The 55,097-nt window shown below is 74.1% G+C and carries 52 protein-coding genes (1 of these 52 running past the window's edge); 23 read left to right on the top strand and 29 right to left on the bottom strand.

What is annotated here, in order from left to right; translation table 11 throughout:
- Together EAH89_RS26050 and EAH89_RS26045 are read right to left on the bottom strand one after the other, a co-directional pair.
- Positions 1–475 carry the 5' portion of a 2-keto-4-pentenoate hydratase gene (locus EAH89_RS26050; RefSeq protein ID WP_140886620.1) on the bottom strand. Its footprint begins 398 nt before the window's first position, so the window shows 475 of its 873 coding nt (coding positions 1–475); the start codon lies at positions 473–475; the stop codon falls past the left edge of the window.
- A 61-nt stretch (positions 476–536) separates the two neighbouring features.
- Complete coding sequence (locus EAH89_RS26045) at positions 537–1,823, bottom strand: glutamate-5-semialdehyde dehydrogenase (protein WP_140886619.1); 1,287 nt, start codon at positions 1,821–1,823, stop codon at positions 537–539.
- Positions 1,824–1,955: 132 nt separating this feature from the next.
- On the opposite strand from EAH89_RS26045, the gene EAH89_RS26040 reads away from it, so the two are divergent.
- The 3 genes from EAH89_RS26040 to EAH89_RS26030 are packed head-to-tail and all read left to right on the top strand — an operon-like array spanning position 1,956 to position 6,108.
- Positions 1,956–3,296: an ABC transporter substrate-binding protein gene (locus EAH89_RS26040; RefSeq protein ID WP_140886618.1), complete on the top strand. Its 1,341-nt coding sequence runs from the start codon at positions 1,956–1,958 to the stop codon at positions 3,294–3,296.
- On the top strand, positions 3,293–5,020 hold the full coding sequence (locus EAH89_RS26035; RefSeq protein ID WP_140886617.1) for an ABC transporter permease: 1,728 nt from the start codon (positions 3,293–3,295) through the stop codon (positions 5,018–5,020). Before EAH89_RS26040 ends, EAH89_RS26035 begins: the two co-directional genes overlap by 4 nt.
- On the top strand, positions 5,017–6,108 hold the full coding sequence (locus EAH89_RS26030; protein ID WP_140886616.1) for an ABC transporter ATP-binding protein: 1,092 nt from the start codon (positions 5,017–5,019) through the stop codon (positions 6,106–6,108). The genes EAH89_RS26035 and EAH89_RS26030 overlap by 4 nt, the downstream gene beginning before the upstream one ends.
- A gap of 7 nt (positions 6,109–6,115) precedes the next feature.
- Here EAH89_RS26030 and EAH89_RS26025 read toward each other — a convergent pair whose 3' ends face one another.
- On the bottom strand, positions 6,116–6,445 hold the full coding sequence (locus tag EAH89_RS26025; RefSeq protein WP_140886615.1) for a hypothetical protein: 330 nt from the start codon (positions 6,443–6,445) through the stop codon (positions 6,116–6,118).
- Between the two features lie 119 nt (positions 6,446–6,564).
- On the opposite strand from EAH89_RS26025, the gene EAH89_RS26020 reads away from it, so the two are divergent.
- Positions 6,565–6,933: a VOC family protein gene (locus EAH89_RS26020; protein WP_140886614.1), complete on the top strand. Its 369-nt coding sequence runs from the start codon at positions 6,565–6,567 to the stop codon at positions 6,931–6,933.
- A gap of 24 nt (positions 6,934–6,957) precedes the next feature.
- On the opposite strand, the gene proB is transcribed toward EAH89_RS26020, so the two are convergent.
- The 3 genes from proB to EAH89_RS26005 form a co-directional block, all read right to left on the bottom strand.
- Entirely contained in the window at positions 6,958–8,076 is a 1,119-nt protein-coding gene (gene proB, locus EAH89_RS26015) for a glutamate 5-kinase (RefSeq protein WP_140886613.1), read from the bottom strand.
- A gap of 51 nt (positions 8,077–8,127) precedes the next feature.
- On the bottom strand, positions 8,128–8,286 hold the full coding sequence (locus tag EAH89_RS32025; RefSeq protein WP_161993765.1) for a hypothetical protein: 159 nt from the start codon (positions 8,284–8,286) through the stop codon (positions 8,128–8,130).
- 79 nt (positions 8,287–8,365) lie between these two features.
- Positions 8,366–9,904, bottom strand: coding sequence for an MDR family MFS transporter (locus EAH89_RS26005; protein WP_140886612.1), 1,539 nt, complete (start codon positions 9,902–9,904; stop codon positions 8,366–8,368).
- A 205-nt stretch (positions 9,905–10,109) separates the two neighbouring features.
- Here EAH89_RS26005 and EAH89_RS26000 point away from each other — a divergent pair, with 205 nt between their 5' ends.
- From EAH89_RS26000 to EAH89_RS25970, 6 genes are all read left to right on the top strand, one after another.
- Entirely contained in the window at positions 10,110–12,146 is a 2,037-nt protein-coding gene (locus tag EAH89_RS26000; RefSeq protein WP_140886611.1) for an NAD(+) synthase, read from the top strand.
- Positions 12,147–12,273: 127 nt separating this feature from the next.
- Positions 12,274–12,645: an HU family DNA-binding protein gene (locus EAH89_RS25995; RefSeq protein WP_140886610.1), complete on the top strand. Its 372-nt coding sequence runs from the start codon at positions 12,274–12,276 to the stop codon at positions 12,643–12,645.
- Between the two features lie 319 nt (positions 12,646–12,964).
- Entirely contained in the window at positions 12,965–14,443 is a 1,479-nt protein-coding gene (locus EAH89_RS33210; protein ID WP_194152368.1) for a replication initiation protein, read from the top strand.
- 97 nt (positions 14,444–14,540) lie between these two features.
- Positions 14,541–15,593 (top strand): type III polyketide synthase, encoded by a 1,053-nt coding sequence (locus EAH89_RS25980; protein WP_140886609.1) that lies wholly within the window; start codon positions 14,541–14,543, stop codon positions 15,591–15,593.
- A gap of 2 nt (positions 15,594–15,595) precedes the next feature.
- Positions 15,596–16,291: a methyltransferase domain-containing protein gene (locus EAH89_RS25975; protein WP_140886608.1), complete on the top strand. Its 696-nt coding sequence runs from the start codon at positions 15,596–15,598 to the stop codon at positions 16,289–16,291.
- Entirely contained in the window at positions 16,288–17,439 is a 1,152-nt protein-coding gene (locus EAH89_RS25970) for an FAD-dependent monooxygenase (RefSeq protein WP_161993764.1), read from the top strand. The genes EAH89_RS25975 and EAH89_RS25970 overlap by 4 nt, the downstream gene beginning before the upstream one ends.
- On the opposite strand, the gene EAH89_RS25965 is transcribed toward EAH89_RS25970, so the two are convergent.
- The 12 genes from EAH89_RS25965 to EAH89_RS25915 all read right to left on the bottom strand — a co-directional run bounded on the left by EAH89_RS25965 (position 17,417) and on the right by EAH89_RS25915 (position 29,122).
- On the bottom strand, positions 17,417–18,574 hold the full coding sequence (locus tag EAH89_RS25965) for an HWE histidine kinase domain-containing protein (protein ID WP_161993763.1): 1,158 nt from the start codon (positions 18,572–18,574) through the stop codon (positions 17,417–17,419). The two genes, EAH89_RS25970 and EAH89_RS25965, sit on opposite strands and share 23 nt — an antisense overlap.
- A gap of 5 nt (positions 18,575–18,579) precedes the next feature.
- Entirely contained in the window at positions 18,580–18,996 is a 417-nt protein-coding gene (locus EAH89_RS31550; RefSeq protein ID WP_161993762.1) for a hypothetical protein, read from the bottom strand.
- Positions 18,997–19,170: 174 nt separating this feature from the next.
- Complete coding sequence (locus tag EAH89_RS25960; RefSeq protein ID WP_140886605.1) at positions 19,171–20,238, bottom strand: ABC transporter ATP-binding protein; 1,068 nt, start codon at positions 20,236–20,238, stop codon at positions 19,171–19,173.
- Positions 20,235–22,427 carry an ABC transporter permease gene (locus tag EAH89_RS25955; RefSeq protein ID WP_140886604.1) on the bottom strand — a complete coding sequence of 731 codons (2,193 nt, stop codon included), beginning with the start codon at positions 22,425–22,427 and terminating at the stop codon, positions 20,235–20,237. The genes EAH89_RS25960 and EAH89_RS25955 overlap by 4 nt, the downstream gene beginning before the upstream one ends.
- A gap of 7 nt (positions 22,428–22,434) precedes the next feature.
- Positions 22,435–23,475, bottom strand: coding sequence for an ABC transporter substrate-binding protein (locus tag EAH89_RS25950; protein WP_140886603.1), 1,041 nt, complete (start codon positions 23,473–23,475; stop codon positions 22,435–22,437).
- 100 nt (positions 23,476–23,575) lie between these two features.
- Positions 23,576–24,331 (bottom strand): GntR family transcriptional regulator, encoded by a 756-nt coding sequence (locus EAH89_RS25945; RefSeq protein WP_140886602.1) that lies wholly within the window; start codon positions 24,329–24,331, stop codon positions 23,576–23,578.
- Positions 24,318–25,232 carry an NAD(P)-dependent oxidoreductase gene (locus EAH89_RS32255; protein WP_140886601.1) on the bottom strand — a complete coding sequence of 305 codons (915 nt, stop codon included), beginning with the start codon at positions 25,230–25,232 and terminating at the stop codon, positions 24,318–24,320. The genes EAH89_RS25945 and EAH89_RS32255 overlap by 14 nt, the downstream gene beginning before the upstream one ends.
- Positions 25,229–25,882: a fumarate hydratase C-terminal domain-containing protein gene (locus tag EAH89_RS32250; RefSeq protein WP_140886600.1), complete on the bottom strand. Its 654-nt coding sequence runs from the start codon at positions 25,880–25,882 to the stop codon at positions 25,229–25,231. The genes EAH89_RS32255 and EAH89_RS32250 overlap by 4 nt, the downstream gene beginning before the upstream one ends.
- Positions 25,879–26,748 (bottom strand): fumarate hydratase, encoded by an 870-nt coding sequence (locus EAH89_RS25930; protein ID WP_140886599.1) that lies wholly within the window; start codon positions 26,746–26,748, stop codon positions 25,879–25,881. The genes EAH89_RS32250 and EAH89_RS25930 overlap by 4 nt, the downstream gene beginning before the upstream one ends.
- 30 nt (positions 26,749–26,778) lie before the next feature.
- Entirely contained in the window at positions 26,779–27,402 is a 624-nt protein-coding gene (gene pcaG, locus EAH89_RS25925) for a protocatechuate 3,4-dioxygenase subunit alpha (RefSeq protein WP_140886598.1), read from the bottom strand.
- A complete protein-coding gene (locus tag EAH89_RS25920) occupies positions 27,402–28,127 on the bottom strand; it encodes a dioxygenase family protein (protein ID WP_140886597.1) in 726 nt (241 codons plus the stop codon). The genes pcaG and EAH89_RS25920 overlap by 1 nt, the downstream gene beginning before the upstream one ends.
- Before the next feature lie 8 nt (positions 28,128–28,135).
- Positions 28,136–29,122, bottom strand: coding sequence for a tripartite tricarboxylate transporter substrate-binding protein (locus tag EAH89_RS25915; protein WP_140886596.1), 987 nt, complete (start codon positions 29,120–29,122; stop codon positions 28,136–28,138).
- A gap of 149 nt (positions 29,123–29,271) precedes the next feature.
- Here EAH89_RS25915 and EAH89_RS25910 point away from each other — a divergent pair, with 149 nt between their 5' ends.
- The 4 genes from EAH89_RS25910 (at position 29,272) to EAH89_RS25895 (ending at position 33,703) form a co-directional block, all read left to right on the top strand.
- Positions 29,272–30,123, top strand: a complete 852-nt coding sequence (locus EAH89_RS25910) for an alpha/beta fold hydrolase (RefSeq protein WP_206667684.1) — start codon at positions 29,272–29,274, stop codon at positions 30,121–30,123.
- Complete coding sequence (locus EAH89_RS25905) at positions 30,120–31,094, top strand: tripartite tricarboxylate transporter substrate binding protein (protein WP_140886595.1); 975 nt, start codon at positions 30,120–30,122, stop codon at positions 31,092–31,094. The genes EAH89_RS25910 and EAH89_RS25905 overlap by 4 nt, the downstream gene beginning before the upstream one ends.
- Before the next feature lie 11 nt (positions 31,095–31,105).
- The gene (locus EAH89_RS25900) at positions 31,106–31,909 is read left to right on the top strand and encodes an alpha/beta fold hydrolase (RefSeq protein ID WP_140886594.1); all 804 of its coding nucleotides are present in this window, start codon (positions 31,106–31,108) and stop codon (positions 31,907–31,909) included.
- Between the two features lie 105 nt (positions 31,910–32,014).
- Positions 32,015–33,703, top strand: a complete 1,689-nt coding sequence (locus tag EAH89_RS25895) for a methyl-accepting chemotaxis protein (protein WP_140886593.1) — start codon at positions 32,015–32,017, stop codon at positions 33,701–33,703.
- A 47-nt stretch (positions 33,704–33,750) separates the two neighbouring features.
- Here the strand turns inward: EAH89_RS25895 and EAH89_RS25890 are convergent, their stop codons facing one another.
- The 4 genes from EAH89_RS25890 to EAH89_RS25875 all read right to left on the bottom strand — a co-directional run bounded on the left by EAH89_RS25890 (position 33,751) and on the right by EAH89_RS25875 (position 36,938).
- Positions 33,751–34,743 carry a tripartite tricarboxylate transporter substrate binding protein gene (locus tag EAH89_RS25890; RefSeq protein WP_140886592.1) on the bottom strand — a complete coding sequence of 331 codons (993 nt, stop codon included), beginning with the start codon at positions 34,741–34,743 and terminating at the stop codon, positions 33,751–33,753.
- Between the two features lie 29 nt (positions 34,744–34,772).
- The gene (locus EAH89_RS25885; RefSeq protein WP_140886591.1) at positions 34,773–34,964 is read right to left on the bottom strand and encodes a hypothetical protein; all 192 of its coding nucleotides are present in this window, start codon (positions 34,962–34,964) and stop codon (positions 34,773–34,775) included.
- Between the two features lie 202 nt (positions 34,965–35,166).
- The gene (locus tag EAH89_RS25880) at positions 35,167–36,183 is read right to left on the bottom strand and encodes a hydroxyacid dehydrogenase (RefSeq protein ID WP_140886590.1); all 1,017 of its coding nucleotides are present in this window, start codon (positions 36,181–36,183) and stop codon (positions 35,167–35,169) included.
- Between the two features lie 74 nt (positions 36,184–36,257).
- A complete protein-coding gene (locus EAH89_RS25875; RefSeq protein WP_140886624.1) occupies positions 36,258–36,938 on the bottom strand; it encodes an RraA family protein in 681 nt (226 codons plus the stop codon).
- A gap of 287 nt (positions 36,939–37,225) precedes the next feature.
- Between EAH89_RS25875 and EAH89_RS25870 the strand changes: the two genes are divergently transcribed.
- The 5 genes from EAH89_RS25870 (at position 37,226) to EAH89_RS25850 (ending at position 42,838) form a co-directional block, all read left to right on the top strand.
- Positions 37,226–38,218: a Bug family tripartite tricarboxylate transporter substrate binding protein gene (locus EAH89_RS25870; protein ID WP_206667683.1), complete on the top strand. Its 993-nt coding sequence runs from the start codon at positions 37,226–37,228 to the stop codon at positions 38,216–38,218.
- A gap of 10 nt (positions 38,219–38,228) precedes the next feature.
- Entirely contained in the window at positions 38,229–39,152 is a 924-nt protein-coding gene (locus tag EAH89_RS25865; RefSeq protein WP_140886589.1) for an SMP-30/gluconolactonase/LRE family protein, read from the top strand.
- 52 nt (positions 39,153–39,204) lie between these two features.
- Entirely contained in the window at positions 39,205–39,930 is a 726-nt protein-coding gene (locus EAH89_RS25860; protein ID WP_140886588.1) for an IclR family transcriptional regulator, read from the top strand.
- Positions 39,931–40,159: 229 nt separating this feature from the next.
- Entirely contained in the window at positions 40,160–40,354 is a 195-nt protein-coding gene (locus EAH89_RS25855) for a type II toxin-antitoxin system ParD family antitoxin (protein WP_140886587.1), read from the top strand.
- A 6-nt stretch (positions 40,355–40,360) separates the two neighbouring features.
- Positions 40,361–42,838: a PAS domain-containing protein gene (locus EAH89_RS25850; RefSeq protein WP_140886586.1), complete on the top strand. Its 2,478-nt coding sequence runs from the start codon at positions 40,361–40,363 to the stop codon at positions 42,836–42,838.
- A 96-nt stretch (positions 42,839–42,934) separates the two neighbouring features.
- Here EAH89_RS25850 and EAH89_RS25845 read toward each other — a convergent pair whose 3' ends face one another.
- The 3 genes from EAH89_RS25845 to EAH89_RS25835 all read right to left on the bottom strand — a co-directional run bounded on the left by EAH89_RS25845 (position 42,935) and on the right by EAH89_RS25835 (position 46,648).
- On the bottom strand, positions 42,935–43,930 hold the full coding sequence (locus EAH89_RS25845; protein ID WP_140886585.1) for a hypothetical protein: 996 nt from the start codon (positions 43,928–43,930) through the stop codon (positions 42,935–42,937).
- Positions 43,931–44,312: 382 nt separating this feature from the next.
- Positions 44,313–45,428 (bottom strand): FAD binding domain-containing protein, encoded by a 1,116-nt coding sequence (locus EAH89_RS25840; RefSeq protein ID WP_140886584.1) that lies wholly within the window; start codon positions 45,426–45,428, stop codon positions 44,313–44,315.
- Positions 45,425–46,648 carry an MFS transporter gene (locus tag EAH89_RS25835; protein ID WP_241667214.1) on the bottom strand — a complete coding sequence of 408 codons (1,224 nt, stop codon included), beginning with the start codon at positions 46,646–46,648 and terminating at the stop codon, positions 45,425–45,427. The genes EAH89_RS25840 and EAH89_RS25835 overlap by 4 nt, the downstream gene beginning before the upstream one ends.
- Before the next feature lie 95 nt (positions 46,649–46,743).
- On the opposite strand from EAH89_RS25835, the gene EAH89_RS25830 reads away from it, so the two are divergent.
- On the top strand, positions 46,744–47,625 hold the full coding sequence (locus tag EAH89_RS25830; protein ID WP_140886583.1) for a LysR family transcriptional regulator: 882 nt from the start codon (positions 46,744–46,746) through the stop codon (positions 47,623–47,625).
- 63 nt (positions 47,626–47,688) lie between these two features.
- Here EAH89_RS25830 and EAH89_RS25825 read toward each other — a convergent pair whose 3' ends face one another.
- The 3 genes from EAH89_RS25825 to mhpA all read right to left on the bottom strand — a co-directional run bounded on the left by EAH89_RS25825 (position 47,689) and on the right by mhpA (position 51,340).
- Positions 47,689–48,693 (bottom strand): Bug family tripartite tricarboxylate transporter substrate binding protein, encoded by a 1,005-nt coding sequence (locus EAH89_RS25825; protein WP_140886582.1) that lies wholly within the window; start codon positions 48,691–48,693, stop codon positions 47,689–47,691.
- 35 nt (positions 48,694–48,728) lie between these two features.
- Positions 48,729–49,727: an amidohydrolase family protein gene (locus tag EAH89_RS25820; protein ID WP_140886581.1), complete on the bottom strand. Its 999-nt coding sequence runs from the start codon at positions 49,725–49,727 to the stop codon at positions 48,729–48,731.
- Positions 49,728–49,804: 77 nt separating this feature from the next.
- On the bottom strand, positions 49,805–51,340 hold the full coding sequence (mhpA, locus tag EAH89_RS25815) for a bifunctional 3-(3-hydroxy-phenyl)propionate/3-hydroxycinnamic acid hydroxylase MhpA (protein ID WP_140886580.1): 1,536 nt from the start codon (positions 51,338–51,340) through the stop codon (positions 49,805–49,807).
- A 190-nt stretch (positions 51,341–51,530) separates the two neighbouring features.
- Between mhpA and EAH89_RS25810 the strand changes: the two genes are divergently transcribed.
- The gene (locus EAH89_RS25810) at positions 51,531–52,016 is read left to right on the top strand and encodes a MarR family winged helix-turn-helix transcriptional regulator (protein WP_140886579.1); all 486 of its coding nucleotides are present in this window, start codon (positions 51,531–51,533) and stop codon (positions 52,014–52,016) included.
- Entirely contained in the window at positions 52,013–52,936 is a 924-nt protein-coding gene (locus EAH89_RS25805) for a LysR family transcriptional regulator (RefSeq protein ID WP_140886578.1), read from the top strand. Before EAH89_RS25810 ends, EAH89_RS25805 begins: the two co-directional genes overlap by 4 nt.
- A gap of 460 nt (positions 52,937–53,396) precedes the next feature.
- Here the strand turns inward: EAH89_RS25805 and EAH89_RS25800 are convergent, their stop codons facing one another.
- Positions 53,397–54,233, bottom strand: a complete 837-nt coding sequence (locus EAH89_RS25800) for a glycosyltransferase family 32 protein (protein WP_206667682.1) — start codon at positions 54,231–54,233, stop codon at positions 53,397–53,399.
- A 545-nt stretch (positions 54,234–54,778) separates the two neighbouring features.
- Between EAH89_RS25800 and EAH89_RS25795 the strand changes: the two genes are divergently transcribed.
- Positions 54,779–55,069, top strand: a complete 291-nt coding sequence (locus tag EAH89_RS25795) for an STAS domain-containing protein (RefSeq protein WP_140886577.1) — start codon at positions 54,779–54,781, stop codon at positions 55,067–55,069.
- Positions 55,070–55,097: the final 28 nt, after the last annotated feature.

Raw genomic sequence — 55,097 nt, 5'->3', positions numbered from 1 at the left:
TGAAGGGGATCACTTGGTCGAGGTGGCGCAGGATCGCGACGTGGTCGGCGCCGGCGTCGTTGATGCCCTCGTCCCGCACGCGAACAAGGAGGTCGCTCTCCACGTTGGGCAGGGCGCCGAAGGCGGCGGGGACCTCCGCGGGGCGGCCGGCCGTGCCCTGGGCGCGGACCGTCGCCTGGAAGATGGTGCCGCGGATGGGGTGCGGCACGCCGAAGCGCGTCTGCGCCGCCGCGTTGGTCAGCCCGACCTTGTAGCCCACCGGCGCGCCGTGGCGCTCCGCGAGGAGGGGGACGAGCTTCTCCCGCGCGCAGAGGGCGTCCTCCATCGTCAGCGACGGCCCGTAGCCCTGGGAGGGGCGGCTGGCGAGGATGTCGGCGGCCACGCGCGCGACCTCGGCGCCCTCCGGGCAGGCGGCGCGGGCGGCGAGCGGCGCCCCGAGGAGGCCGGTGGCGGCAAGGAGGAAGAGGCGGCGCATGGTCTTGTTTCTTCCCTCTGTCCGGGCCGTGGCGGTCCCGGTTCTGTCCCGTGCGGGGCGGTCAGGGGCGAAGCTGGCCGGTCCCGATCACATGGTAGCGCCAGGTGCAGAGCTGCTCCAACCCGACGGGGCCGCGGGCGTGCAGGCGGCCCGTCGCGATGCCGATCTCCGCGCCGAAGCCGAACTCGCCCCCGTCGCAGAACTGGGTGGAGGCGTTCCAGAGGCCGACCGCCGAGCCGAGGCCGTCGAGGAAGGCCCCCGCCGCCGCGGCGTCCTCGGTGACGATCGCCTCCGTGTGCTCGCTGCCGTGGCGGCGGATGTGGTCGAGCGCCGATTCGACTCCGTCCACCACCGCGACGTTGAGGATGGCGGCGAGCCATTCGGTGGAGAAGTCGCCCTCCGAGGCCGCGGGCAGCCCGGGCAGGATGGCGCGCGCGGCCTCGTCCGCGCGGAAGTCGCAGCCGAGCGCGCGGAGGTCCTCCACCAGCAGCGGCAGGAGGGAGGGGGCGACGGCGCGGTCGATCAGCAGCGTCTCGGTCGAGCCGCAGACGCCGGTGCGGCGCATCTTGGCGTTGGCGAGGATGCGGCGGGCCATCATGGGGTCCGCGGCCGCGTGGACGTAGGTGTGGCAGAGGCCCTCGGCATGGGCGAGGACGGGCACGCGGGCCTCCTCCAGCACGCGCGTGACGAGGCCCTTGCCGCCGCGGGGGATGATGAGGTCGATCAGCCCCGACGCCCGCAGCATGGCGGCGACGAAGGCGCGGTCGGTGTTCGGGGCAGTGGCGACGCAGGCCTCGGGAAGCCCCGCCGCGCGCAGGCCGTCGAGGACGCAGGCGTGGATGGCGGCGGCGCTGTTCAGGCTCTCCCGCCCGCCGCGCAGGATGACGGGGCTGCCGGCCTTGAGGCAGAGGGCGGCGGCGTCCGCGCCCACGTTCGGGCGGCTCTCGTAGATCATGCCGATCACGCCGATGGGCTGGGCCACGCGGCGGAACAGGAGGCCGTTGGGGCGCGTCCACTCGGCCAGCACGCGGCCCACGGGGTCGGGCAGGGCGGCGAGTTCCTCCAGCCCCACGGCCATCGCCTCGATCCGGGCGGGGGTGAGGGTCAGGCGGTCGCGGAAGGCCTCGCTGAGATCGGGCGCGGCGGCGAGGTCGGCGGCGTTGGCGGCGAGGATTTCCGCGGCCCGCGCGCGGAGGCTGGCGGCGGCGGTGGTGAGCGCGAGGTCCTTCACCGGCCGCGGCGCGCGCGCGAGGGTGGTTGCGGCGGCGCGGGCGGCCCGGGCGGCCCCCTCCAGCGCGGCGCGGGCGATGGCGGCGGTGTCCGCCGCGGGATCGGTGATCGCGTTCATGGCCGTATCGGTAGCGCCGCGCGCCGGCCGGGGGAAGCGCGGCGCGGCAGGGCAGCCCCGTTCCCGAGGCTTGCCAGCGCGGCGGGCCTGACCCAGAACCGGGATGCATCAGAGAATGCAACGGAGGAGACCATGCGCTTGACCCAACCGGTGCTGGGCCGCCGCGCCCTCGCTGCCGCGGCCGCCGCGTCCCTCGCCGGCGCCGCGCGCGCGCAGGGCGTCTCGGGCAAGGTGACGGTGGTCACCTCCTTCTCGAACGACGTCACGGCCCCCTTCAAGCGCGCCTTCGAGGCCGCCCATCCCGGCACCACGCTGGAGGTGCAGAGCCGCAACACCACCGCCGGCGTGCGCTTCGTGCAGGAGACCCGCAGCAACAACGCGGTGGACCTCTTCTGGGCCTCGGCGCCCGACGCCTTCGAGGTGCTGAAGAAGGCCGGGCTGCTGGAGGCCTACCGCCCGCGGGCGCAGGGCATCCCCGACACCATCGGCCCCTACGCGATCAACGACCCCGAGGGATTCGTGACGGGCTTCGCGGCGTCGGGCTACGGGATCATGTGGAACGAGCGCTACGCGCGCGCGAACCGCCTGCCCGAGCCGAAGGAGTGGGCGGACCTGGCGAAGCCCGCCTATCACGATCACATCATCATCACCGCGCCGTCGCGCTCCGGCACGACGCACCTCACGGTCGAGACGATCCTGCAGGGCGAGGGGTGGGAGAAGGGCTGGACGACGATCAAGGGCTTCTCCGGCAACCTCCGCCAGATCACCGAGCGCTCCTTCGGGGTGCCGGACGCGGTGAATTCGGGGCAGGTCGGGGTCGGCGTCGTGATCGACTTCTTCGCCTTCTCGGCCCAGGGCGCGGGCTTCCCGGTGAAGTTCGTCTATCCCTCGGTCACCACGGTGGTGCCGGCGAACATCGCGGTGGTGAAGAATGCGCCGAACACGGCAGGCGCGCGGGCCTTCATCGACTTCCTGCTCTCGGTCCCGGGGCAGGAGATCCTGCTGGAGCCGACGATCCGGCGGCTTCCGGTGAACCCGGCCGTCTACGCCAAGGCGCCGCCCGGCTACCCCAACCCGTTCAACGGCACCATCGGCCTGCCGAACTTCCGCTTCGACCTCGGCGTGTCGGAGCGGCGCTACGCCGTTGTCGATGCGCTCTACGACCAGCTCGTCGGCACCAACCTCGAGGGGCTGAAGCGCGCCACCAAGGCGATCGGCGACGTCGAGACGCGGCTGGCGCGGCGGGACAACGCCCAGGCCCGCGCCCTGCTCGAGGAGGCGCGGGCGCTGATCGCCGCCATGCCCGTGACGGCGGAGGAGGCGGCGTCGGACGCGGTGGCCGGCTCCTTTTCCGGCCGCGGCGGGCCCGGGCCGCGCCAGGCGGAGCTGGAGCAGCGCTGGGCCGGCTTCGCGCGGGACAAGTACACGGCCGCCGCCGCCAAGGCCGCGGACGCCGCGAAGGCCGCCGGGTGAGCCTCGCCACCACCGAGGCGACCGCCGCCGCCCCGCCCGCGTCGCGCCCGCGGCGCTGGGCGGCGCGGCCGGGCGAGGCGGTGGCCTTCGCGCTCGTCGCGGTCTTCCTCCTCGCCTTCCTGGTGGTGCCGGTGCTGACGGTGATCACCGTCGCCTTCCAGGACCGGGCGACCGGCGGCTTCACCCTCGCGCATGTCGGGGACTTCCTGTCCAACGACCTCTTCATGCGGAGCTTCTGGAACTCCCTCTACGTCTCCTTGATGTCGGTGGTGGTGGCGAGCCTGATCGCGCTGCCGCTCGCCTACTTCACCACGCGCTTCGAGTTCCGCGGCGCCGTGCTCGTGCAGACGCTCGGCGTGCTGCCGCTGATCATGCCGCCCTTCGCGGGGGCGGTGGCGATGGGGCTGCTGTTCGGGCGCAGCGGCAGCGTGAACCTGATCCTGGGCGATTACCTGGACATCAACATCCCCTTCATGGAGGGGCTGAACGGGGTGATCTTCGTCCAGTCCATCCACTACTTCCCCTTCATCCTGCTCAACCTCTCCGCCAGCCTGCGCAACATCGACCGGTCGATGGAGGAGGCGGCGCAGAACCTCGGCAGCCACGGGTTCCGGCTGTTCCGGCGGATCGTGCTGCCGCTGGCCATGCCGGGCTACGTCGCCGGCGCGAGCCTCGTCTTCATCAAGGTCTTCGACGACCTGGCGACGCCCCTGCTGCTCAACGTGCGGGAGATGCTGGCGCCCCAGGCCTATCTGCGGATCACCTCCGTGGGGCTGGAGGACCCGATCGGCTACGTCATCGCCGTCGTGCTGATCCTCTTCTCCGTGCTGTCGCTCTGGGTGTCGTCGCTGGCCCTGCGCGGGCGGGACTACGCGACGGTGCAGCGGGGCGGGGGAGGGCTGGCGCGGCGGCGCCTGCCGCGCGGGCAGGCGGTGGCCGCCTACGCGCTGATCCTCCTCATCCTCGCGCTGGTGCTGGCGCCGCATCTCGGGCTGTTCCTGCTCTCCGTCGCCACCATCTGGTCCTTCGCGCCGCTGCCGGACGGCTACACGCTGGCGCATTACGCGCGCGTCTTCGCGGAAAGCTCGCAGTACATCACGAATACGCTGATCTACGCCGGGCTGGCCGGGCTGATCGACGTGGTGATCGGCACGGCCATCGCCTACCTCGTGCTGCGGACGCGCCTGACGGGCGCGCGCTGGCTGGACTACCTCGCCATGTCGGCGCTGGCGGTGCCGGGGCTGGTGCTGGGGATCGGGTATCTCCGCACCTATTTCGGCGTGACGCTTCCCGACGGCACCTCGGTCACGGCCTTCTGGGGGATCATCGTGCTGGCGCTCGCGGTGCGGCGGCTGCCCTACGCGCTGCGGGCCTGCACGGCGGCGCTCCAGGGGATCTCCTCGAGCCTGGAGGAGGCGGCGGAGAACCTCGGCGCGCGGCGGTCGCGCGTGATCCGGCGGATCGTGCTGCCGCTGATGGCAGGCGGGCTGGCGGCCGGCTTCGTCACCTCCTTCGCGACGGCGGCGGTGGAGCTCTCGGCCACGCTGATGCTCGTGCAGTCCAACGCCGACGCGCCGCTGGCCTACGGGCTCTACGTCTTCATGCAGTCGCCGGCCGGGCGCGGGGCGGGCGCGGCGCTGGGGATCATCGCGGTGGTCATCGTCGGCCTGTCCACCTTCGTCTCGCACCTGGTGACCGCCCGCGGCGGGAAGGAGAGCGCATGAGCGCGATGCTGGCGCGCGAGCCTGCGGGGATCCGGGTGGAGGGGGTGGACCTCTCCTACGGCGCCACCCGCGTGCTGCGGGACGTGAACCTGGAGATCCGGCCAGGCGAGTTCTTCGCCTTCCTCGGCCCGTCGGGCTGCGGCAAGACGACGCTGCTGCGGCTGATCGCGGGCTTCAACCAGGCGCAGCGCGGGCGCGTGCTGGTGGGCGGCGCCGACATCACGCCCCTGCCGCCCTGGAAGCGCGACGTGGGCATGGTGTTCCAGTCCTACGCCCTCTGGCCGCACATGACCGTGCGCCGCAACGTCGCCTTCGGGCTGGAGGAGCGGCGCGTGGCGCGGGCGGAGATCGCGGGGCGCGTGGAGGCGGCGCTCGCGCTGGTCGGGCTGGAGGGGATGGGGGACCGCCGTCCCTCGCAGCTCTCGGGCGGGCAGCAGCAGCGCGTGGCGCTCGCGCGCACGGTCGCGGTGCGGCCGAAGGTGCTGCTGCTGGACGAGCCCCTGTCGAACCTCGACGCGCGGCTTCGCGTGCAGGTCCGGCGGGAGCTGCGCGAGATGCAGCAGCGGCTGCGCCTGACCACCATCTTCGTCACCCACGACCAGGAGGAGGCGAACACCGTCTGCGACCGGATCGCGGTCATGAACGAGGGCGTGGTGCAGCAGGTCGGAACCCCGATGGAGCTGTACGACCATCCCGCCAACCTCTTCGTCGCGGGCTTCCTCGGCACGGCCAACATCATGCCGGGAAGGGTGCTGCACGAAGGCGCGGCGAGCGCCTTCGAGATCGACGGCGGCACGCGCATCCCGCTGCCGCCCGGCCTGGACGTGCCGCCCGGCGCCCGGCTGATGTTCCGCCCGCAGGACGTGGCGCTGCTGCCCCTGGGGGCCGAAGCCCCCGGCCGTCGGCTGTTGGAGGGGGAGGTAACGCACCGGGAGTTCCTCGGCGCCTCCATCCGCTACGGGGTGCGGGTGGCGGGGGCGGAGGTGCTGGTGGACGCGCCGCACACGGGGGGCGAGGGGCACCTCGCCGTTGGCGGCCGTGCGGCGCTGGCGCTGGACGCCGCGCGGGTGAAGCTGCTCGCGGGCTGAGCGCGCCTCAGCGGCGCTTGCCCATGCCGCCCATGTTGGCGAAGACGCGCGCGTCCCGGTTCTCCTGCATCAGCATGGAGAAGCTCGGGATCTTCTCGAAGCCGAGGCCCTGCGGCACGCCCGTCTCGGGATCGGGCTGGATCTTGCCGTAGGCCTCGCCCGAGACCTTCTCCCACTTCCCGGCGGGCTTCTTCACCTCCAGGTTCACCACCGTCGCCTTGAAGGCCATGCGCACGATGGCCTCCTTGGGGTTGGAGGGCTTGGTAAGGCTGGGCGCGCCGGCCATGACCTGCCAGCCGTTCTTCAGCGCCCAGGCGGTCAGCTCGTCCTTGTCCATCGTGTCGGGTCCTTCCGGCGTGATCGGGGTCACGGGTAGCACGGCGCGCCCGCCGGCGATGGCCCCTTCTTGCGCCGCCCGTCCTGTGGAAGTCTGCGACGCGGACAAGGGAGGCCACGATGCTCGGCTATGTCACGCTCGGCACCAACGACCGCGACAGGGGTGCACCCTTCTACGACGCCATCGCCGCGGAGCTCGGTGCCTCCCGGATGATGGAGAACGAGCAGTTCATCGCCTGGGGCGTGCCCGGCGGCGGCGCGGGCATCGGCCTCACCCGCCCCTTCGACGGCAAGCCGGCGACGGTCGGGAACGGGGTGATGGTGGCGCTGGCGGCGAAGGACCGGGCGCAGGTGGACCGGCTGCACGCCGTCGCGCTCGCGAGCGGCGGCACGGACGAGGGGGCGCCCGGCGAGCGCTGGCCGGGCTTCTACGCCGCCTACTTCCGGGACCCCGACGGCAACAAGCTGAACGCCTTCTTCATGGGCTGAGCCGGGATGAGCTGAGGCGGGCCGCTAGACCAGCACCATGTCGTCGCGGTGCACGATCACGTCGCGCCCGCGCCAGCCGAGGATCGCCTCGATCTCGGCGCTGCGGCGGCCGGCGATGCGGCGGGCGCTGTCGGAATCATAGGCCGAGAGGCCGCGGGCGAGCTCCCGCCCCTCGGCGTCCCGCACGGAGACGGGGTCGCCCCGGTCGAAGCGGCCCTCCACCTCGCGCACGCCGGCCGGGAGGAGGGAGCGGCCGTCGGCGAGCGCCCGCGCCGCGCCGTCGTCCACCACCAGCCGGCCGAGCGGGGCGAGCGAGCCCGCGATCCAGCTCTTGCGCGCCGAGCGCCCCTCGGGCGCCGGCAGGAACCAGGTGGCCCGCGCCCCCGCCAGCATGGCGGAGAGAGGATTGGCGGCGGAGCCCAGCGCGATGGCCATGGCGCAGCCCGCGCCGGTCGCGATCCGCGCCGCGATCAGCTTCGTGCGCATGCCACCCGAGGAGTAGCCGGGCGGCGGCTCGCCCCCCATCGCCATGATCTCGTCGGTGATGCGCTCCACCACCGGCAGATGCTGCGCCGAGGGGTCGCGGCGGGGGTCGGCGGTGTAGAGGCCGTCGATGTCGGACAGCAGCACGAGGGCGTCGGCCTCGATCATCTCGGCCACGCGGGCGGCCAAGCGGTCGTTGTCGCCGAAGCGGATCTCGGCGGTGGCGACGGTGTCGTTCTCGTTGATCACGGGCACGCAGCCGAGGCCGAGCAGGGTGCGCAGCGTCTCGCGCGCGTTGAGGTAGCGGCGGCGGTGCTCGCTGTCTTCCAGCGTCAGCAGCACCTGGGCCGCGGTCATGCCGTGGGCGGCGAGCGCCCCCTCCCAGGCGCCGGCGAGGCGGATCTGCCCCACGGCCGCGGCCGCCTGCTTCTCCTCCAGCCGGAGGGCGCGGCGCGTGAGGCCGAGCGCGTGCCGGGCCAGCGCCACGGCGCCGGAGGAGACCAGCACCACCTCCGCCCCCCCGGCCCGCAACCGGGCCGCGTCCTCGGCCACGGAGGCGAGCCAGGCCGCGCGCGGGGCCGCCGTCTCGAGGTCCACCACGAGGGCGGAGCCGATCTTCACGACGATGCGGCGGGCGGTGGCGAGGTCGGGCGGAAGCATGGCCGCGCCCTACCACGCGCCGCGCGGGGGGGCGAGGACGACCCGCGCGGGTCAGCCCCGGCCGGGCGGGGCCGGGGCGGGCGGGTCCTCGGCCGTCTCCAGGCGCTCCTCCGCCTCCTCCGGCGACTTGCGGCGCTCCTCCTCCGGGCGGACCTTCTGGCCCTCCAGGCGGCGGACGCGCTCCTCCAGGGTCTCGTCTCTCTCGCTCATGGTCGCTCTCCTGCGCATGCTCGGGGAACGCGGCGCGCCCGCCCGCGTATCAGAGGTCGCCGCGCATCGAGCCCGTGTATCAGCCCGGCGGCTGCTCCACCGTGCCGCGCAGCTTCTGCTCGGGCAGGCCGATCACCAGCAGGAAGGCGGCGGTCATCACCACGCCGCTGAGGGCGAAGCAGCCGGTCAGCGCCGTGCGGTAGGCCTCGCCCAGGGCGGCGTGCTGGGCGGGGGAGAGGGCTGCCAGGGCCTCGGCGCCGCCCCGGGTCAGCCCCTCCACGTCCACCGGCCCGGCCAGGCGGGCGGAGAGGATGGCGCCCGAGCAGGCCACCCCCACCGCGCCGCCGAGGGAGCGCAGGAAGGTCATCGCCCCCGTCGCCGCGCCGAGTTCCTTGTAGTCCACCGCGTTCTGGATAGCGGTGGTGAGGTTCGGCATGCCCATCCCCATGCCGAGGCCGAGCGCGGCCATGGCGATCAGGAAGGTCCAGGCCGGGGACGCGAACCAGGCGAGGGCGGCCAGCCCCACCAGCGCCACCGCCTCCAGCAGGAGGCCGGCCATGAGGAACCCCTTGTTCCGGCCAAGCTTCGCCGCCGCGCGCCCGCCGAGGACGGAGGTCAGCACCATGCCGATCACCTGCGGCAGCATCATCGCCCCCGCCCGCGCCGGGCTCATGCCGAGCACGAGCTGGAAGTAGAGCGGCAGGAAGACGGTGGAGCCCATCATGGCGAAGACCATCATCCCCCCGACCGACACCCCCCGCGCGAAGACCGGGTTGCGGAAGAGGCCCAGCCGGATGACCGGGTCCTCCGCCCGCCTCTCCCGCCAGAGGAAGGCCGCGAAGAGGGCGAGCACGAGGGCCGCGCCCGCGGCGGAGGCGGCGGAGACCCAGGGGAACTCCACCCCGCCCCAGGCGAGGAAGAGGAGCAGCGCCGCCGTGCCCGCCGCCATCAGCGCGCTGCCGGCAATGTCGAGCGGGCGCTTGCGCTTGGCCGCGGGGGTGCGGAGGCCGAAGCCGATCATCAGCAGGGCGAGGGCGCCCAGCGGCAGGTTCACGTAGAAGACCCAGCGCCAGGAGAGCGCCGAGGTGATGACCCCGCCCAGCAGCGGCCCCGCGACGCTGGCCAGCGCGAAGGTGCCGGTGAAGAGCCCCTGGTAGCGCGGCCTCTCGCGCGGGGAGACGACGTCGCCCACCGAGGCCTGGGCCAGCACCATCAGCCCGCCCGCGCCCAGCCCCTGCAGCGCCCGGAAGAGGATGAGCTGCCCCATCGACCCCGCCGTGCCGCAGAGGAGCGACCCCGCCAGGAACAGCACGATGGCGACGAGGAACATCCGCCGCCGCCCGTAGGTGTCGGAGAGCTTGCCGTAGAGCGGCGTGGTGACCGTGGAGGACAGCATGAAGGCCGTCACCACCCAGGAGAGATGCGCCATGCCGCCCAGGTCCGACACGATGCGGGGGAGGGCGGTGTTCACGATGTTCTGGTCGAGCGAGGCGAGCAGGATGCAGAGCAGCGCCCCCGTCATCACCACCCGCCGCGAGGCCGGGCGCTGCGGCGGCGGGGACGCGGGCGGCGCTTCCGCCTCGGGCAGCGGTCGGCTCAGGGCAAGGGAATCGGGCATGGGGCGGTGTTCCGGGCAGGGCGCGGCCCCTCGTCAGCGCGGCGAGGACGAAGGCGGCGAGGGGGTGAACGCGCGGGACGGCCCTCCGTCCCCACCGGCCGACGAGCCTGGGGCGGCTTGCGCCCGGGTCCGGCCGGCGGCGATGCTCCGGCCCCGGCAACGCGCCGCCCCCAACGCCTGGCCCCCTGGATCGTTCAACACCCCGATGAGCTTCCATTCCCTCTACCGGCACGGCTTTGCGCGGCTGGCAGCCTGCACCCCCCGCGTCGCCCTGGCCGACCCGGCGGCCAACGCGGAGGCGATCCTCGCCGCGGCGCGCGACTGCGACGCGCGCGGCGCGGCGGTCGCGGTCTTCCCCGAGCTCTGCCTCTCCGGCTACTCGATCGACGACCTCCTGCTGCAGGACGTGCTGCTCGACGCCGTGGAGGCGGCGGTGGCCCGGCTGGTCGCGGAATCGGCGGGGCTGCTGCCCGTGCTGCTCGTCGGCGCGCCGCTGCGCCACGGCCCGCGCCTCTACAACTGCGCGCTGGCCATCCACCGCGGGCGCCTGCTGGGCGTCGTGCCCAAGATCCACCTGCCGAACTACCGCGAGTTCTACGAGCACCGCCACTTCGCCTCCGGCGTCGGGACCGAGGGCGGCACGATCCGCGTCGGCGCGCTCCAGGCCCCCTTCGGCCCGGACCTGCTCTTCGAGGCCGAGGACCTGCGCGGCCTGACGATCCACGCCGAGGTCTGCGAGGACCTCTGGGTGCCGATCCCGCCGAGCAGCGACGGGGCGCTGGCGGGGGCGACGGTGCTGGCCAACCTCTCGGCCAGCAACATCACCATCGGCAAGGCGGACACGCGGCGCCTCCTCTGCGCCTCGCAGTCCGCGCGCTGCCTGGCGGCCTATGTCTACGCGGCGGCGGGGGCGGGCGAATCGACCACCGACCTCGCCTGGGACGGGCAGGTCTCGATCTACGAGAACGGCGCGACGCTGGTGGAGAGCGAGCGCTTCCCGGCGGGCCAGCAGATCGCGATGGCCGATGCCGACCTCGACCTCCTGCGGCAGGAGCGCGCGCGCCAGGGCACCTTCGACGACAACCGCCGCCTGCAGGGCCGCCCCTTCCGCCGCGTGGCCTTCCGCCTGGACCCGCCGATGGCGGACCTCGGCCTCGAGCGGCGGGTGGAGCGCTTCCCCTTCGTGCCGGCCGACCCCGCGCGCCTCTCCCAGGACTGCTACGAGGCCTACGCTATCCAGGTCTCGGGGCTGATGCAGCGGCTGGGGGCCATCGGGAACCCGAAGATCGTCATCGGCGTCTCGGGCGGCCTCGACTCGACCCAGGCGCTGATCGTGGCGGCGCGGGCGATGGACCGCATGGGGCGGCCGCGCACGGACATCATCGGCTACACCATGCCCGGCTTCGGCACGAGCGAGGGCACCAAGGGCAGCGCGCACCGGCTGATGGCGGCGCTGGGAATCACCGCGCGGGAACTGGATATCCGCCCCGCCGCGCGGCAGATGCTGGCCGACCTCGGCCACCGCTTCGCCGGCGGCGAGCCCGTCTACGACATCACCTTCGAGAACGTGCAGGCGGGGCTGCGCACCGACTATCTCTTCCGCGCCGCCAACAACGAGGGCGGCATCGTCCTCGGCACGGGCGACCTGTCGGAGCTGGCGCTGGGCTGGTGCACCTACGGCGTGGGCGACCAGATGTCGCACTACAACGTCAACGGTGGCGTGCCGAAGACCCTCATCCAGCACCTCATCCGCTGGGTGGCCGAGGAGGGTCTCTTCGACGCCGAGGCCTCCGCGGTGCTGGTGGACGTCCTCTCCACCGAGATCTCGCCCGAGCTCGTGCCGCCGGACGCCGATGGCGCCATGCAGAGCACCGAATCGAAGATCGGTCCCTACGCGCTGCAGGACTTCACCCTCTTCTACGTGCTGCGCCACGGCTTCCTGCCGTCGAGGATCGCCTTCCTCGCGCACCACGCCTGGTCCGACGCGGCCCGCGGCTCCTGGCCGCCGCACTTCCCGGAGGACCGCCGCCGCGCCTTCGATCTCGGCGAGATCCGGCACTGGATGGAGGTCTTCCTCGGCCGCTTCTTCGGCTTCAGCCAGTTCAAGCGCTCGGCCATGCCGAACGGGCCCAAGGTGGCGGCCGGGGGCTCGCTCTCGCCGCGCGGGGACTGGCGGGCGCCGTCCGACGGCAGCGCGGCGGCCTGGCTGGAGGAGCTCCGGCGCGTCGTCCCGACTTCGTGACGACCCACACTGTTGCAGGGATGCCGATTTCCGGCTGACGCTGACAGGAAAAGCCGCCTTGGCCCTTGTTGGGCTGCGGACTTCGTGGTGACTTCGCCAACCAAGCGCAACAGACAGGCGGTTTCACATGGCGAAGGCAGCTGCACCCAAGAAGCCCGCGGCGGCGAAGGCTCCGGCAGCACCCGCTTCGGCGGCGAAGTCCTCCGCGGCGAAGCCCGCGGCGGCGGTGGTCAGCCTGAAGCAGCTCGCGGCCGGCCTGGCCGAGACGCACGAGATGCCGAAGAAGCAGGCCGAGACCCTGGTGAACGACTTCGTGCAGTCGCTCGCCGATCACCTGAAGGCCGGCGACAAGATCCGCATCAACGGCCTCGGCATCCTCGAGGTGAAGTCCCGCCCGGCCCGCATGGGCCGCAACCCGGCGACCGGCCAGCAGATCGAGATCGCGGCCAGCAAGAAGATCGCCTTCCGCCCGGCGAAGGAGCTGAAGGAGGCCGTCTGACGGCCCCTTCGGGTCGCCGGTCCCGGCGACCCCGACGGCGGGTCCCCTTTCGCGGGGGCTCGCCCTTCTGCCCCGATCCCTTCCGCCGGCCGCCGCATCGCGCCGGCGCTCTCCGATTTGGGCGCACCGACCGGCCGCCCGCGCCCCACCCCTCTTTTCGCCCCGATCCACCCGGTGAGCCCCCGCTCTCCGGCGATTTGCCGTTGCCGGGCTTGCCCCCATGGCGCGCGCCAATTATCTGGCGCGTACCGGGCCGCGTGACTCAGCCCTTGGCCACGCGGCCCTCCTTCTCCCTTTTGAGTTTGAATCCCGCCCGCCCATGACGACACGTACCGATCCAGCCGTCGCGGCGGAAACCGATCGCGCGTCCGCGCCCGACTCCGTCCTCTGGCAGCACGCTGCCTTCTGCCGCCTCGGCCTGCCCGTCTCGCCGGGCACCGAGCCCTGGCGGCGCGAGGGCGGCGACGCCGCGCTGCGCCTTTCCCCGGCGACGGCGGGCGACACGCTGCCCGACGGACCGGGGCTGCGGCTGCTGCTCGCCTTCCTCTGCGACACGGCGCTGCGCGCCGGCAGCCCGACCGTCGCGCTCGGCGCCGACGCCGCGGCGCTGACGGCGAAGCTGGGCCTTGGCGAGGGCGCGGTCGCGCCGCTCGCCGAGCAGGTGGAGCGGATGCTGACCGCGCGGATCGTGGCGAGCGTGGACGACGGGCCGGAGCTCTCCGTGCTCGACGCCCGCTCGCGCCCCCGCGGCGGCGCCTGGCCGGCCTCGGTGAAGCTGAACGCCCGCTTCCTCGCGAGCCTGGCGGAGAACGCGGTGGCGCTGGACCGCGGCATCCTGCGCGCCCTCTCGGCCTCGGCCGAGGCGATGGACGCCCATGCCTGGACGCGCGAGGTGCTGCTGCGCGCCGGCACCGACGGCACCGTCACCGCCCCCTGGCCGGAGCTGATGGCGCGATTCGGCGCGCCGGGCGCGGACGCCGCCGCCTTCCGCGAGGCCTTCGAGTCGGCGCTCCGGCTCGTCTTCGAGGCCGATCTCTCGATCGAGCTCGCGGTCGACGACGACGGCGTGAGCGTCCGCCACGCCCGCCCCGCGGCCCCCGCCCCCCAGCCGGCGCCCGCCGCGCCGCCCGCGCCGGTCCCGCCGCGCCCGGTGGAGGCGCCGCCCGCGGCCGTCCAGCCGCCGGCCCCGCCGCCCGAGACCGCCCCAGTACCGCCGCCGCGCGCGGAGGAACGCCCGCGCGAGGAGCGGCCCCGGGACGAGCGCCCGCGGGACGACCGGCCGCGCGAGGATCGCGTGCGGGAGGACCGTCCGCGGGACGGGCGCCCGCGCGACGAGAGGCCGCGCGAGGAGCGCTACCGCGAGGACCGGCCCCGCGACGAGAGGCCCCGCGACGAGAGGCCACGCGATGACCGGCCGCGGGACGACCGCCGCCCGCGCCGCGACGAGGCGCCCGATCCGGGCCCGGCCGACCAGATCGCCGAGGACATGATCCGGCTCCGCTCGCACCTCACCGGCCTGCCCCAGGTGGTGTGGCTGCGGCGCGGCCACGGGGACGAGAACATCCTCGTCGGCGTCACCCCTGGCGCCCGCCTCGACACGGACCGCCTGACCATCCTCATGGTCGAGCCGATCATCATGCAGGTGAGCGGCGGCCTCGGTCAGAGCGACTTCGAGCGGGTCTCGGCCTGGGTCATGGCGAACCGGGACCTGATCGACGAGTTCTGGGAGGGCGGCATTGCCTCGGCCGAGGAGGTCAACCGCCGCGTCCGCAAGGCGCCCGGGCCGACCTTCCGCTAGCCGCGGGGCGGCTTCGGCCGCCTCTGCCGCTCTCGTGTGGGCCCGGATCGATTCCGGGCCCTCGCAATTTCGCGGGGCGGGACGACGTTGCGAGGGGATGAGCCCCGTCTTCCTGAACCGGATCGGCACCGCGGTGCCCGTCCACGAGGTCCACGGCACCTTCCGTGCCTTCGCCGAGGGTCTGATCCCCGGGGAGCGGGAGCGGCGCCTGTTCTCCCGCATGGCGGACCGCTCGGGCATCGCCCGGCGCTGGAGCATCCTCGAGCCCGACGGGCGCCCCGGCCTGGTCGACCGCGAGGGCTTCTACGAGCCGGGCCGCTTTCCCGCCACCCGCGCCCGGATGGAGCGCTGGGAGGCCGAGGCGCCCGCGCTGGCCTTCCGCGCGGTCGAGGCGCTGGGGCCGCTGGACGGCATCACCCACCTCGTCGTTGCCTCCTGCACCGGCTTCGCGGCGCCGGGGCTGGACCACGCTCTCAGCGCACATCTCGGCCTCGACGAGACGGTGGCGCGCACGAATGTCGGCTTCATGGGCTGCCAGGCCGCCATCGTCGCGCTGCGCCTCGCCCACGACGCCGTGCGCGCCGACCCGGAAGCCCGCGTGCTGGTGGTGAACCTCGAGCTCTGCACGCTGCACCTGCAGGAGCGGCCGGAGGTGGAGCAGCTTCTCTGCTTCCTTCTCTTCGGCGACGGCTGCTCCGCCGCCCTCGTCAGCGCCGAGCCGGAGGGCCTGCGGCTGGACGGCTTCCGCTGCGCCCTCATGCCCGAGGCGGAGGAGCAGATCGCCTGGCGCGTCGGCGACAACGGCTTCGACATGGTGCTCTCCGGCGAGGTGCCGAAGAGCCTCGTCCGCGCCCTGCCGCCGCGCCTGCCCGCGCTTCTCGGCGGGAGGGAGGCGGAGGACTACGACCTCTGGGCGATCCACCCCGGCGGGCGCTCCGTGCTGGACGCGGTGGAGGAGGCCTGCCGCCCGCCGCAGGGCGCGCTGTCGCAATCCCGCGCCGTGCTGGCCGAGCACGGCAACATGTCCTCGCCGACCGTCATGTTCGTGCTGCGCGCGATGATGGAGGAGCGCGCGCCCGGCCGGCGCGGGATCGCCATGGCCTTCGGCCCCGGCCTCTCCGCCGAGACGATGCGCTTCGCGACGGTCTGACGATGCTCCGCGCGCGCTCATCCGCGGCCGAGATCATGGACGACGCCGCGCAGGACTTCCCCGCCTTCTCCTCCGCGCTCCGCGACCTCGAGCGAATCAACCGCCTGAGCCTCGCCTATCGCCCGACGCTCCGCTGGCTGGACGCGCTGGCCCGGCGGACGGGCGCGCGGCAGCTGAGCGTGCTCGACGTCGGCGCGGGCGGGGGCGACATGCTCGCGCGGGTGGCGGACTGGGGCGCGCGGCGCGGCGTCGCGGTGGAGCTCGCGGCCCTCGACCGCTCGCCCCACGCCGAGGCCCACGCGCGCGCGCGGCACCCGGGCCTGCCGGTCCGCTGGATCACCGCGGACCTCTTCGACCTCGACCCCGCCGAGCGCTTCGACGCCGCGGTTTGCGCGCTGTTCACGCACCACCTCGACGACGACGCGCTGGTGCGCTTCCTCCGCTGGATGAGGGCGCGGGCGCGGCTCGGCTGGTTCATCAGCGACCTGCACCGCCACCCGATCCCCTGGGCAACCGTCTGGGCGGGGGTGCGGCTGCTGCGGATGGACCCGATGGTCGTGCACGACAGCACCGTCTCCATCGCCCGCGGCTTCTCCCGCGCGGATTGGGAGGGGCTGGTCGCGCGCGCGGGCGTGCCGGCCGAGCTGCGCTGGGCCTTCCCCTTCCGCTGGACCGTCTCGGGCGAGGGCGGCGCGTGAGCGGCACGGTCGTGATCGGCGGCGGGCCGGCGGGAGCGGCGGCGGCCATCCTCCTCGCGCGGGCGGGGGCGCGCGTGACGGTCGTGGAGCGCGAGGCGGCCGCGCGGGAGAAGGTCTGCGGCGAGTTCCTCGGGCCCGATGCCGCGGCGCTGATGGCGTCGCTCGGCCTGCCGCTGCCCTCGCTCGGCGCCGTGCCGGTCTCGCGCGGCGCCCTGGCCGCGGGATCGCGCGACGCCGCCTGGGCGCTGCCCTTCGCCGCCTGGAGCCTGCCGCGCGCCGTCATGGACGAGGCGTTGCTCGACGCGGCGGCCCGGGCGGGTGCGACGGTGCTGCGCGGGCGCGGCGCGGCGGGCGCGGCGCGGGAGGGGGAGGGCTGGTCCGTCCGCCTCGCCGGCGGCGCGCGGCTGGCGGCGCGGTCCGTCGTGCTGGCGACCGGCAAGCACGAGCTGCGCGGCCATGCCCGGAGCGCCACGCGCGGCCAGATCGGGCTCAAGCTGCCGCTCCGGCTCGCGGGGCCGATGGAGGGCACCGTCCTGCTGCTGCCCTTCGCCGGCGGCTATGCCGGGCTGCAGCCGCGGGGCGGGGAGGGGGCGGGCCGGGAGGCGAATCTCTGCGCGGCCCTGCGCGCGGTGGGATCGGAGGCGCGGGACCCGGCGGCGCTGCTGGGCCGCGTGGCCTCGGGCTCCGCCCTGGCCGCCCGGCTGCTGCGGGACGCCGAGCCGCTGCTGGCGCGGCCGCTGGCCGTGGGCGGCGTGCCCTACGGCTTCCGCCACCGGGACGGCGCGGGCGCTCCGTGCGGCCTCTACCGCGCGGGCGACCAGTTCGCGGTGGTGCCCTCCCTTGCCGGCGACGGGGTCGCGATGGCCCTGGCCGGCGGGATGGCCGCCGCGCGGGCGATCCTGGAGGGGGTGCCCTCCGCCGCCTTCCACCGGGCGCTTGATGCGGAGCTCGGCCGGCCGATGCGCTGGGCCGGCGCGATCGCCCGGCTGCTGGAGGCCGCGCCGGGGGCGCTCACCCTCGCGGCGGGGGTCTTCCCGGCCGGCGCCCGCCTGGCCGCCGCCCGCACGCGCCTGCCCTCCCGGCCGCGCCCGGTGGCGGGCGGGAGGGAGGGCGGCGCGGGGCCGGTCAGGATCCTGGCGCGGCGGTGACCCGCGCGAGGGGGAGCGCGATCTCGACGACCAGCCCGCTCCGCGCCCAGTCGCGCATCAGGGTCCCGCCGAGCTGCCCCTTCACCGTCGCGTCGATGAGGCGCGTGCCGAAGCCCGAGCGGCGGGGTGTCTCCGCCACCGGCGGCCCCCCGACCTCGGCCCAGCGAATCCGGAGGGAGGGGCCCTCCTCCCACCAGCGGAGCGTGACGGTGCCGCCGGGCCGGGACAGCGCGCCGCCCTTGGCCGCGTTGGTGGCGAGCTCGTGCAGGACCATGGCCAGCGGCTGCACGGCCAGCGGCGAGATCGGGCGCGGCTCGCCCTCGATCGCCACCGGCCCGGCACCCCCCGCGCCGGCATAGGCCATCAGCTCCCGCTCCGCGACGGCGCGCAGTTCGGTGTTCGCCCAGCCGCCCTCGGCCAGGAGGTCGTGCGCGCGGGCCAGGGCCGCGACGCGGGACCAGACATTGGCCGCGTAGGCCTCCGCCGTGTCGGCGCCCGAGAGGCGGACGATGGTCTGCACCACCGCGAGGACGTTCTTCGCGCGGTGGTCCACCTCGCGCGCGACGAGGAGGCGGTGCTCCTCGGCCCGGCGGCGGTCGTCCACGTCCTCCAGCACGCCCACCCACTCGTCCGCCCGCCCTTCGGGCACGGCGGCGCCGATCGGGACGGCGCGGGAGCGGCACCAGCGCCAGGTGCCGGCGGCGGTGGCGATGCGGTACTCGACGTCCATCAGGCGGCAGGCGGCGAAGCTCTCCGCCCAGGCCGCCGCGGCCCGGGCGCGGTCCTCGGGGTGGAGCATCGCCAGCCAGCCGTTGCCGAGCGCGGCCTCGCGCGGCTGGCCGGTGAGCGAGGTCCAGCCCTCGGCCTCGATGAGCCGCCCCTCGGGGCCCGCGCGCCAGAGGACGATGGCGGAGGCCTCGGCCAGCGCGCGGTGGCGCTCGGCGCGGATGAGCGCCTCCCGCGCCGCCGCCTGCACCGCGGCCTCCCGCTCGCGGACGAGGCGGACGGCCTCGGCCTCCTCCCGCCGGACGTGGCGGTCCCAAATCGTGATGCAGGCGTAGGTGCCGAGGCCGATGCCGATCGTGACGGCCGCCACCCACGGCGCGTAGCCGGACAGTGTCGCGCCGTCGAGCACGAGGGTCAGGCGGGCCGGGTGATCAGGCGGCCGGCCAGGGAGGCGATGCGGGGCCCGTGGCGGACGAGGCCGATGGCGGTGCCCAGGCTGGCGATGAGCGTGACCGTGCAGACGGCCGCGTCGAGCCAGTAGGACCAGCCGCCGAGGAAGAGCGTCATGACCTTCGTCACGTGGGATGTCCCGCAGGCAAGGATGAAGACGACGAACATGACGATGACCGACCGGAACGGTAAGGTATCGAAACGGCGGAGGAAGCGCCAGAGGGCAAAGGGGATCATGAAGTAGGCGGCGGCCACGCCGAGGTTGGTAACGACCATGGTCGCGATGATCGCGGGGTCCCGCAGGAGGCAGATCGCGTGGGGGGCGTAGCCGCCCCAGTTCTGGACGATGTCATAGGTGGCGTCGGCGATCGTCTGCAGCATGCGGCTCTCTCTGAGCCCTCCTTCCGGGGCTGGGGGTGGGGGCCGGTTCCTGCGGGCGAGGCGATCGGCAGGGCAGAATAGCCCGGATGCGCCGCGCACGGGGGTTTATGCGCCCTGGCGGACCGGGCGCGCGCTCGGGGCGGGCCGAGTGTGGCCTGCCCGCATCGACGGGGCTCAGGCCCCCGGGAGAAGCGCCGCCCCGTGCGTGCCGAAACGGAGCCCGACGGGTTCCCCGGGCGCGTGGGCGCCGGCGGAGGCGGGGGAGACGACGAAGACCTCGCCGGCGCCCGTGTCGACCGTGTACTCGACGACACCCCCGAGATAGGCCGCCTTCGAGACCCGGCCGCTCAGCATGGCGGCGGGGTCGGCAGCGGGAAGGACGGCGATCGCCTCGGGGCGCAGCGCCAGCTCCGCGGGGCCGTCCGGCAGGCCGCGATGGGCGAGCACCAGCCGGGCCTCCGCGACCCGCACCTCGCCCTCCTGCCCGTCGAGGCGGCGGAGCGTCGCGGGAAGGCGGTTGGCTTCGCCGACGAAGCCCGCGACGAAGGCGCTGGCCGGGTTCTCGTAGAGGTCCCGCGGCGTGCCCTCCTGGGCAATCACCGCCTGGTTCATGACGATGATCTTGTCCGAGATGGCCAAGGCCTCCGCCTGGTCGTGCGTGACGTAGACCACCGTGACGCCGAGGCGCTGCTGGAGCTCGCGGATCTCCTCGCGCATGCGGCGGCGCAGGCGGGCGTCGAGGTTCGAGAGGGGCTCGTCGAAGAGGAGGACCGAGGGCTCCAGCACGAGGGCCCGCGCCACGGCGACGCGCTGCTGCTGCCCGCCCGAGAGCTCCGAGGGAAGGCGGGCGTCGAAGCCGGCGAGGCCCACGCTGTCCAGCGCCGCGCGCCCGGCGGCCTCGGCCTCGCGGCGCGGGCGGCGGGAGACGGTCAGGCCGTAGCAGACGTTCTCGAGCACCGTCATGTGCGGGAACAGGGCGTAGGACTGGAACACCATGGAGACGTCGCGCTCGGCCGGCGGCAGGGCCGAGACGTCGCGGCCGCCGATGAGCACGCGGCCCTCGCTCGGGTACTCGAGGCCGGCGATCATCCGCAGCGTCGTCGTCTTGCCGCAGCCGGAGGGGCCGAGCAGCGTGCACAGCGTGCCGGCCGGCACGGTGAAGGAGACGTCGCGCACCGCGACGCTGTTGGCACCAAAGCGCTTCCACACGCGCTCGAAGCGCACTTCCGCCGCCCGGCTCATGCCACGGCCCCCCTTGTTGCGACGACCGGCACCGCGGCGCGGCGCCCGATGCGGCGCCGGCCGACGAGAAGCTGCGCGAGCCCCAGCATGACGACCATGAGCGCGATGAGCACGACCGCGACCGCGATGGCCAGCCCGTAGTCGCCGTTGATGACGCGGTTGACGATGAAGACCGTCGCCAGCTCCGTGTCCGCCGTGACGAGGAAGATGACGGCCGAGATCGTCGTCATCGCCCGCACGAAGGCGTAGACGAGCCCGGCTACGATGGCCGGCCGCAGCAGCGGCAGCACCACGCGCCGGAAGGCGTCGCCGCCCCCGCCGCCGAGCGTGTGCGAGGCCTCGTCCAGAGAGGGGTCGATCTGCGCCATCGCCGCCATGCCCGAGCGCAGGCCGACGGGCAGGTTCCGGAACACGAAGCAGGCCACGATGATCGCGCCCGTGCCCGCGAGCTCGAGCGGCGGCAGGTTGAAGGCGCGGAGATAGGCGACGCCGATCACCGTGCCCGGCACGGCGAAGGAGAGCATGGTCGCGAACTCCAGCACGCCCCGCCCCGCGAAGCGCGTGCGCGAGAAGAGCCAGGCGGCGGCGATGCCGAGCGCCGCCGTGACCGGCGCCGCGATGGCGGCGAGCGTCACCGTCGTGATGACGCTGTTCCAGGCGAGGCCGGTGAGCTGCCCGCCCTCGATGTCGAAGGCCTTCACCATGTGGCGGAAGGTCGGCGTGTAGTCGCGCCCCCAGATCTCCACGAAGCCGCCCGAGAGGGCGAGGCCGTAGAGGATGACGGTGAGCGCCGCCCAGGGTAGCGCGACCGAGAGGCAGAGCCGCCGCACGCCCGCCGGCAGCGGCGGCGCGAGGCCGCCGTCGCCCTTGCCGCCGATCGAGACATAGGACTTCCGCGCCGTCAGCCAGCGCTGCAGCGAGAAGGCGCCGAGCGCGAGGGCGAGGAGGATGAGCGAGAGCGTCGCCGCCCGCCCCGCATCGGCCTGGGCGCCGACGACGGCGAAGAAGATCTCCGTCGCCAGCACGCCGAAATTGCCGCCGAGCACCACGGGGTTGCCGAAATCCGCCATGCTCTCCACGAAGCCGAGGAGGAAGGCGTTGGCGATCCCCGGCCGCAGCAGCGGCAGGGTGACCGTGGCGAAGGTCTCGCGCGGGGTGGCGCGGAGGGTGGAGGAGGCCTCCTCCAGGGTCGGCGACAGCCCCTCCACCACGCCGATCAGCACGAGGAAGGCGATGGGCGTGAAGGCGAAGAGCTGCGCCAGCAGCACGCCCGGCAGCCCGTAGATCCAGCGCCCGAGCTCCAGCCCGAACCAGGCGGAGGCGGCGTTGGAGACGAGGCCCGAGCGGCCGAAGATGAGGATGAGCCCGAGGCCGAGGATGAAGGGCGGGGTGACGATGGGCAGCACCGTCAGCCAGCGCAGCCCCCGCGCCCAGCGCAGCCGCCCGCGCGTGACCAGCAGGGCGAAGGCGAGGCCCATGGCGGTGGTGCTGGCGCCCACCAGCGTGCCGAGCAGGAGGGTGTTCCAGACCACGCCGCAGCGGGGCGCGCCGGCGAGGCAGCCGAGGCTCCAGAGCCGGTCGTCGGCCAGCCGCCCGAAGACCGCGCCGGCCGCGAGGGCGCCGGAGGGGTCGCGGAAGGCGTCGCCCAGCAGCAGGACGAGGGGCATCGCCGTGAAGAGGCCGATGGAGCCCGCGACGAGGACCGCGACCGCCGCCGTGAAGGCATCCCCCCGGAAGGCGCCGCGCCCGGCCAGCCCCGCCGCGAGGAGGACGGCGAGCGCGAGGGGCACGACCGCGCCGCCCCAGCCGATGCCGAACTGGCGGCTCTCCATCGGCCCCAGCGCCTCGAGCCAGGGCGCGGACCAGCCTTGCACGCCGATGGCGTAGCCCTGGGCCAGCAGCGCGAGCAGCCCGCCCGCCCCCGCCACCAGGAAGCCCGCCGCCCGCACGGGGCGGGCGAGCGGCAGGAGGGCCGAGAGCAGGCCGAGCGCCGGCGCGAGCAGCGCGGGCAGCAGCCACCAGCGGCCCTCCGCCAGGACCTGCCCGGCGGCCGGCGCGAAGTCGGGGTCGGTCAGCCAGGCGAGATTCGCGAGCGGCGTGGCCGCGATCCCGTCCTGCAGGAGGTACCAGGGGAGGAGGAGCGCCGCCGCGAGGGCGACGAGGCTGCTCCAGAGGCCGGCGGCGCGCATCGCGGCCTCAGCGCGGTAGCGCGTTCACCTCGCGGTCCCAGCGCTCGATGAGGCGGCGGCGCTCGGCGGAGGCGCCGTATTTCGCGAAGTCGTAGTCGATGAGGCGGATGTCGGCCATGCGCGGGGCCTCGGCCGGCACCGGCGTCGCGCGGTTGGAGGGCGTCTGGAACTGCTTCGACTCCGCGCCGAGCTGCTGGGCGGCGGGGGTGAGGGCCCAGTCGTAGAAGCGCTGCGCGCTGCGCAGGTTCCGCGCGCCGCGGATGATGGACATGGAGCCGACCTCGTAGCCCGTGCCCTCGCAGGGAACCGCGCTGCTGACGGGGAAGCCGCCCAGGCGCTCCGTCACCGCGTCGTGAACGAAGGAGACCGACACCGCGGTCTCCCCGCGCGCGACGGACTTGATGGGGCCGGTGCCCGAGCGCGGGTAGGCGTTGATGTTGCGGTGGAGCGCCTTGAGGTACTCGAAGGCCGGGTCCTCGCCCATGATCTGCACGATGGTCGCGATCATCACGTAGGCCGTGCCGCTGGACTGCGGGTTGGCCATCTGGATCTCGTTGCGGAAGCGCGCGTCCAGCAGGTCGCGCCAGCAGGCGGGGGCGGCGATGTTGCGGCGGGCGAGGAGCTCGGGGTTGAAGGCCATGCCGAGCGCGCCGGCGTAGATGCCCACCGTGCGGTAGCGGCTGTCCCGCGCCTGCTTCTGCGCCCAGTCGTGGAGCTGGTCGAGGCTGGGGGAGCGGTACTCGGCCGAGAGGTTCTCCTCCGCCGCCTGCAGGTGCGGGTCGCCGGTGCCGCCGAACCAGACGTCGCCCCGGGGGTTCCCCGCCTCGGCCCGAAGCTGCGCCAACACCTCGCCCGAGCCCTTCTGGGAGACGGCCACCCGGATGCCGGTGTCGCGCTGGAAGGCGTTCGCCGCCGCCTGGCACCACTCCAGCTGCACGGAGCAGTAGAGGTTCAGCGAGCCCTGCGCGCGGGCGGCGCCGGCGGGGGCGAGGACCGCGGCGAGGAGGGCGGCCGGGATGGCGGCGGCCCGGATGAGGCGGAACAGCATGGCGTCACTCCCTGGCCGCTCACGGACGGCTTGTCCCTGCCTTGCAACAAAACCGGCGTCCGATCAACGGAGAAGGCGCCGCGCGGCGGGTCCGGGAGGGCTATTTCAGCTTGATGTCGATCCGCACGACATCGCCGCGGTAGACGCCGTCCGCCACGAGCACGAGGGTGCCGTGCTGGTCGACCGCCGCGCGGTGGACGTTGGCGACGGGCGCGTTCAGCGGAAGGTGGAGCGCGGCCGCGCTCTCCACGTCGGCGACGCCGATGGTCAGCGTCTGCCGCGCGTCCACGACCTGCACGCCCTTCAGCCCCGAGACGAGGCGCAGCGCGGTCTTGCTGCCGAGGTCCGCCTCCGTCACCAGCGGCGAGAGGCGCGCGTCGAGGTAGACGTCGGCGAGCAGGAAGGGCTGCCCGTCGCGCCAGTGGCGCCGGCGGATGTGGCGGTAGAAGGGGGCGGCGACGCCGATGCTGTCGGGGATGGCCGCGCCGGGAAGCCCGTCCGCGTCGGAGAGGATCTCGATCCGCGCGCCCTCCCGCGGGCGCAGCAGGCCGTTCCAGTCCGCCTCCACGTCGCACCAGATCCGCTCGACCGGCGCCTTGCGGACGAAGGTGCCCTTGGCGCGGAAGCGCTCGATGAGGCCGTCGCGCTCGAGCTCGTCCAGCGCCTGGCGGATCGTGGCGCGGGCGACGCTGCACTCCGCCGCCAGCTCATCGACCGTGGGGATCCGCTGGCCGAGCTTCCAGGACCCGCCCTCCACGCGGCGGCGGAAGAGGGTGGCGAGCTGGATGTAGCGCGGCACGGCGCTGCGGCTGAAATCGACCTTGCCCCGGGGGGGCGCTGGCTCAGCGCGTGGCATCGAAGAAGGGCTCTCCCGCGCGGAAGGCGGCGATGTCGCGCAGGAGCCGCGCGACGATGGCCCCGCGCGTCTCCTCGGTGATGGAGGCGTAGTGCGGCGCGAGCACGGCGTTCTCGAGCGCGAGGAAGCGGGCGTCGAGCGCCGGCTCGGTCGCGAAGACGTCGAGCCCCGCGCCCGCGATCCCGCCCCCCTCCAGCGCGGCGAGCAGCGCCGCCTCGTCCACGACGGAGCCGCGGGCGATGTTGACGAGGAGGCCGCGCGGGCCGAGCGCGGCGAGCACCGCGGCATCCACGAGGTGCCGCGTCTCCTCCCCGCCCGGGCAGGCGAGGACGAGCACGTCCGAGCGGGCGGCCAGCGCCGTGGCGTCGGGCAGCCAGGGCCAGGGCGCCTCCGGCTTCGGGCGCGGGCCGGTCCAGGCGACGTCGAGGCCGATGCCCGCCGCGCGGCGCGCGATGGCCGCGCCGATGCGGCCGAGCGAGACGACCCCCAGGGCCTTGCCGTGCAGGCTCATCCCCGGCGCCATGCGCTCGCGCGACCAGCGGCCCGCGCGCACGAAGCGGTCAGCCTCGGCGATGCGGCGCGCGGCGGCGTAGACCAGGCCGATCGCGAAGTCCGCCACGTCCTCGGTCATCTCGTCGGGCGTGTGGGAGACGGCCACGCCCTGTTGGCGCGCGGCGGCGAGGTCGATGCGGTCGAGGCCGACCCCCATGGAGGCGATGAGGCGGAGCGAGGGCAGGGCCGCCATCGCGGCGGCGTCCGCGCCGGCCATGCCGGAGGTCACGGCGATCCGCGCGCCGGCGGCCGCGGGGTCGCCGCGCTCGACGAGGGTGTAGTCCCGGCCGAGCGCGTCGCGCAGGTCCTTCGGCACGGCGGCGAGGAGGGCGACCGTTTCGCGGCTCACGGCGCGCCCTCCGCCGCGGCGCGCGCGCGGGCAAGTTCCGCCATGATGGCGGGCATCCGGTCCGCGGCGGCCTGGCTGAGGTCGGCGTAGAGGCTGTTCCCCTGCGCGTCGATGCCGACGGTGAGCGGGCCCAGCCCCTCCACCCGCAGCGTCACGAGCCGGTAGTGGGAGACGAGGTCGTTCCAGTGCACCGAGACGACCTCGCGGATCGCGTCCGACAGCAGCGGGGCCCCGCCGCCGACGAAGGAGAGGTAGACGCAGCCGACCTCGCGCATCGCCTCCGCGCAGGCGGCGTCGAGCCCGCCCTTGCCACCGACCGCGCTGAGGCGGAAATGGCGGATGAGGCCGGGCATGAGCGCGTTGAAGCGGGTGCTCGTCGTCGGGTTCATGTAGAGCACCTCGAAGCCGCCGTCCGGCGCCTCGCGCGAGTAGCTGCCGAGGTGGAAGAGGCCGGTGCCGTCGAGCGGGCGGGGAAGCTCGCGCCGCCCCTCCGCGCATTCCACCAGGCGCTGGCAGGTGGGCAGCCCCGCGGTGATGACGATCTCGCCGTCCAGCAGCACCATGTCCCCGGCGCGGAGCGAGCGCGCGTCCTCGCGCGACAGCGGCATCCGCAGGCGCCGGATGCCGTCCTCGGTCGCGGGCGCGCTCATTCCACGCGCTCCAGCCGCCCGTCCCCGTAGAGGCGCGCGCGGGTGCGGCGGTTGATCCAGCAGTTGAAGGCGACGGCGACGGGCGTAAAGCCGTGCCCCGCGCAGTACTCGATGTGAACGCCGAGCGCGGTCGTGTCGCCGCCGGTACCCATGGGGCCGAAGCCCGTGGCGTTCACGGCGCGGAGCAGCCGCTCCTCCATCGCCGCCAGCACGGGCTCCGGGTTGGTGGTGCCGTACTGGCGGAGCGTCGCCTTGGCCGCCATCTTCGCGCAGTGGTCGAAGGAGCCGCCGATGCCGACCCCGATGTTCACGGGCGGGCAATGCTGGGAGCCAGCCTTGAGCACGCATTCCATCACGTACTCCTCGATCCGCTCGAGCGTCGGGAAGGTGAAGATCTCGAGCGCGGCCCAGCGGCCGGAGCCGAGCGCCTTGGGCTGGCAGGTGATGTCGACGTGGTCCGCGCCGTCCACGATGTCCCAGGTGACCAGCGGCATGTCCTTGCCGCGGTAGCCGCGCTCGTTCGTCAGCGGGTTGGTGACGTGCTTTAGCAGGGGCGGGTTGGTGGTCGCCACCAGCTCGTCGAAGCCGTCCTCGATGGCGCGGCGGATGTCGCCCTCCAGCCGCACGCCCGTGCCGATCGCGATGGTGTAGGTCGGCACGCCGGAATCCGAGCAGACGAGCCGGTCCTGCGTCTCCGCCATCTCGGCGCTGCGGAGAAGGATGCCGAGCGTCCGCTGCGCGACCGTGTTCGTCTCGGTCTCCCGCGCCCGGCGCAGCGCGTCGAGCGTGTCGTCCGGCACCTTGCGGAGCGACCACTCGTAGAGCTGGGCCGTGGTGCGCTTCATCATGTCGTAGGTGATGGGCAAGGCGGTCTTTCCGGAGGGGAGGGCGCGGCCTCAGTCCTCGAAGAAGGGGGTTTCCTCCTCCGCGGCGCCGCGGAGATGGATGTCGAAGCGGAAGACGCGGATCCCGCCCTCCTCGCCCGCGGCCCGGGCCACCGTGCGTGCGCGGCGCTCCGCGGGCACGAGGTTCAGCACGGGGTCGGCGGCGTTCTCGGCGGGGAAATCGGGGAAGAAGGCGGTGGCGAGCACGCGGCGCATCAGCCCCGCGCCCATCACCGTCAGGTTGACGTGCGGCGCGCGGCGGCCGGCGGGGTCGTCGTAGCCGCCGGGCAGGAGGGTGCGGAACTCGAAGGCGCCCTCCGCGTCCGTCCAGGCCCGGCCCCAGCCGAGGAAGTCCAGGTCCGCCCCGTGCCGCCCGGGGTCCAGCGGGTGGTTGAACCGGCCGGCCGCGTCCGCCTGCCAGGCCTCCAGGATGGCGTTCAGGCAGGGCACGCCGCCCTCCCGCGTCACCCGGCCGCGGAGGAGGATCGTCTCGCCCCGCGTGCTCGGCGGCGCCGCCGCGTTGACGCGGGTGAGGTCGTTGTCGCCCTCGGTGAAGAAGGTGCGGGGGAAGAAGGGCCCGATCGTGTGCTGGGCGGTCGGCGGCAGCGTCCCGGCGGGGGGGATCGAGTCCGGCATCACGGCGCCTCCGGCGTCGCGTGGCGGCCGCGCAGGACGATGTCGTGCGTGAAGGCGAGCCAGCCGTCCCCCACCTCGGACGGGTGGACCTGCTGCGCGATGAGCCGGGCGCGCGCCGCGGGGTCGGGCAGGGAGGTCAGGATGCGGTCCCACTCGTTCATCGGGTCGCCCGGGAAGTACATCTGCGTCACCAGCCGCGACAGCGAGGAGGGGCCGAGCACGGAGAAGTGGACGTGGGGCGGCCGCCACCAGGTGTCCTTCACCGGCACCGGGTAGGCGCCGGGCTTGATGGTGAAGAAGGCGTAGCGCCCGTCCCCGTCCGTCCGCACGCGGCCGTTGCCGACGAAATTGGGGTCGAGCGGCGCGTCGCGCTGGTCGATCGGGTGGAAGTAGCGCCCGGCGGCGTTGGCCTGCCACAGCTCCACCACCGCGCCGCGCACCGGCCGCCCGTCCTCGTCGAGGACGCGGCCGGACATGTGCATGAGCTGCCCCATGGCGACCTTGCCCGGCGCGGGGACGGCGAGGTTGCTCTCGCCGCAGGGCAGCTTGCGCCACAACTCGGCCGGGCCGGTGACCTCGGTGCGCGTGGCCGGCCGGCGGATCAGCGGCTGGGCCGGGGTGTGCGTCCAGGTGTTCGGGTAGCCCGGCACCGGCACCGCGGGCTCGATCCCCGGGGGCAGGGGGGCGAAGAGGCCGGGCGGCAGCGCCTCCGCGAGGGTGTCCATCGCCCGCCTCACTCGTCCGGCTTGAAGCCGGAGGCCGCGACGATCGGCCCCCAGACCGCGATCTCGCGCGCGATGCGCTCGCGGAAGGCGGCGGGGTCCATCACCTGCGGCATGATGTCGATGCGGGTGAGCCCCTCGCGGATCTCGGGCGAGGCCGCGGCGGCCACGATGGCCTCGTGCAGCGCGGCGAGGGTGGCGGGCGAGGCGCCGGCGGGCAGGACCGCGCCGTACCACTCCTCGTGCACGAGGTCCGGGAAGCCGCTCGCGGCGAAGGTGGGCACCTCGTCCAGCCGCGGCAGGCGCTCGGGCGAGGAGATGGCCAGCAGCCGCGCCTCGCCGGAGCGATGGAAGGGGGTGAGCTCGCCGAGCGGCAGGATGACGGCCTGCACGGTGCCGGCCAGCAGGTCCGCCACCGCGGGCGCCGAGCCGCGGTAGGGGATGTGGTTCATCGTCAGGCCGGCCATGCGGCCGAACTCCGTCCCGATGAAGTGCGGCATCGAGCCCGGCACGGGCGAGGCCCAGTCCACCACCGGCCGGCCCTTCCCCCAGGCGACGAATTCCTGGACCGTCTTCGCGGGGTGGCGGGCCGAGACGGCGAGGCCGAAGGGGAAGATGCAGACCGGCGAGACCGGCGTGAAGTCCTTGAGCGAGTCGTAGCGCATCGTGCGCGTGTAGAGGTGCGGGTAGATCGTCAGCATGGAGGCGGGGGTGACGACGAAGGCGCTGCCGTCGGGCGGCAGCCCTTTCAGCAGCTCCAGCGCCAGGCGTCCGCCGGCGCCGGGGCGGTTGTCCACCACCATCTGCGCGGCCCCGGAGGCGCGCAGCCGCTCCACGTAGAGGCGGGTGACGCTGTCCGAGGTGCCGCCGGGCGGGAAGCCGACGATGGCGCGCCCGGTGCGCGCGTTCTGCGCCCCGGCCGGTCCTGCCCCGGCGGCCAGCGCCGCGCCCCCGAGCGCCGCCAGCGCCGCGCGGCGCCCGATCTCTCCAGCCAGCATGCCTGTCTTCCCTCCCGGAGGTTCCCCGGCGCGTTCCTCGCTCGGCGAGGGCAGGCTGCCAAAGCCGGCGCCTATGTGTCAATTGGTTGACCTTTTGACACCGATGCCCGGCCGCTGGCAATCTCCGCCCCTCAACGAAGGGGGAAACCATGCGGCGTCGTGCGGCCCTCGCGCTTGCCGCCGGCTTTCCGGCGGCCCTTTCCCCCGGAGGGACGAAGGCGATGACGGAGCACCGGGTGCTCGACCTGCCGGCGGGCGCGCTGGAGATCGGCGCGGAGGGGAGGGGGCCGGCCATCGTGCTGCTGCCCTCGCTCGGCCGCGGGGCGGAGGATTTCGACGAGGTCGCGCCGCTCCTCGTCGCGGCGGGGCTGCGCGTGCTGCGGCCGGAGCCGCGCGGCATCGGCCGCTCCGCGCCGCTGCGCCCGGGCGCGACGCTGCACGACATGGCCGCCGACGTCGCGGCCGCCATCGAGGCCGAGGGCGCGGCGCCTGCGATCGTCGCGGGCCACGCGGCCGGCAACTGGGTGGCGCGCGTGCTGGCGCATGACCGGCCCGAGCTCGTCCGCGCCGTCGCGATGCTCGCGGCCGTCACCGGCACGGAGGTGGACCCGGACATCCGCCGCTCCATCACCGCGAGCTTCGACCTGGCGCTGCCCGACGAGGAGCGGCTCGGCCATCTCCGCCGCGCCTACTTCGCCGAGGGCAACGACGCCCGCGCCTGGCTGCCGGGCTGGCACCCCGCGGTGTCCGTGGCGCAGCGCGCGGCGAGCGCGGCGACGACGGACAAGGCCTGGCTACGCGCGGCCGAGCGCCACCCGCTGCTCTACGTCGCGGCCGCGGAGGACGCGATCGCGCCGCCGCCCTCCGAGGAGGCGCTGCGCGAGGCGCTCGGCCCGCGCGTCACGCGCGCGGTGGTGGCGCGGGCGGGGCACGCGCTGGTGCCCGAGCAGCCGCGGGCCGTCGCCGAGGCCCTCGTCGCCTTCGCCCGGAGCCTTGCATGACGACGGTTGCCCGCCGCCCCCTCGCCGCCCTCCTGGCGGCGCCGCTCCTCCGCGCGGCACCGGCCCGCGCCGAGGTCCCGGGCCGCGCGCCGCGGCTGATCGTGCCCTATCCGCCCGGCGGCATCACCGACCTCGTCGCGCGCAAGGTGGCGGACGGTCTGGGCGCGCGGTGGGAGCGGGGGGTGGTCGTGGACAACCGGCCCGGCGCCGGCGGGAACATCGCGGCGGCGATGGCCGCGCGGGCGGCGCCGGACGGGAACACGCTCTACATCGGCTTCGCCGGCACGCACGCGATGAACGTGAGCCTCTACAAAAAGCTCGACTACGACCCGGTGGCGGACTTCACGCCGGTCTCGCTGCTGATCGAATCCCCGCTCGCGCTCACGCTGCACCCCTCGGTGCCGGCGCGCAGCCTCGTGGAGCTGACGGCCTACGCGAAGGCGAACCCGGGGCGGCTCGCCTTCGGCTCCTCCGGCAACGGGGGCGCCTCGCACCGCGCGCTCGAGATCTACAAGGCGCTGGCGGGCGTCGACATCCTGCACGTCCCCTACCGGGGCGCGGCGGGGTCGAACACGGATCTTCTCGGCGGCAAGATCCAGGGGATGTTCGACACGCTGATCACCGCGGCGCCGAACATCCGCGCGGGCGGCGTGCGCGCCCTGGCCGTGACCGGGCGCGCCCGCGCCGCGCTGCTGCCCGAGCTGCCGACGATGGAGGAGGCGGGGCTGCCGGGCTGCGTCTTCCTCACCTGGCTCGGCCTCCTCGCGCCGGCCGGGCTGCCCCTGGAACTGCGCGACCGCCTGAACGCCGACGCGCGCGCCGTGCTGGCCGGGGAGGGGATGCGCCGCTGGTGCGCGGAGAACGGGCTGGAGCCCGCCCCCTCCACGCCCGAGGCCTTCGCGGCCTACATGGCCGAGGAAACCCGCCGCTTCGCCGCCTTCGTGCGCGAGACCGGCATGAGCGTCGAGTGAGGAGTCGCCCGATGAGCACGACCGAACTTCGCGCGAACGGCCTCCGCTTCCGCTGCCGCCTGGACGGGCCCAAGGGGGCTCCCTGGCTCGTTTTCAGCAACTCGCTCCTCACCGACCTCACCCTCTGGGACGACCAGGTCGCGGCCTTCGGGGACCGCTTCCGCATCCTCCGCTACGACCAGCGCGGCCATGGCGGCACCGAGGTCCCGGCGGGGCCGGCGAGCTTCGACGCGCTGGCCTCGGACGCGGCGGCGCTGATGGCCGAGGTCGGCGCGGCGCGGGCGACCTTCGTGGGGGTGTCGATGGGCGCCGCGACCGGGCTGCTGCTCGCCTCCCGCGCGCCCGGCCTCGTCTCGGCCCTTGTCCTCGCCGACGGGCAGGCGGGGACGGCGCCCGGGGGCGCGGCGGCCTGGCAGGAGCGGATCGACGCCGTCCTGGCCGGCGGCATGGGGGCGATCGCGGAGGCGACGCTGCGCCGCTGGTTCTCGCCGGCCTCCCTGGCCGAGGGGAACCCCGCCATCCCGCGCGTGCGCCGCATGATCGAGGCGACGCCGGCCGAGGGGTTCGTCGCCTGCGCACGGGCGCTGCAGTCCTACGACCTGCGCGCCGCGCTGCCCGCCCTGGCGCAGCCCGCCCTGCTGGTGGCCGGCGCCAACGACGGCGCGATGCCGGCGACGATGCGCGGCATGGCCGGGGTGATCCCCGGCGCCCGCTTCGAGGAGATCCCGGACGCGGGCCACCTTCCCCCGGTGGAGCGCCCCCGCGCCTTCAACGAGGCGATCGGCGCCTTCCTGGCGGCGCGCGCCGGGGGCTGAGGGCGCGGCCGCCCAGCGGCCTAACCGCCCGTTAAGTCTCCCCGTGTGAGAATCCGCGCGCCGGCGGGGACAGGTTCCGCCGTGCCTGAGGAAGAGCGGCAGTCCATGTCCCGGTTCGCGGATCTCTCCCTGAGGGCGAAGTTCGGCCTCGCCTTCGGCGTCATCCTTCTCGTGCTCCTCGCCATGGGCGGGATCGCCGCCGTCGAGATCGGGCGGATCCGGGACGACGCCCGCGAGCTCGGCCGCCGCTGGGTTCCCGAGACCGAGGCCCTCGGCCGCCTGAGCGAGGCCGCGGTCCGCTTTCGCCTGAACCGGGCGAACGTGATCATGACCGAGGACCCCGCCCTGCGCGCGGACGTGGCCCGCCGCTCCGAGGAGGTGCTGCGATCCTTCGAGGGCCAGCACGCGCAGCTGGAGCGCTTCGTCGCCTCGGCGCGGGGGAAGGAGCTGCTCCGCGCCGTGGACGAGGCCTGGCGCGACTACCGGGCGCAGGACGAGCGCGTGAGCGCCCTCGTCGCGACGGGCAACCGCGAGGCCGCCGCGCACTACTTCAACGGGGAGATGCTGGCGAGCTTCGGCAAGCTCCGCGCGGGGATCTCGAGCCTTCTTGACCTCGCGGCCCGCATGGCCGCCGAGGCCGCGGAGGAAGCGGAGGAGACCCACGCCGCCTCCCTCTGGGTGATCGGCCTCGCGAGCCTCGCGGCGCTGCTGCTCTGCTTCGGCGCCGCCGCCCTGCTGGAGGCGACCATTGCCCGGCGAATCATCCGCCTCTCCGGCACCATGCGCCAGCTCGCGCGGCGCGACTACGAGTTCGACCTGCCCTGCACCGCCCGCGCGGACGAGATCGGCCACATGGCGCGCGCGATCGACGAGTGCCGGACGGGGCTGCGGCGGGCCGACGAACTGGCCGCCGCGCAGGCCGCGGCCGAGGCCGAGAAGCTGGCGCGGGCCGCGCGCGTCACCGACCTTACCGGCCGCTTCGAGGGCAAGGCGGCCGAGATGATCGGCAGCCTCTCCTCCGCCGCGACGGAATTGAGCGCGACGGCCGGGAGCATGAGCACGGCGGCCACCCGCACCTCCGGCCAGGCGACCGAGGTCGCGGCCGCGGCGGGCCAGGCGAACGCGAACGTGCAGACCGTGGCGGCCGCGGCGGAGGAGCTCTCCGTGTCCGTCGCCGAGATCACCCGGCAGGTGTCCCAGGCGGCGCAGGTGACGGGCCGGGCGATCGCGCAGACCCGCAACACCGACGCCGCCGTGCGGACCCTCGCCGAGGGCGCGCGCCGGATCGGCGAGGTGGTCGGCATCATCAGCGAAATTGCGGGGCAGACGAACCTGCTGGCGCTGAACGCGACGATCGAGGCCGCCCGCGCGGGGGAGGCGGGCCGCGGCTTCTCCGTCGTCGCCTCCGAGGTGAAGACGCTCGCGGCGCAGACGGCGAAGGCGACCGAGGAGGTCGCCTCGCAGATCGGCGGCATCCAGGCCGCGACCGAGCAGGCCGTGGCCGCGATCCAGGGGATCACCGGCGTCATCGAGGAGGTCGGCCAGATCTCCGAGGCCATCGCGGCGGCGGTGGAGGAGCAGGGCGCCGCGACGCGCGAGATCGCGCGCAACGTGCAGGAGGCCGCGAGCGGCACCACCCGCGTGACCGAGACGATCGGCGAGGTGGGGCAGGCCACGCTGGAGACCGGCGAGGGCGCCCGGGACGTCCTCACCGCCGCCTCCGACGTCGCGCGCCAGGCCGAGACCATGCGCAAGGAGGTCGGCGACTTCCTCGAGGGCATGCGCGCCGCCTGAGGGCGGCGGGCGGCCGGCCGTTCCCTAGGGCCTGCGGCGGGCGGGGATCACGGCTGCCACGGGGTCTTCTCCCAGATCCGGCGGTAGCGAGCCTCCTGGGCGGGCATCTGCGCCTCCCACTCGGCGCCCGGCAGGTAGGCCATGGGCAGCTCGAGCTGGCGCGCCTTTTCGGTCCACTCGGGCTTGGCGACGACGCGCGCGATCGCCTCCTGCAGCCGCAGCGCGATCTCGTCCGGCACGCCGCGCGGGGCGGCGATGCCGCGCTCGCTCGTCATGACCACGTCGTAGCCCGCCTCGCGGAAGGTCGGCACCTCCGGCATCAGGTCCCAGCGGTGCTCGCCCATGCCGGCGAGCGGCCGGAGCGCGGGCTTGTCCTGGCCGAGCATGCCGATCTCGCCGAGGTTCAGCCCGGCGACGTCGATGTGGCGCGCCAGCGCGGCGTTCTTGACGAGCCCCGCCCCCGCGTAGGGCGCGTGGATGAACTCGGTGCCCGTGGCCGCCTGGAAGAGGGTGAGGCCGAGATGGTCGTCCGTGCCGACGCCCGAGGACCCGACGCTGATCTCGCCCGGGCGGCGCTTCGCGTCCGCCACGAGGTCGGCCAGGGTCCGGTAGTGTGAGTCCTGGTGCACGACGAAGGCGGTCGGGTCGTCCACGAGGCGCGCGATGGCGCGGAGCTTGGCGCGGTCGTAGCGCACGCGCCGCTCGATGGGCACGGAGAGGTAGCCGGGGGTGTTGATGCCGCCGATGGTGAAGCCGTCCGGCCGCGCGGCCTGCAGCGCGGCGTAGGCCGTCTCGCCGCCCGCGCCCGGGCGGTTGCTGATGACGAAGTTGGCGCCGGGCAGCTCGGCGGCCAGGAACAGCGCGAGGGCGCGCAGCATCACGTCGGTTCCGCCGCCGGGCGCGAAGCCCACCACGATCTCGATGGGCCGCCCGACGGGCCAGGCGGCCTGCGCTAGGGCGGGACGCGCGAGCGGAGCGGCCATGAGGCCAGCGCCGGCTGCCAGGATGCGGCGGCGCCCCAGGGATGTGCGTGTTGTCATTCTCGTCTCCTCCGTGAAGCCGCGGCCGCTCAGGCGGGCCGCGGCAGGGTGGCGATGTTCTCGCGCCGGCTCTCCCGGAACGCGGCCAGCATGGCCTGCGCGCGGTGGCGCCGCGCACCGCCGTCCCGGCGCTTCGCCTGGGCGTAGCCGGAGTGGCCGGTGGCCAGGACCTCGCTCCTGAGCCGCGGGGCGCCGCTGAGGCCGTTCCTACGCGCGGGCATCGACCGGTGTCCGTCGGTGCCGGCCGGGCCGGCGAGCGGCAGCTCCAACGCTGGCCGATGGTGGGCGAACACGGTGCGACACTCGCGCGCGGCGGCCACGGCCTTAGTCCGCTCCGTGCCGCGCGGGAGACGGCGGCAGGGCCCCGGCGCGATGGCGCGCGCCGCGGGGATGCACGGGATCATGCGCGGTTCCGTCGCGCCGTCAGACCGCCGGCGCGAGCGCGGCCGGGAGGCCGCCGGGGACGACGACGGCGCCCTCCAGCGCGGGCAGGCGCCCGGCCAGAACGGCGATGATGCTTTCGGCGGCGCCGCAGGCCATGCCGGTCGCGCCGCGCGGCGTGTTGGCGGCCAGGTGCGGCGTGGCGACGACGCGCGGGTGGCTGCGGAAGGGGTTTTCGGCCTCCAGCGGCTCCTTCGCGAAGACGTCCACGCCGGCCCAGCTCAGCTGCCCGGAATCGAGGGCGGCGAGGAGCGCATCCTGGTCCACGATGCCGCCGCGGGCGGTGTGGACGAGGATGGCGCCCTTGGGCAGCAGCGCCAGCTCCGCCGCGCCGATCAGGCCGCGCGTCGCCGGCTCCAGCGGGAGGTGCAGGGAGAGCACCTCGGACTGGCGCAGCAGGTCGGGCAGCGTCTCCACCCGCTCGGCCGGGCCGGGCAGCGGGCCGGTGGGCAGGAGGGGGTCGTGGGCGATCACGCGCATGCCGAAGGCGGCGGCCAGGCGGGCGACCTTGCTGCCGATGGCGCCGTGGCCGACGACGCCGAGCGTCATGCCGTCGATGTCGCGCGTCATGCGCGAGGTCTTCTCCCAAAGCCCGTCCCGCATGCCCGCGGTGACGGAGGGCAGGTCCTTCAGCATGGTCAGCATCAGCGCCATGGCGTGCTCGGCGACCGAGCGCGCGTTGGCGCCGGCCGCGCGCGTCACGGTCAGGTGGCGGGCGCGGGCGGCGGGGATGTCGATGCCGTCGATCCCCGCGCCGTGGCGCGCGACCACGCGCAGCGCCGGCGCGGCGGCGTCCATAACCGCGCCGTTGACGATGCCCTGCCGGTGCAGGATGGCGACCGGCCGGTGCTCGCGGATGGCGGCGAGGAGCTCCTCCTCGCCGGGGTAGCCGGAGGTGCAGCGCACGGCGTAGCCCGCCTCCTCCAGCATCGTGACGGCCTCCGCGGCCAGCCAGGCGGCCGAGACGAGGACGTTGGGGCGCGGGGCGGTGTCGGTCATGGCGGGGTTCTCGGGGGCTGGAAGGGGAGGGGGCCGGCCGGGCTCGCCCAGGGCCGCTTTGGTCGCAGGGAGGGCTAGTCGAGCCCCTCGCAGCCCAGCTTGCGGAGCGAGGCGTCCACCCAGGAGGCGTCGTGCGTGCCGGCCGCGATGTTGGCCATCTGCCTCTCCTCCGCCGCGTGCTTCGCGCTGGCGGCGGCGTGGATGGCCTCGGCCTCCTCGAGCGGCACGGCGAGCAGCCCGTCGTCGTCGCCGAGGACGAGGTCGCCCGGCGCGATCACCATGCCGTCCAGCGCCACCGGCACGTTGATCTCGCCCGGSCCGTCCTTGTAGGGGCCGCGATGYGTCACCCCCGCGGCGAAGACCGGGAAGTCCTGCGCGCGGATCGCGGCGCTGTCGCGGATCGCGCCGTTGACGACGATGCCGGCGAGGCGGCGCCGCACCATCTGCGCCAGCATCAGCTCGCCGATSAGGGCGTTGGTCAGGTCGCCCCCCGCGTCCACCACGATCACGTCGCCGGGCCGCGCCAGCGCGATCGCCTTGTGGATCATCAGGTTGTCGCCGGGGCGGGTCCGAACCGTCAGCGCGGGGCCGGCGAGGACGGCGCCGGGCGCGTGCATCGGGCGCAGCCGCGCGCCGCCGGCCGTGAGCCGGGACATGACGTCGCTCACGTTGGCGACGGGCAGCGCCCGGAAGCGCTCGACCAGGGCGGCATCGACCTGGCGGGGGCGCGGAAGAATGCGGAAGCCTGCGGCCATGGTGGTCCTCCNCGCGTGCATCGGGCGCAGCCGCGCGCCGCCGGCCGTGAGCCGGGACATGACGTCGCTCACGTTGGCGACGGGCAGCGCCCGGAAGCGCTCGACCAGGGCGGCATCGACCTGGCGGGGGCGCGGAAGAATGCGGAAGCCTGCGGCCATGGTGGTCCTCCCGAGGAGAAGGCGCTGCCCCGCGCCGTTTCGTTGACACCGCCGCCGCCCCGGTGCCAGAAGGACATCCAGAAACGCAACGCCGTTTCGAAATACCCGGTCGAGAAGAGGAAGCGCAAGTGCCGATTTGCCGTCCCCCCCGCCTTTCCCGCCGCCTCCTGCTCGGCGCGGCCCTGGGCGGCCCGGCGCTGCCGCGCCCCGCCCTCGCGCAGGCCGCCTACCCGGCCCGCCCGGTCCGGGTGATCGTGCCCTGGGCCCCGGGCGGCGCCGTGGACACGCTGGCGCGCCGGGTCTCGCAGAAGTTGTCGGAGCAGCTCGGCCAGACCTTCGTGGTGGAGAACAAGTCCGGCGCCACGGGGACGATCGGCGCCGCCGAGGCGGCGCGGGCGGCGCCCGACGGCCACACGTTGCTGGCGATGGACAACACCTACGCCATGCTCCCCTACCTCTTCAGCCGCCTGCCCTTCGACCAGGCGGAGGCGTTCCGGCCGGTCACCGTCACGGCCTTCTCGCCCATCCTGCTCGCGGTCGGGGAGAAGTCGCCCTATCGCGACCTCGCCTCCCTCATGGCGGCGGCGAAGAAGGAGCCCGAGAAGCTCACCTACGGCACGGGCGGCATGGGCAGCGCGCCCCATTTCGCGACGCTGGCCTTCGAGCGCGCGGCGGGGGTGAAGCTCTACCACGTGCCCTTCCGCGGCGCGGGCGAGGCCGTGATCGGCGTTCTCTCGGGCAACGTGGATCTGGTGATGGTCTCGCCCGGCTCGGCGCTGGGGAACATCCGCGGCGGCCAGCTCCGGCCGCTCGCGATCAGCGGCGAGCACCGCGTCGCCGCCCTCCCGGACGTGCCGACCTTCGGCGAGGCCGGGCTGCCGGGCTTCGGGGTGATCAACTGGTCAGGCCTCGCGGCACCCCGGGGCACGCCGGACGCCGTGGTGGAGCGGCTGCACGGGGAGGTGGTGCGCGCCCTCGCCGCGCCGGACATGAAGGCCTTCATCGCCGATCTCGGCTCCGAGCCCGGCGGCATCGCGCCCGCGGCCTTCGGGCGGCTCCTGGTCGAGGAGGCGGCCCGCTGGCGCGACGTGGCGGCCTCCGGCGGCATCGAGCGGCAGTGAGGGCCGCCCGGTGAGCTTCTTCGCCCCGCCGCCCCGCCTCGAGACCGAGGTCTTCGCGCGGCTGCCCGACCGCTTCCGGAGGAGCCAGCGGACGGCCTGGAGCGACGCCAACCGCGCCGGCCGGCCGGTGGACAGCTTCCTGGAGGGCCCCTCCTTCGACCGGCAGGGGCGGCTCTACGTCACCGACATCCCCTTCGGCCGCGTCTTCCGCGTCTCGCCAGAGGGAGAATGGGAGCAGGTCGCCGAGTACGACGGCTGGCCGAACGGGCTGAAGATCCACCGAGACGGCCGGATCTTCATCACGGACTACAAGCGCGGCATCCTGCTGCTCGATCCGGCGAGCGGGTCGGTCACGCCCTTCCTCGAGACGGCGCGCTCCGAGGGGTTCAAGGGCGTCAACGACCTCGTCTTTGGCCCCTCGGGCGAGCTCTACTTCACCGACCAGGGGCAGACGGGGCTGCAGGACCCCACGGGGCGGGTGTACCGCCTGGGCCCGGACGGGCGCCTGGACTGCCTCATCGGCACGGTCCCGAGCCCCAACGGCATCGTCGTCGCGCCCGACGCCTCCTTCCTGCTGGTGGCGGTGACGCGGGCCAACCAGATCTGGCGTCTGCCGCTGCACGCGGACGGCAGCGTGACCAAGGCAAGTATCTTCTGTCACCTCCACGGCGGACCGAGCGGGCCGGACGGGCTGGCGCTGGACGCGGAGGGCGCGCTGCTGGTGGCCCATGCTGGCTTCGGCACCGTCTGGCGCCTCTCGCCCCGCGCGGAGCCGCTGGCGCGCATCGCCTCCTGCGCCGGCTGGTCCACGACGAACCTGGCCTTCGGCGGCGCCGAGGGCCGGAGCCTCTTCGTCACGGAGTCAGAGACCGGGAGCATCCTGAGGGCCGAACTGGAGGTCGCGGGATCGCCGCTCTACTCGCATGCGTCCTGAGCGCCGGCCGCCGGCTTGCCCGGCGGGAGAGGGGACCGTAACGGTGGCGGCCATGACCGCCCCGACCCGCGCGAACCCCTCGCTGGAGGGCGTCGCCTCGGCAAGCCGCGCCCTGACGCTGCTCTCGGCCTTCCGGCGAGGGGACGACGCCGTGAGCCTGGCCGAGCTGACCGCCCGGACGGGGCTGGTGAAGACCACCATCATGCGCCTCGCCATCTCGCTCGAGCAGCACGGCTACCTCGTCCGCCTCCCGGACGGCGCCTACCGTCTCGGCGCGGAGCTGTTCCGCCTCGGCTCGATCTACCAGCAGTCCTTCCGCGTCGAGGCCCATGTCATGCCCGTGCTGGAGCGGCTGGTGGCGGCGACGAGCGAGAGCGCCTCCTTCTACGTCCGCAGCGGCGAGCAGCGGCTGTGCCTCCACCGCGTCGACTCCCCGCACCGGCTGCGGCTGCACGTGCACCAGGGCGACATGCTCCCGATGGACAACTCCGCCATCGCGCAGGTGCTGCGGGTCTTCGGCGCCGGGCCGCCGGAGGGCGCGGCGATCCCCGAGGTGCCGCTCTACACGGGCGGCGAGAGGGACCCGCACGTGGCCGGCATGGCCACCCCCGTCTTCGGGCCGGGCGAGAGCTTCGCCGGGGCCCTCTGCCTGACAGGGCCGGTGACCCGCCTCACCAAGGACGCGGCCCGCGAGGCGGCCCCCATGCTGCTCCAGGTCGCGGGCGAGCTGACGCGCGCCCTCGGTGGCGTGCCACTCCCGGCGCGGGGGGCGGCTTAGCCGGGGAAGGGTTGGGACGCCGCCCGCCGCGTCCCGGCGCGGGCGGCGGGGCGGTCTCCACGCGTTGCCGGTCCTGCGGGAGCGCGAAGGCCCGCACCGTCATCCGCGCGTCCCGGTGCCCCGCCAGCGCCGTGCCAGGTCCCGCGTGTTCAGCCGCATGAGCCTGCCGTCGACGCCGACCATCAATCTTTGACGGCACCGCCCCCCGTCCTGTAACGCTCGGCCGGTGATGAAGCAGGTCTGCAAGAACGTCTCGATCACCCCGGCCATGGATCACTTCATCGCCGCGCAGGTCGCGTCGGGCCGGTACCAGAACGCCAGCGAGGTGGTCCGGGCTGCCCTGCGCGCCCTCGAGCGCGAGGAAGCGGTCGAGCAGGAGCGCCGGCTGCGGCTTGCCGCCGCCGCGGCCGGCGTGGAGCGGTAAGCGGCGATGACCGAGCAGGGCTGCCTGGCAGGCGGTGGCGAGGCCGGCGCCCTCCTGCGCCGCGTCGACTGGTCGGCGACGCCCCTCGGCCCGGTGCCGGGCTGGCCTCGCGCGCTGCAGACGGCCGTGCGGATCGTGCTCAGCTCCGCCTTCCCCATGATGCTGCACTGGGGGCCGGAACTGGTCACCTTCTACAACGACGCCTACGCCCCCAGCCTCGGCCGCAAGCACCCGGGCCATCTCGGCCGCCCGGCCCGGGAGTGGTGGTCGGAGATGTGGGACCAGCTCACGCCGATCTTCGACCGGGTGCTCTCGGGCGAAACCTTCCACGTCGAGAACGCCCGCTACGCGCCGGACCGCGACGGCGTCCCCCGGGAAGCCTTCTTCACGCACTGCCACAGCCCGCTCTGGGACGACGAGGGCCGCATCGCCGGCATCTTCCTCGTGGTGACGGAGACCACCCGGCAGGTGGTGGCCGAGCGCGAGCTCACCCGCGCCAACGCGGACCTGGCCCGGCAGGCCGAGGCGTCGCGCGGGAGCGCGGCGCGGCTGGAAGCCCTGGTGCGGGCGTCGTCCGAGGTGCTGTACTCGATGAGCGCGGACTGGTCGGCGATGCGCCAGCTGACCCATGGCGGCTTTCCCGCCGGCACCGTCGCCGCCAACCCCGATTGGATGGACGACTACATCCCCGCGGACGAGCAGCCGCGCGTCCGGGCCGCGATCGCCGCGGCGGTGCGGGACCGGTCCTTCTTCTCGCTCGAGCACCGCATCCGCCTGGCGAACGGTGACCTGGGCTGGGCGCTGTCGCGGGCCGTGCCCCTGCTCGGTCCGGACGGCGCCGTCACCGAATGGTTCGGCACGACCAGCGACATCACGCGCCGGCGGGCGGCCGAGGAGCTGCGCCAGCGGCTGAACGAGAGCCTGGAGGCGCAGGTGGCCGAGCGCACCGCCGAGCTGACGCTCTACCGCAACATCGTGCAGTCCACCCGCTTTCCGATCTGCGCCTACGACACGGAGCAGCGGGTGACGGCCTTCAACAAGGCGCACGCCGCCGAGTGGCTCCGGGTCATGGGGCATCCCGCCCGGGTGGGCGAGGCGCTTCCCGATGCCTTGCCGCCCGCCCAGGCGGCGGCGCAACGCGCCTTCGCCGGCCGCGCCCTCGCGGGCAAGGAATTCACGGTCGAGGGCGAGTTCGGCGATCCCGACCTGGCGGTGCCGCACTGGGAACTCGACTACGCCCCCATCCGCAACGAGGAGGGCGCGATCATCGGCGCGTTCCACCACGCCCGCGACGTGACGCCTCGTCTCCGGACCGAGGCCGACCTGGCGCAGGCGCAGGAGGCGCTGCGGCAGTCGCAGAAGATGGAGGCGGTGGGGCAGCTGACCGGCGGGGTGGCGCACGACTTCAACAACCTGCTCACGATCATCCGGTCCTCCGTGGACTTCCTGCGCCGCTCCGGCCTGCCGGAGGACCGGCGCCAGCGCTACGTGGAGGCGGTCTCCGACACCGTGGACCGCGCGGCCAAGCTGACCGGCCAGTTGCTGGCCTTCGCCCGGCGGCAGGCGCTCAAGCCCGAGACCTTCGAGGTCGGGGCCCGCCTTCGCGCCATCGGCGAGATGCTCGACACCGTGACCGGCGCGCGCGTCCGCGTCGCGATCGAGGGGCTGGACCAGCCCTGCTTCGTGAAGGCGGACGTGAGCCAGTTCGAGACGGCCCTGGTGAACATGGCCGTGAACGCCCGCGACGCCATGGACGGCGAGGGGCAGATCACGCTGATCCTGGCCGGCTCGGTGCCGCTGCCCTCGATCCGCGGCCACGCGGGGTCGCGGCGCCGCTTCGTGGCGGTCTCCGTCGTGGACACCGGCTCCGGCATCGAGCCGGACCAGCTCTCGCGCATCTTCGAGCCCTTCTTCACCACGAAGGGGGTCGGCCGGGGCACGGGGCTCGGCCTGTCCCAGGTGTTCGGCTTCGCCAAGCAGTCGGGCGGGGACGTGGACGTGCGCAGCACGGTCGGCGAGGGCACCACCTTCACCCTCTACCTGCCGGAGGAGCAGGCGGTGGCGGCGGATGCGAAGGAGGACGACCGCGGCTTGGCCGATTTCCCGGGCGGGACGGGCCAGTGCGTGCTGGTGGTCGATGACAACATCGAGGTTGGCCGCTTCTGCACGCAGATCCTGGAAGACCTGGGCTACCGCACGGCCTGGGCGGTGAACGCCGAGGACGCCCTGGACAAGCTGGGGGAGGACGGCGCCGGCTTCGAGGTGGTGTTCTCCGACGTGGTCATGCCCGGCATGGGCGGCGTGGCCCTCGCGGAGGCCCTGCGCAAGCGGCTGCCGGACCTGCCGGTGGTGCTCGCCTCCGGCTACAGCAACGTGCTGGCCCAGGAGGCGGACCACGGCTTCGAGGTGCTGCACAAGCCCTACTCGGCGGAGCAGGTGGGCCGCGTCCTGCAGAAGGTGATCGCCCGGTCCGCCGCGGACTAGCAGGGCAGGGCGTGGCCCTCGGCCGGGGCGTCCCGGCGAGCCTTCCCGCCGGCCGGGACCGGTGCCCGCCCTGGCCTCACCAATCCGGCGTCGGTCTCAGTAGAAGCCGCCGGGGAGCACGTAAGCCGCCTCGCCCCGGCGCATCCGGCTCACGATCTCGTCGTCCGGCAGCCCGTCCAGGCACCACCCCACCGCGTGCTGCCCCGTCGCGCCGAGGCTGTGACGGTTCGAGCCGACGGCCGTGCCGGTCGCGACGGTCACCTTCACGCCGTGCCGCGCCAGGGCGCCGGCGTAGGCCTGCTGCGCGGGGTAGGGGATGAGCTTGTCCTCCGCGTCGCCCACGACGAAGACGCGGCGCTGGTCGGAGGCGCGGATCCCCCCGGTCTCGCGGATCGGGTCGTAGGCATCCACCAGCGTCTGGCTCAGCCGCGGCCCGCGTCCCGCGTTGCCCATGGCTTCCTCCCGCTCCCGCAGGGCGGTGAGGGCGGAGCTGAACGCGGCGCAGGCGATGTCGTCGCGCGCGGCCAGCATCCCGGCGAGCGACGGGCCGCCGCCGGACTGCGCGGCGATGCCGAAACGGTCGATCCGGTGGCGCCGCTTGATCGCCTCCAGCGCGGCGTTCATCAGCGCCACCTCGCGGCGCCGGAACTGCTCGCTGGCGATGCCCGATGACCCGTAGTTCCCGGGGCGCGCGACGATGATGAAGGGATGGCCGAGCGCGCGGGACTGCGCCTCCGCCGCCCGCAGCAACGACTCCTCGCTCGGGGTGCCGTAGGAATCCGAGACGCCCACGCGAACCAGCCGTCCCTGCTCGTCGTAGGACTGGTTCAGGCGGTTGCCGTGGATGAAGACCACGGCCTTCGGGTTCGCCTCGGCCAGCCCGGCGGCGTAGTAGCGGATGCAGACGCCCTCCACCGTGCCGTCCGGATAGGGCGCGCTGACCCAGGCCTGGCCCGGGCGGTCCGGGCACTCGGACTGGCGCAGGATGACGCCGGTCCGCAATCCCTCGTGGCTCATGGTGCTGTAGCCCTGCGCCATCGCCGGCAGGGGCGCGCAGAGCAGCCCCGCCATCAGGGTGGTCCTCAAGCGCATGGTGTTCCCTCCTCCCGTGCTTGCTCTTCGTCGAGCGGGATGTTGGCACGCTGGATGGTCCCTTCCCAGGGCGAGATGCCGGTCATCCGAAGGCTCCGATCTCGCGCAGACTGGCCCATCCTGCGCTTCCGGGACGTTCCGGAGCGGGCGGAGGTCCATCTTCTCGACCAGCCGAAACAGCCCTGGCGACCGGGCAACTCCTGCGCGACAGACCGCTCAGCCCGACCCGGGTGAAGGGGGCCATCGGCGTCATCCGAGCGCTGGGCTCGACCTCTCCGCCGTGCCGGCACGGCGGAGGCGTCCGGACGGCCGCCGACGACTGGGCTGCCCGGCGCCGGTGATCCGCGAGCCGAGCGAACAAGCCGCGCGCGGTGGTGCCGCATCACCCCAGGGCGGCGCCCAGGCGGCGGCCATAGGCGGCGATGGCCGTGCCGACGGGGCTTCGTTCCCGCTCATAGGCCTGAAGGGCGCTGTCCAGCGGGAGGCGGCCGAGCTGCGCGCGCAGCGCCATCGCGTCGCCCGCCGCCTTGGCCACGCCCATGGCGGTGTGTGGCCGCACGACGAACGCCGCGTCGCCCAGCAGCGCCAGGCGCCCCGAGGCCATGCGCGGCGCCTCGTAGTCGAAGATGGCCTGGACGAAGGGGCGCGTCTCCGCCGCGACGGCGGCGGCGAAGGCCGGGGGGAGGAGCGCGCGGCCGTCGTCGCGGAGACCCTCGGCCCGCGCCGCGGGCAGCTGGCCCGGCGAAAGCGAGTAGGGGTGGGCGTCGCCGGATGCGTCGCTCAGTACGCCCACGAGGTCGGCCGGGGCGACCGGCCGGTACCAGACCCAGTTGTAGCGACGGGAGCCGGGCTGCGTCTCGCCGCCCGGGCCCGCGACGGAATAGCCGAGGATCTGCGATCCCGGCACCGTGTAGAAGGCGAACCGGTCCAGCAGCAGCGCCGCCGCCGCGGCGGGCAGGTCGGCCTCGGGCACGAGCCCGCGCCAGGCCACGTAGCCGGCGTAGCGGTTCGGGGAAGGCAGGCCCGTCACGGCCTCCCGCAGCACCGAGCCGAGGCCGTCGGCGCCGAGCACGAGATCGGCGCCCTCGGTGCTCCCGTCCGCGAAGTGCAGGACCGCCTCGGCCGCGGACTGGCTGGCGCCCTGCACGGTGCGGCCCAGGTGGTAATCCCCGTCGTCCAGCCGCCGTCGGACGGCGCTGTAGAGGTGGTCCCAGGAAGCCTGCATCTGCGGCGTGGCCTGCCGCTGCGCGATGGCGCCGTCGCGGTCCAGCGTGATGCGGTCGCGCGCCACCACGCCCACCCTCACGGCGTCCTCGACGCCGATCTGGCGCAGCACCTCGAAGACCTCGCGCTGCGGCACCAGCCCGGCGCCGCGGCCCTCCAGCCCCTGCGAGGAGCGCTCGAAGACCCGCACCTCGTGCCCGTCCTGGCGCAGCAGGATGGCGGCGAAGAGGCCCCCGAGGGAGCCCCCTGCCACCGCAACCCGCAGCTTCCTCACCGCGCCCTCCCCGGGGCGCCGCGGCCCGCGAGCTCCAGCAGCAGGGCGAGGGCGCCAAGCGCGGCGCCGAACCCGCAGACCGCGAGCCAGCCGCCGTACTCCCAGGCCGCCATGGCCCCGGCCGACCCGGCCGCGCCGCCGAGGAACATGCCGGTCATGAAGATCGTGTTGATCCGGCTGCGGGCCTCCGGCCGCAAGGCGTAGATGACGTGCTGGTTGGAGACGAGCGCGCTCTGCACCCCGAAGTCGAGGACGATCACGCCCACGACCAGCCCGCCGAGGGTCGGCCAGGCCCCGAACACGGCCCAGGCCAGGAGGGTGAGCAGCGCGCCCAGCCCGATCACCAGCCGCGGCCCGCGCCGGTCGGCCAGGCGGCCGGCCAGCGGCGCCGCGGCAATGCCCACCGCGCCGACCACGCCGAACAGCCCGGCCACCTCGGCCCCGAGCGCAAAGGGAGGGCTCTCCAGCCGCAGGGCGAGCACGGTCCAGAAGGCGGAGAAGGAGGCGAAGAGCGCAGCCTGCATCAGCGTCGCCCGGCGCAGCGCGGGCTGCCCGCGCCAGAGGTCCAGCAGCGAGAGCAGGGCGGCGCCGTAGCGGATGGACACCGATGCGGGCCGGCCCGGCAGGATGGCGGCCATCAGGGCGGCGGCGCCAAGGGCCATGGGCACGGCCAGCCAGAACATCGCGCGCCAGCCACCATGCGCGGCGACGAGGCCGCCCAGCGTCCGGCTGAGCAGGATGCCCGCCAGCACGCCGCCGGTGACGATCCCCACCGTGGCGCCGCGCCGCGCCGGGGGGGCGAGATGCGCGGCCAGGGGAACGATCTGCTGGGCCACGGTCGCGCCCATGCCGACGACGAAGGAGGCGAGGACCAGGACCGGCGCGCTGGGCGCCAGCGCCGCGAGCGCCAGCGCCACGGCGAGCACGACGAACTGCCCGACGATCAGCCGCTTCTGGTCCAGGAGGTCGCCCAGCGGCAGCAGCAGGAAGAGGCTGGCGGCGTAGCCGAGCTGCGTTGCCGTCGGGATCAGGGCGGTGGCGCCGGAGCCCGCGAAATCCTGCCCGATGATGCCGAGCATCGGCTGGTTGTAGTAGATGTTGGCGACCGCGACGCCCGCCGCGGCCGCCATGGCGAAGGTGAGCCCCTGGCCGAGGCCCGAAGGCGCCTCGTCGCTTGCCGCCGCCTCGGCGGGCGGGTTGGAACCCGGGACGTCCAGCATGGGTCGCGCTCCTCTGTGCCGTGCCCCGAATGTGGATTCCCCGCCGCTGGCGCTGTAGCTGCCATTTTCGGGCGGTCCGTGTAACGCTGGGCGTTATGATCGATCTGGCCAACGTCGCGGTGCTGGTGGAGGCGGTGGGCGCCGGCAGCCTCGCGGCCGCCGCGCGCCGCCTGCGGATCACGCCGATGCTCGCCTCCCGCCGGCTGGCGGAGCTGGAGGAGGAGGTCGGCGCCCGGCTGATGCACCGCACGACGCGCTCCCTCTCCCTGACGGCGGAGGGCGAGGCCTTCCTGCCCCACGCGCAGGCGCTGCTGGAGGCGGAGGTGCAGGCCCGCGCCGCCGTGCGCCCGGCCGCCTCCGGCCTCAGCGGCACCCTGCGCCTGACGGCCTCGGTGCCCTTCGGCCGGAAGGTGGTGGCGCCCCTGGTGCCCGCCTTCCTGCAGGACCACCCGGCCTTGCAGGTCGACCTCCTGCTCAGCGACAGCATCGTGGACATCGTGGCGCAGGGGCTGGACCTCGCGATCCGAATCGCCCTGCTGCGCGAGAACACGCTCGTCGCCCGCCGTCTGGCGGACAACCCGCGCGGCCTCTACGCGGCGCCCGCCTACTTGGCGGAGCACGGCGCGCCGGCGACGCCGGCCGACCTGGCCCGCCACCGCTGCCTCGTGCTCACGGGGACGAGCCACTGGACCTTCCTGGCGGGCGCGAGGACGGTGCGGCAGCGCGTGTCCGGCCCCTTCACCGCCAGCTCGGTGGAGGCGCTGCACGAGGCCTGCCTCGGGGGCCTCGGCATCGCGATGCTCTCGGAGTGGGACGTGCGGGAGGAGGTGGCCGTCGGGCACCTGCTGCCCGTCCGGATGCCCGCCGCCGCGCCGGAAGCGCTGGCCATCTGGGCCGTCTACCCGACCGCGCGCCTCGTGCCGCCGAAGGTGCGGCTGTTCATCGCCGCGCTGGAGCAGCGCCTCCGGCAGGCGTGAGGCCCGCCGGCCCGCAAAGCGGACGCCGGCTCCCGGCGTGAACGGTTCGGCCGGTCCGCGCGGCTACTCGGCCGAGATCCCAGCCTCGCGCACAATGGCGGCCCATTGCGGCACCGCCTCCGCGACGCGCTTGCGCAAATCCTCGGGCGATCCGCCGACCATGTCGTAGCCTTGCGCGGCGAGGGTCCGGACGGCGTCGGCGTTGGCGAGAACGGCGTTCGCCGCCGCGTTGAGCCGCGCCGTCGTATCCGGCGCCAGCCCAGCGGGCGCGAAGAGGGCGTACCAGGACCGCATGGGCACGTCGGCCCCCGTCTGCTCCTGCAGCGTCGGGACGCCGGGCAGGTAGGGCAGGCGGGACGGGCCGGTGACGGCGACGACCTTCACCCGCTCGTCCTTCTGCAGCTCCACCGCGGGGGGCGTGTGGATGAACATCCCGGCGACATGCCCGGCCATGAGGTCGGTCACGGCCCCCGCCAGCCCGCGGTAGGGAACGTGGTTCAGGTCCAGCCGCGCCTGGCGCCTGAACATCTCCATGGCCAGGTGGTGCGGCGTGCCCACCCCCGGGGAGGCGTAGTTCAGCGCGCCCGGGCGGGCCCGCACGCGGGACAGGAACTCCTCCAGGCTCCGGCCGCCGACGGCGGCGTTCAGCACGAGCGTGCCCTCGTTCTCCATCAGCGTGGCGATCGGCGTGAAGCTGGCCACGGGGTCGTAGGGGACGTTCCGGAACAGGCTGACGTTCATCGCCAACGTCGTCGCCTGGACGAGCAGGGTGTTGCCGTCCGGCGCGGCGCGCGCCACCGCCTCCGTGCCGATGTTGCCGGAGGCGCCCGGCCGGTTCTCCACCACCACGGGCCGGCCGAGCTGGCGCGCCATGCCCTCTCCCACCACGCGCGCGACAGAATCGGGCGGCGCGCCGGGGGTGTAGGGGACGATGATGGTGATGGGCCGCCCGCCCGCCGCGCCCTGCGCCCGCGCCGCGGCGGGCAGCAGGCCGGCCAGCGCGCCGGTGAGCGCCAGGCGTCTCGGGATCGCCGCGCCGGGCGCCGTATCGGGACCGTCCGTCCTCATCGTGCTTCCTCTCGGATCGTTTCGCTTGGCTTCGACTATCGGACGCCGGGCGCCGGCCGGTCCAGCCCGAAGAGGGTCGAGGCGTTCGTGCGGCCGATCTTGCGCCGGTCGAGCTCCGAGATCGTGCAGGCATCGAACCAGGTCGCGGCGTGGTCGATGTTCTCGAAGGGCCAGTCCGCCGAGAAGAGGATGTGGTCCGAGCCGATCTCCAGGATCGCGTCCACCAGCGTCTGCGTGCGGAAGTTGCCGGAGGTCGTGATGTAAAAGTTCTCGCGGAAGTAGTCGCCCAGCTCCCGCTTGGCCGGGAAGGCCTTGGGCGCCTTCACCCAGCCGTTGCGGTTGTCCACGCGCCAGATGGAGTAGGGCAGCCCTTCGCCCATGTGCCCGAGGATGATCCGGAGGGAGGGGTGCTCGTCGAAGAGGCCCGACGCCATGAGGCGCAGGGCGTGCACCGCCGTCTCCTGCCCGAAGGCCCAGGTGGGGCCCATCAGCCAGGGATGGCCGGCGTAGATGGCCGCGTCCTGCGGCAGCGGGTTGCGGGGATGGAGGTAGAAGGGCACGCCGAGGCGCGCGGTCTCCGCCCAGAAGGGGCGGTACTCCGGCAGGTCGTAGTAGACCGCGCCTGCGCGGCCCGCGGTCTCGGAGAAGCCGTTCACCAGCGCGCCGACGAAGCCGAGCTCCTCCACGCAGCGGGCCAGCTCCCGCGCCGCCGCCTCGGGATCCTGCATGGGCAGGGCGGCCAGGCCGCGGAAGCGGTCCGGGCGCTTCGCCACCTCGCCCGCGAGGAAGTCGTTCGCGCGGCGTGCCAACTCTAGCGCCTTCGCGGGGTCGGGGACCGCCTGGACGGCGGGGGCGTTGAGGGAGGGCAGCATCATGCCGATGCCGTTCGCGTCCATCTCGCGCAGCCGGCGGTCCTGCATGTCCAGCAGCCGCGCCCGCAGCTCGGACCAGATCGTCTCGTCGAGGAAGCCGTGGCTGTCCATCACCGTCTCCGGCGTGGCGAAGTGTTCCTCGAGCGCTATCTTACCCTGCATGTCGTTCTCCGATCGGGGCGGCCCGGTGGCGCCCCGGGCTTGTCCGGGATGGCGGGTGGCGGCGGCTTCCGCCGCCCTCAGGAGGCGACCAGCGCGTCCGCGGGCCGAAGCGCCCGGCCGAGCGCCTCCAACAAGGCGGCCAGCCCGGCCGCCGTGCCGGCGGTGCCGTAGACGTACCAGTCCGGCCGGACGACCGCCGCCGTGCCGCCGTTCGCGGCAAACCAGTCGCGGTAGGTGCCGTCCGCGTCCTCGAGCCCTCCCTCCGGCGAGAGCACGGCGACGCGGCCGCCGATCGCGTCCCAGGCCCCCCGCGCCTCCGGCAGCAGGGCGGCCGGGAGGGCGGGGTCGAGGGTCACGAGGCACCACCCCGGCCCGACCAGATCGTCGAAGAGGGCGGTCCGCTCCCCGTGCCGCAGCCGGCCCTGCGGGAAGAGTCCTCCGTGGTTCGCGATCAGGCCGCCCCGCAGCGCCGGGAACTGCAGCTTCTCCGGTGCCTGCCGGGCGCGCCGGGCCGCCAGCAGCCGCTCGTCGCGCGCCCGCGCCGCGTCCGGGTCCCGCATCGTCTGGACGCGGCCCAGCTCGATGGCCCTCTCGGTGATGAAGCGCACATGCGGCTCCCGCTCGGGGCGGTAGGTGTCGAGGATCGCGTCCCCGGCCTGCCCCCGGAGGACCATGTCGAGCTTGAAGGCGAGGTTGTGCGCGTCGCGGATTCCCGAGCACATGCCCTGCGCCAGGAAGGGGGGCATCTCGTGCGCCGCGTCGCCGGCCAGCAGCACGCGCCCCAGCCGCCAGCGCGCGGCGATGCGGGAGCGGAAGACGTAGTTCACCACGCGGATCATCGCCGCGTCCTCCGGCGTGATGTAGCGCGAAACGCGCGCCCAGACCCGTTCCGGCCGCGTCGCCTCCTCGGCCGTCTCGCCCGGGTTCAGCATGAAGGAGAAGCGGTGGTGGTCCGGCCCGATCGTCACGATCGAGGTCGGCTGCGCCGGGTCGCAGACCTGCCGGAAGGAGGGCAGGCCGGGGACGGCGCGGCTCATCCGGAAGTCGCAGACGAGCCAGTTCTCCTGGAAGCCGTAGTCCTCCGTCTCGGGCGAGACCACGCGCCGCGTGAGGCCGTTGCCGCCGTCCGCCCCTACCACGTAGCGCGCGCGCAGATCGACCGGCGCGCCGGCGGCGTCCGTGCCACGGAGCACGACGCCGTCCTCGTCCTGCCGGAGCTCGGTAACGGTCACGCCCTGCCGCACCTCGACGTTCGGCAGGGCCTTGTCGTGGCGGTCCAGCACGTCCTCCACATGGGGCTGGAACATCATGTAGAGCTGCGCCCAGCCGCAGGGCGCGGGATCGGCGTAGGCGATCTCGACGAGCGTCTCGCCCGCCGCGTTCACCCACTCGTAGTCGCGCTGCACGACGGCACCGCGGCCGATCGCCTCCGCGAGGCCGAGCTTCTGGAAGGTGCGCATGATCTCGTCGTCGAAGCAGGCGGCGCGGGGCAGGTTGTAGAGCCCGGTGTAGCGCTCCAGCACGGTGACCCGGTGGCCCTGCGCGCCGAGCAGCGCGGCCAGGACCATTCCCGTCGGGCCGTAGCCGACCACGGCGACGTCGCAGGCGCTCATGGGGAGACCCCCGCGCTGGCGGACCGGCCGCGGCCGGGGGCGACCAGGAAATCCCGCACGTCCATCCCTCCCAAGGGGCCGGTTCCCCGGCTCTCCGGCCGAGATTGCCGGCGGGCCACGACCCTTGCAAATGCAAATCTTGGGATTGCAACATGCACGGGGTCGATCGGCGTAGCGGGGAGAGGGCAGGATGACGTACCGGCTGACCGACGCCTTCCCCTACCTGCTGAACAAGGTCGGCGTCCGCATGGGGGACCTTTTCGCTCGCCGCCTGGCGCAGGACGACCTCACCCTGCCGATGTACCGCGTGCTGGCGGTGCTCTGGGAGGGCCGGGACCGCCGGCTCGGCGAACTCTGCGAGGTCACGGGCATCGAGCTTTCGACCCTCTCGCGCCTGGTCGGCACCCTGTCCCGCCGCGGGCTCGTCCGCCGCCGGCGGCCCGAGGGGAACGCCCGGGTCGTGGCCATCAACCTCACGCCGGCCGGGCGGGCCATGGCGGAGCGGCTGATCCCCTTCGCGCGGCACCACGAGGCGATCGCGCTGCGGGGGCTGGACGCCGCGGGGGTGACGGCGCTGCGGGCCAGCCTCGGCCTCGTCCACGAGAACCTCGGCGCGCTGGAGCGCGAGATGGACGCCGAGGGGGTGCCCCCGGCCCGGGGGCGCGCGCCCCGATGAACCTGCGCGCCGTCGACCTGAACCTCCTCGTCATCCTCGACGCCCTGATCGAGGAGCGGAGCGTGCGCCGCTGCGGGGAGCGCATCGGGCTCAGCCAGTCCGCGACGAGCCACGCGCTGGAGCGCCTGCGCCGCCTGCTGGGCGACGAGTTGCTGGTCCGCACGCCCACCGGCATGGAGCCGACGCCCCGCGCCCAGGAACTCGCCGGCCCCGTCCGGCTCGCGCTGCGCGACATCGAGGCGGCGCTCATGCCGGCGCGCTTCGATCCGGCCGAGGCGGAGGGCGCCTTCACCATCGCCGTGGAGACCTACGAGACCATCATCCTGCTGCCCGGGCTGGTGGACCTGATGCAGCAGGAGGCGCCGCGCGCCGCGCTGAACGTCCGCTCCGGCTCGCTGGAGGACATCCTCGCCGGGATCGACGCGGGCCGCGTGGACGTGGCCATCGGCACGTTCCAGGATCTGCCCGAGCGCTTCATGACCTGCGGCGTCGTCTCCGACGGCCATGCCTGCGTCGTGCGGAAGGGCCATCCGCTCGCCTCGGCGCCCCTCACGCTGGAGCGCTACCTCTCCGCCGTCCACCTGCGGATCAGCATGAGCGGCGCCGGGACCGACCCGGTGGACGCGGCGCTGGCGGGGCAGGGGGTGCGCCGCCGGGTGTCGCTGCAGCTTCCCCACGGGCTGGCCGCCGTGGTGGCCCTGATGCGCTCCGATCTCGTGGCGACAGTTTCCCACGGCGCGGCGCGCGCCTTCGCCGAGGGATCGCCCCTGTCCATCCTTGACCTGCCCTTCGACATGCCGCCGACCACCTTCCGCCTGATGTGGAACCGCCGCTTCAACGACAGCCCTGCCCATGCCTGGCTTCGCCAGCGCCTCGTGGCGATCGGCAGCGGCATCCGGGCGGCGGACAGGACCACCTGATCGGCTTCCTTGGCCTTCGCGTCCGGGCCGGCGGACGGCAGTGGCCCGGCCTTGCCGGACCGCCGCCACCTCTACCGGGATCGCTGCCGGCGGGGTGCTCTCCCGCCCGCGCCGCTCCACCCCGTGCAGCAGACCGCCGCGAAGGGTGTAGAACCAGCAGGTCACGCCGAGGCGGCTCATGTGGCAGGCGAGTAAGCCGTAGAGCGCCAGTGTCGCGCCCCCGGAAGACTTGGGGATGAAGTCGGCCCGTAGGCCGCCGTCGCCGAGGTGAAGCCGATGACGGCGGCCAAATCCTGATCAGCCCGCTTCACAAGCTCGGCCGCGGGAGGCTCGGGGTCTAGCCGCGCCACTTGCTTGCGCATGATCGTTGGGTATCGGTCTACCTGGAGGAAAAGACAGGGGAGCACACCCAATAGAATCGATGCGCGAACACTCCCGCCGCCGGTGCTTGCCCTCTGGATCACTCCAACTGCCGCCAATCGCGCTTGTCGCCACGGTAGGACAACTCCCACCGCGTCCGCCCCACCTGGTCCCATTCCCGCATCATCTCGTAGTCCGGCGGCAAGCCCGCCAGCGCCCTCTCGCGGGCATGCTCCGCGAGCACCACCGTCAGATTGCCCGGGCCGGTGGTCGCCTGGATGTCGATGGGGCCGGTTGCGGCGAGGAGCGCGGCCGTCGCCCGTTCGAGGGCCCGGCGCAGCACAGGATGCCCCGGGGGTGCGACCAGGGGATTGTTGTTCACGTAGTAGAGCCGGTCGGGCCTGGGCTGGTCGAAGCGCCAGAACCCGGCCACCGCTACCAGGGACTGGCGGGGAATGTCGAAGGACAGCGGTTGCAGCTTCAGGCGGTCGTTGCCGTAAAGCAGCCGCCAGTTGCCTTCCGTCATCGCGTCGTCCGCGTCGACGTAGAAGCCACCCGAGGACGACAGGTAGCAGAGGCGGAAGAGATCGCTGCGCATCGCGGGATGGTGGCACCGCCGGAAGGCCTCCAGGTGCCGGGGAGCGCAGGTCTTCTCGATATAGGCCGCTGCCGAAAGATCGTTGAAGGTCAGGATGTCAAAGCCCTCCTCCCGCAGGGCGCTCCAACTATCCAGACACTCCTGGACATCGGATGGCACGGCGTCGGCGTCATCCCAGAAGCGGACGAGGACCTTCGGGATCGAGGCGGAGCGGCTGGACGGATCCCCTGGCGCCAGTTCCGCCACGAAGAGCTGCCGGAGAAACTCCGAACGCAGCGCGTCGACCTCATGGAACCCTTCTGGGAAGGCGCTTAGGGACTGGAAGGGACGGGAATGCATGGGCTGGTACTTCCGCATGGAGATGGCAGAACCTTCCATCGTTCGGTGTGGCTTCCAAGCCAGCTACCCGAACGAACTTCGACGTTACTCCGGTTCGCAGCCCGTTGAGATAAGCCTTCGGCCTGAGCCAACTGCGTCACCGGGGTGACGCAACAGCGGTGCAACGGCCGGTTGAGGGCAGGAAACGCGTCATGCTCCTCGGAAGGGCCGCCAGCCTTCCGGGACGGATCGACATCCCCAAGAGCAACGTCGATTTTTTTGATGATGGGCAACGCAAGCGCGGTCACGACGCCTCGGCCTCCACCACATTGTAACCGTGGTCCGCCAACTCCTTAGCGAAGCCTTCGCGCATGGGATCCTCGTCGTCCAGCAGGACGTGCCCTGCCATCGCTTTCCCACCGCATTGGAGCGAATGGCACGTGTCGCCGCATTGAATTTTGCTTAACGAAACATCGGTGCCGCCTCGTTAAGAACTGGGTAGGGCGTCACAGGCCAATTTAGCCGGACCCCCGAGTGTGATCCTTTCAGTGGATTGACCCTTACCCGTGCTCGACGCCTGTGCCCCACCCACTCCGTTCATTCTCCCGTCGTCGTTGGATCTGAACGCGGCGTCGTTGTTGCGGGAGGGGCTGCTCGTGCGTCTGGAGGCGGGGGGGCTGGAGTTGGAGGCGGGGGCGGTCGAGCGGGTGTCGACGCCCGGGCTTCAGGTGCTCGCCGCGGCGGCCGCGAGCGCGCGGGCACGCGGCGCGGCGTTCCGGCTGCGGGGCGTGCCGGCGGCGCTGGCGGACGCGATCCGCGATCTTGACCTCGCCGCCGCCATTCCGACGGAGGGCTGACATGGCCAAGCGCGTGATGACCGTGGAC

Origin of the sequence: Muricoccus nepalensis (genome assembly GCF_006438825.1) — a bacterium.
Taxonomy (GTDB): domain Bacteria; phylum Pseudomonadota; class Alphaproteobacteria; order Acetobacterales; family Acetobacteraceae; genus Roseomonas; species Roseomonas nepalensis.
The sequence above is the reverse complement of the archived record's forward strand: the minus strand, read 5'-3'. Positions and strand labels throughout refer to the sequence as shown.

Excerpts from the sequence above, each read along its gene's own strand:
- EAH89_RS26000 (WP_140886611.1), top strand. The coding sequence starts at position 10,110 with ATGAGCTTCCATTCCCTCTACCGGCACGGCTTTGCGCGGCTGGCAGCC.
- EAH89_RS25960 (WP_140886605.1), bottom strand. The coding sequence starts at position 20,238 with ATGAGCCGGGCGGCGGAAGTGCGCTTCGAGCGCGTGTGGAAGCGCTTT.
- EAH89_RS25830 (WP_140886583.1), top strand. The coding sequence starts at position 46,744 with ATGATCGATCTGGCCAACGTCGCGGTGCTGGTGGAGGCGGTGGGCGCC.
- EAH89_RS25890 (WP_140886592.1), bottom strand. The coding sequence starts at position 34,743 with ATGACAACACGCACATCCCTGGGGCGCCGCCGCATCCTGGCAGCCGGC.
- EAH89_RS25845 (WP_140886585.1), bottom strand. The coding sequence starts at position 43,930 with ATGCGCTTGAGGACCACCCTGATGGCGGGGCTGCTCTGCGCGCCCCTG.
- EAH89_RS25900 (WP_140886594.1), top strand. The coding sequence starts at position 31,106 with ATGAGCACGACCGAACTTCGCGCGAACGGCCTCCGCTTCCGCTGCCGC.
- EAH89_RS25885 (WP_140886591.1), bottom strand. The coding sequence starts at position 34,964 with ATGCCCGCGCGTAGGAACGGCCTCAGCGGCGCCCCGCGGCTCAGGAGC.
- mhpA (WP_140886580.1), bottom strand. The coding sequence starts at position 51,340 with ATGAGCGCCTGCGACGTCGCCGTGGTCGGCTACGGCCCGACGGGAATG.
- EAH89_RS25805 (WP_140886578.1), top strand. The coding sequence starts at position 52,013 with ATGAACCTGCGCGCCGTCGACCTGAACCTCCTCGTCATCCTCGACGCC.
- EAH89_RS25835 (WP_241667214.1), bottom strand. The coding sequence starts at position 46,648 with ATGCTGGACGTCCCGGGTTCCAACCCGCCCGCCGAGGCGGCGGCAAGC.
- EAH89_RS25800 (WP_206667682.1), bottom strand. The coding sequence starts at position 54,233 with ATGCATTCCCGTCCCTTCCAGTCCCTAAGCGCCTTCCCAGAAGGGTTC.
- EAH89_RS25895 (WP_140886593.1), top strand. The coding sequence starts at position 32,015 with ATGTCCCGGTTCGCGGATCTCTCCCTGAGGGCGAAGTTCGGCCTCGCC.
- EAH89_RS25915 (WP_140886596.1), bottom strand. The coding sequence starts at position 29,122 with ATGCTGGCTGGAGAGATCGGGCGCCGCGCGGCGCTGGCGGCGCTCGGG.
- EAH89_RS25950 (WP_140886603.1), bottom strand. The coding sequence starts at position 23,475 with ATGCTGTTCCGCCTCATCCGGGCCGCCGCCATCCCGGCCGCCCTCCTC.
- EAH89_RS25995 (WP_140886610.1), top strand. The coding sequence starts at position 12,274 with ATGGCGAAGGCAGCTGCACCCAAGAAGCCCGCGGCGGCGAAGGCTCCG.
- EAH89_RS25850 (WP_140886586.1), top strand. The coding sequence starts at position 40,361 with ATGACCGAGCAGGGCTGCCTGGCAGGCGGTGGCGAGGCCGGCGCCCTC.
- EAH89_RS25855 (WP_140886587.1), top strand. The coding sequence starts at position 40,160 with ATGAAGCAGGTCTGCAAGAACGTCTCGATCACCCCGGCCATGGATCAC.
- EAH89_RS25955 (WP_140886604.1), bottom strand. The coding sequence starts at position 22,427 with ATGCGCGCCGCCGGCCTCTGGAGCAGCCTCGTCGCCCTCGCGGCGGCG.
- EAH89_RS25910 (WP_206667684.1), top strand. The coding sequence starts at position 29,272 with ATGCGGCGTCGTGCGGCCCTCGCGCTTGCCGCCGGCTTTCCGGCGGCC.
- EAH89_RS26030 (WP_140886616.1), top strand. The coding sequence starts at position 5,017 with ATGAGCGCGATGCTGGCGCGCGAGCCTGCGGGGATCCGGGTGGAGGGG.
- EAH89_RS25825 (WP_140886582.1), bottom strand. The coding sequence starts at position 48,693 with ATGAGGACGGACGGTCCCGATACGGCGCCCGGCGCGGCGATCCCGAGA.
- EAH89_RS25945 (WP_140886602.1), bottom strand. The coding sequence starts at position 24,331 with ATGCCACGCGCTGAGCCAGCGCCCCCCCGGGGCAAGGTCGATTTCAGC.
- EAH89_RS25980 (WP_140886609.1), top strand. The coding sequence starts at position 14,541 with ATGAGCCCCGTCTTCCTGAACCGGATCGGCACCGCGGTGCCCGTCCAC.
- EAH89_RS25860 (WP_140886588.1), top strand. The coding sequence starts at position 39,205 with ATGACCGCCCCGACCCGCGCGAACCCCTCGCTGGAGGGCGTCGCCTCG.
- EAH89_RS26005 (WP_140886612.1), bottom strand. The coding sequence starts at position 9,904 with ATGCCCGATTCCCTTGCCCTGAGCCGACCGCTGCCCGAGGCGGAAGCG.
- EAH89_RS25810 (WP_140886579.1), top strand. The coding sequence starts at position 51,531 with ATGACGTACCGGCTGACCGACGCCTTCCCCTACCTGCTGAACAAGGTC.
- EAH89_RS26025 (WP_140886615.1), bottom strand. The coding sequence starts at position 6,445 with ATGGACAAGGACGAGCTGACCGCCTGGGCGCTGAAGAACGGCTGGCAG.
- EAH89_RS33210 (WP_194152368.1), top strand. The coding sequence starts at position 12,965 with ATGACGACACGTACCGATCCAGCCGTCGCGGCGGAAACCGATCGCGCG.
- EAH89_RS25880 (WP_140886590.1), bottom strand. The coding sequence starts at position 36,183 with ATGACCGACACCGCCCCGCGCCCCAACGTCCTCGTCTCGGCCGCCTGG.
- proB (WP_140886613.1), bottom strand. The coding sequence starts at position 8,076 with ATGCTTCCGCCCGACCTCGCCACCGCCCGCCGCATCGTCGTGAAGATC.
- EAH89_RS25820 (WP_140886581.1), bottom strand. The coding sequence starts at position 49,727 with ATGCAGGGTAAGATAGCGCTCGAGGAACACTTCGCCACGCCGGAGACG.
- EAH89_RS26040 (WP_140886618.1), top strand. The coding sequence starts at position 1,956 with ATGCGCTTGACCCAACCGGTGCTGGGCCGCCGCGCCCTCGCTGCCGCG.
- EAH89_RS25905 (WP_140886595.1), top strand. The coding sequence starts at position 30,120 with ATGACGACGGTTGCCCGCCGCCCCCTCGCCGCCCTCCTGGCGGCGCCG.
- EAH89_RS25920 (WP_140886597.1), bottom strand. The coding sequence starts at position 28,127 with ATGGACACCCTCGCGGAGGCGCTGCCGCCCGGCCTCTTCGCCCCCCTG.
- EAH89_RS26045 (WP_140886619.1), bottom strand. The coding sequence starts at position 1,823 with ATGAACGCGATCACCGATCCCGCGGCGGACACCGCCGCCATCGCCCGC.
- pcaG (WP_140886598.1), bottom strand. The coding sequence starts at position 27,402 with ATGCCGGACTCGATCCCCCCCGCCGGGACGCTGCCGCCGACCGCCCAG.
- EAH89_RS26020 (WP_140886614.1), top strand. The coding sequence starts at position 6,565 with ATGCTCGGCTATGTCACGCTCGGCACCAACGACCGCGACAGGGGTGCA.
- EAH89_RS32250 (WP_140886600.1), bottom strand. The coding sequence starts at position 25,882 with ATGAGCGCGCCCGCGACCGAGGACGGCATCCGGCGCCTGCGGATGCCG.
- EAH89_RS32025 (WP_161993765.1), bottom strand. The coding sequence starts at position 8,286 with ATGAGCGAGAGAGACGAGACCCTGGAGGAGCGCGTCCGCCGCCTGGAG.
- EAH89_RS31550 (WP_161993762.1), bottom strand. The coding sequence starts at position 18,996 with ATGCTGCAGACGATCGCCGACGCCACCTATGACATCGTCCAGAACTGG.
- EAH89_RS25975 (WP_140886608.1), top strand. The coding sequence starts at position 15,596 with ATGCTCCGCGCGCGCTCATCCGCGGCCGAGATCATGGACGACGCCGCG.